The sequence below is a fragment of the Sphingobacterium puteale genome (assembly GCF_003627955.1).
In the GTDB taxonomy this organism is placed as follows: domain Bacteria; phylum Bacteroidota; class Bacteroidia; order Sphingobacteriales; family Sphingobacteriaceae; genus Sphingobacterium; species Sphingobacterium puteale.
Window position 1 is genome coordinate 57,672 of record NZ_RBWS01000006.1, and the last position, 57,671, is coordinate 115,342.

The 57,671-nt window shown below is 40.1% G+C and carries 49 protein-coding genes (2 of these 49 cut by a window edge); 33 read left to right on the top strand and 16 right to left on the bottom strand.

The features are described 5' to 3' along the window. The 4 genes from D7322_RS07625 to D7322_RS07640 all read left to right on the top strand — a co-directional run. Nucleotides 1–2,719: the 3' portion of a SusC/RagA family TonB-linked outer membrane protein gene (locus D7322_RS07625; protein WP_121122886.1), read on the top strand. 335 nt of this gene lie to the left of the window's left edge; 2,719 of the gene's 3,054 nt are visible here — the last part of the coding sequence; its start codon lies off the left edge, out of view; it ends in the stop codon at nucleotides 2,717–2,719. Nucleotides 2,720–2,733: 14 nt separating this feature from the next. Then, entirely contained in the window at nucleotides 2,734–4,203 is a 1,470-nt protein-coding gene (locus tag D7322_RS07630) for a RagB/SusD family nutrient uptake outer membrane protein (protein WP_121122888.1), read from the top strand. 66 nt (nucleotides 4,204–4,269) lie between these two features. Further along, complete coding sequence (locus D7322_RS07635; RefSeq protein ID WP_121122890.1) at nucleotides 4,270–5,862, top strand: arylsulfatase; 1,593 nt, start codon at nucleotides 4,270–4,272, stop codon at nucleotides 5,860–5,862. Nucleotides 5,863–5,964: 102 nt separating this feature from the next. Then, nucleotides 5,965–7,587, top strand: a complete 1,623-nt coding sequence (locus D7322_RS07640) for an arylsulfatase (RefSeq protein ID WP_121122892.1) — start codon at nucleotides 5,965–5,967, stop codon at nucleotides 7,585–7,587. A gap of 188 nt (nucleotides 7,588–7,775) precedes the next feature. Here the strand turns inward: D7322_RS07640 and rnhA are convergent, their stop codons facing one another. Continuing rightward, entirely contained in the window at nucleotides 7,776–8,270 is a 495-nt protein-coding gene (rnhA, locus tag D7322_RS07645) for a ribonuclease HI (protein WP_121122894.1), read from the bottom strand. A 209-nt stretch (nucleotides 8,271–8,479) separates the two neighbouring features. Between rnhA and D7322_RS07650 the strand changes: the two genes are divergently transcribed. The 4 genes from D7322_RS07650 to D7322_RS07665 all read left to right on the top strand — a co-directional run bounded on the left by D7322_RS07650 (nucleotide 8,480) and on the right by D7322_RS07665 (nucleotide 12,846). Beyond that, the gene (locus D7322_RS07650) at nucleotides 8,480–10,315 is read left to right on the top strand and encodes an alpha-L-fucosidase (protein ID WP_121122896.1); all 1,836 of its coding nucleotides are present in this window, start codon (nucleotides 8,480–8,482) and stop codon (nucleotides 10,313–10,315) included. 115 nt (nucleotides 10,316–10,430) lie between these two features. Continuing rightward, nucleotides 10,431–10,889, top strand: a complete 459-nt coding sequence (locus D7322_RS07655; RefSeq protein WP_121122899.1) for a hypothetical protein — start codon at nucleotides 10,431–10,433, stop codon at nucleotides 10,887–10,889. 86 nt (nucleotides 10,890–10,975) lie between these two features. After that, entirely contained in the window at nucleotides 10,976–11,683 is a 708-nt protein-coding gene (locus D7322_RS07660) for an SIR2 family NAD-dependent protein deacylase (protein ID WP_121122901.1), read from the top strand. A 65-nt stretch (nucleotides 11,684–11,748) separates the two neighbouring features. Further along, a complete protein-coding gene (locus D7322_RS07665) occupies nucleotides 11,749–12,846 on the top strand; it encodes a DUF2891 domain-containing protein (RefSeq protein WP_121123473.1) in 1,098 nt (365 codons plus the stop codon). Between the two features lie 90 nt (nucleotides 12,847–12,936). Here the strand turns inward: D7322_RS07665 and D7322_RS07670 are convergent, their stop codons facing one another. Further along, entirely contained in the window at nucleotides 12,937–13,287 is a 351-nt protein-coding gene (locus D7322_RS07670) for a winged helix-turn-helix transcriptional regulator (protein WP_121122903.1), read from the bottom strand. Between the two features lie 93 nt (nucleotides 13,288–13,380). Here D7322_RS07670 and D7322_RS07675 point away from each other — a divergent pair, with 93 nt between their 5' ends. Further along, complete coding sequence (locus D7322_RS07675) at nucleotides 13,381–13,752, top strand: DoxX family protein (protein WP_121122905.1); 372 nt, start codon at nucleotides 13,381–13,383, stop codon at nucleotides 13,750–13,752. Nucleotides 13,753–13,863: 111 nt separating this feature from the next. On the opposite strand, the gene D7322_RS07680 is transcribed toward D7322_RS07675, so the two are convergent. After that, a complete protein-coding gene (locus tag D7322_RS07680) occupies nucleotides 13,864–14,016 on the bottom strand; it encodes a lmo0937 family membrane protein (RefSeq protein WP_108633825.1) in 153 nt (50 codons plus the stop codon). Between the two features lie 141 nt (nucleotides 14,017–14,157). Between D7322_RS07680 and D7322_RS07685 the strand changes: the two genes are divergently transcribed. After that, the gene (locus D7322_RS07685) at nucleotides 14,158–14,445 is read left to right on the top strand and encodes a hypothetical protein (RefSeq protein WP_121122907.1); all 288 of its coding nucleotides are present in this window, start codon (nucleotides 14,158–14,160) and stop codon (nucleotides 14,443–14,445) included. Nucleotides 14,446–14,507: 62 nt separating this feature from the next. Beyond that, a complete protein-coding gene (locus tag D7322_RS07690; RefSeq protein WP_121122909.1) occupies nucleotides 14,508–15,029 on the top strand; it encodes a CinA family protein in 522 nt (173 codons plus the stop codon). Nucleotides 15,030–15,061: 32 nt separating this feature from the next. Here the strand turns inward: D7322_RS07690 and D7322_RS07695 are convergent, their stop codons facing one another. Then, nucleotides 15,062–16,243 (bottom strand): glycosyltransferase, encoded by a 1,182-nt coding sequence (locus D7322_RS07695; protein ID WP_183078636.1) that lies wholly within the window; start codon nucleotides 16,241–16,243, stop codon nucleotides 15,062–15,064. Nucleotides 16,244–16,679: 436 nt separating this feature from the next. On the opposite strand from D7322_RS07695, the gene D7322_RS07705 reads away from it, so the two are divergent. Then, the gene (locus D7322_RS07705) at nucleotides 16,680–17,063 is read left to right on the top strand and encodes a YidH family protein (RefSeq protein WP_245971280.1); all 384 of its coding nucleotides are present in this window, start codon (nucleotides 16,680–16,682) and stop codon (nucleotides 17,061–17,063) included. Nucleotides 17,064–17,228: 165 nt separating this feature from the next. Here the strand turns inward: D7322_RS07705 and D7322_RS07710 are convergent, their stop codons facing one another. Beyond that, nucleotides 17,229–18,806 carry a Na+/H+ antiporter gene (locus D7322_RS07710; protein WP_121122915.1) on the bottom strand — a complete coding sequence of 526 codons (1,578 nt, stop codon included), beginning with the start codon at nucleotides 18,804–18,806 and terminating at the stop codon, nucleotides 17,229–17,231. 468 nt (nucleotides 18,807–19,274) lie between these two features. On the opposite strand from D7322_RS07710, the gene D7322_RS07720 reads away from it, so the two are divergent. Together D7322_RS07720 and D7322_RS07725 are read left to right on the top strand one after the other, a co-directional pair. Continuing rightward, complete coding sequence (locus tag D7322_RS07720; protein WP_245971281.1) at nucleotides 19,275–19,523, top strand: hypothetical protein; 249 nt, start codon at nucleotides 19,275–19,277, stop codon at nucleotides 19,521–19,523. Between the two features lie 89 nt (nucleotides 19,524–19,612). Further along, nucleotides 19,613–20,074: an NUDIX hydrolase gene (locus D7322_RS07725; protein ID WP_121122921.1), complete on the top strand. Its 462-nt coding sequence runs from the start codon at nucleotides 19,613–19,615 to the stop codon at nucleotides 20,072–20,074. Between the two features lie 21 nt (nucleotides 20,075–20,095). On the opposite strand, the gene D7322_RS07730 is transcribed toward D7322_RS07725, so the two are convergent. After that, a complete protein-coding gene (locus D7322_RS07730) occupies nucleotides 20,096–21,154 on the bottom strand; it encodes a helix-turn-helix domain-containing protein (RefSeq protein ID WP_121122923.1) in 1,059 nt (352 codons plus the stop codon). A 94-nt stretch (nucleotides 21,155–21,248) separates the two neighbouring features. Here D7322_RS07730 and D7322_RS07735 point away from each other — a divergent pair, with 94 nt between their 5' ends. Then, nucleotides 21,249–23,495 carry a TonB-dependent siderophore receptor gene (locus tag D7322_RS07735; protein WP_121122925.1) on the top strand — a complete coding sequence of 749 codons (2,247 nt, stop codon included), beginning with the start codon at nucleotides 21,249–21,251 and terminating at the stop codon, nucleotides 23,493–23,495. Between the two features lie 1,065 nt (nucleotides 23,496–24,560). On the opposite strand, the gene D7322_RS07750 is transcribed toward D7322_RS07735, so the two are convergent. The 4 genes from D7322_RS07750 to D7322_RS07765 form a co-directional block, all read right to left on the bottom strand. Next, nucleotides 24,561–25,244 carry a ClpP family protease gene (locus tag D7322_RS07750; protein ID WP_121122929.1) on the bottom strand — a complete coding sequence of 228 codons (684 nt, stop codon included), beginning with the start codon at nucleotides 25,242–25,244 and terminating at the stop codon, nucleotides 24,561–24,563. Nucleotides 25,245–25,256: 12 nt separating this feature from the next. Then, the gene (locus D7322_RS07755) at nucleotides 25,257–25,529 is read right to left on the bottom strand and encodes a hypothetical protein (RefSeq protein ID WP_121122931.1); all 273 of its coding nucleotides are present in this window, start codon (nucleotides 25,527–25,529) and stop codon (nucleotides 25,257–25,259) included. After that, the gene (locus D7322_RS07760) at nucleotides 25,510–26,043 is read right to left on the bottom strand and encodes an RNA polymerase sigma factor (RefSeq protein ID WP_121122933.1); all 534 of its coding nucleotides are present in this window, start codon (nucleotides 26,041–26,043) and stop codon (nucleotides 25,510–25,512) included. The genes D7322_RS07755 and D7322_RS07760 overlap by 20 nt, the downstream gene beginning before the upstream one ends. Before the next feature lie 130 nt (nucleotides 26,044–26,173). Beyond that, nucleotides 26,174–27,133, bottom strand: a complete 960-nt coding sequence (locus D7322_RS07765) for a bifunctional helix-turn-helix transcriptional regulator/GNAT family N-acetyltransferase (protein WP_121122935.1) — start codon at nucleotides 27,131–27,133, stop codon at nucleotides 26,174–26,176. Between the two features lie 380 nt (nucleotides 27,134–27,513). Between D7322_RS07765 and D7322_RS07770 the strand changes: the two genes are divergently transcribed. Continuing rightward, on the top strand, nucleotides 27,514–28,074 hold the full coding sequence (locus D7322_RS07770) for a hypothetical protein (RefSeq protein WP_121122936.1): 561 nt from the start codon (nucleotides 27,514–27,516) through the stop codon (nucleotides 28,072–28,074). Between the two features lie 37 nt (nucleotides 28,075–28,111). On the opposite strand, the gene D7322_RS07775 is transcribed toward D7322_RS07770, so the two are convergent. Beyond that, nucleotides 28,112–28,858 (bottom strand): hypothetical protein, encoded by a 747-nt coding sequence (locus tag D7322_RS07775; protein WP_121122938.1) that lies wholly within the window; start codon nucleotides 28,856–28,858, stop codon nucleotides 28,112–28,114. 201 nt (nucleotides 28,859–29,059) lie between these two features. Here D7322_RS07775 and D7322_RS07780 point away from each other — a divergent pair, with 201 nt between their 5' ends. The 9 genes from D7322_RS07780 (at nucleotide 29,060) to D7322_RS07825 (ending at nucleotide 41,250) form a co-directional block, all read left to right on the top strand. Next, the gene (locus D7322_RS07780; protein WP_147430327.1) at nucleotides 29,060–29,689 is read left to right on the top strand and encodes a Pr6Pr family membrane protein; all 630 of its coding nucleotides are present in this window, start codon (nucleotides 29,060–29,062) and stop codon (nucleotides 29,687–29,689) included. 82 nt (nucleotides 29,690–29,771) lie between these two features. After that, a complete protein-coding gene (locus D7322_RS07785; protein ID WP_147430329.1) occupies nucleotides 29,772–30,761 on the top strand; it encodes a hypothetical protein in 990 nt (329 codons plus the stop codon). Nucleotides 30,762–31,474: 713 nt separating this feature from the next. Further along, the gene (locus D7322_RS07790; RefSeq protein ID WP_121122945.1) at nucleotides 31,475–31,948 is read left to right on the top strand and encodes an SRPBCC family protein; all 474 of its coding nucleotides are present in this window, start codon (nucleotides 31,475–31,477) and stop codon (nucleotides 31,946–31,948) included. A gap of 304 nt (nucleotides 31,949–32,252) precedes the next feature. After that, the gene (locus tag D7322_RS07795) at nucleotides 32,253–32,804 is read left to right on the top strand and encodes an RNA polymerase sigma factor (RefSeq protein ID WP_121122947.1); all 552 of its coding nucleotides are present in this window, start codon (nucleotides 32,253–32,255) and stop codon (nucleotides 32,802–32,804) included. 68 nt (nucleotides 32,805–32,872) lie between these two features. After that, nucleotides 32,873–33,991, top strand: a complete 1,119-nt coding sequence (locus D7322_RS07800) for a FecR family protein (protein ID WP_121122949.1) — start codon at nucleotides 32,873–32,875, stop codon at nucleotides 33,989–33,991. Between the two features lie 86 nt (nucleotides 33,992–34,077). Further along, nucleotides 34,078–37,428, top strand: coding sequence for a TonB-dependent receptor (locus D7322_RS07805; RefSeq protein ID WP_220700031.1), 3,351 nt, complete (start codon nucleotides 34,078–34,080; stop codon nucleotides 37,426–37,428). A 17-nt stretch (nucleotides 37,429–37,445) separates the two neighbouring features. Beyond that, a complete protein-coding gene (locus D7322_RS07810) occupies nucleotides 37,446–39,320 on the top strand; it encodes a RagB/SusD family nutrient uptake outer membrane protein (RefSeq protein ID WP_220700032.1) in 1,875 nt (624 codons plus the stop codon). A 681-nt stretch (nucleotides 39,321–40,001) separates the two neighbouring features. Beyond that, entirely contained in the window at nucleotides 40,002–40,607 is a 606-nt protein-coding gene (locus D7322_RS07820) for a hypothetical protein (protein WP_245971282.1), read from the top strand. 1 nt (nucleotide 40,608) lies between these two features. Continuing rightward, on the top strand, nucleotides 40,609–41,250 hold the full coding sequence (locus tag D7322_RS07825) for a hypothetical protein (protein ID WP_147430330.1): 642 nt from the start codon (nucleotides 40,609–40,611) through the stop codon (nucleotides 41,248–41,250). Here D7322_RS07825 and D7322_RS07830 read toward each other — a convergent pair whose 3' ends face one another. The 3 genes from D7322_RS07830 to D7322_RS07840 all read right to left on the bottom strand — a co-directional run bounded on the left by D7322_RS07830 (nucleotide 41,251) and on the right by D7322_RS07840 (nucleotide 44,295). Continuing rightward, nucleotides 41,251–42,687, bottom strand: coding sequence for a toxin-antitoxin system YwqK family antitoxin (locus tag D7322_RS07830; RefSeq protein WP_121122957.1), 1,437 nt, complete (start codon nucleotides 42,685–42,687; stop codon nucleotides 41,251–41,253). 267 nt (nucleotides 42,688–42,954) lie between these two features. Continuing rightward, nucleotides 42,955–43,488, bottom strand: a complete 534-nt coding sequence (locus tag D7322_RS07835; protein WP_121122959.1) for a dihydrofolate reductase family protein — start codon at nucleotides 43,486–43,488, stop codon at nucleotides 42,955–42,957. Nucleotides 43,489–43,560: 72 nt separating this feature from the next. Next, on the bottom strand, nucleotides 43,561–44,295 hold the full coding sequence (locus tag D7322_RS07840) for a helix-turn-helix transcriptional regulator (RefSeq protein WP_121122962.1): 735 nt from the start codon (nucleotides 44,293–44,295) through the stop codon (nucleotides 43,561–43,563). Nucleotides 44,296–44,770: 475 nt separating this feature from the next. On the opposite strand from D7322_RS07840, the gene D7322_RS07845 reads away from it, so the two are divergent. From D7322_RS07845 to D7322_RS07855, 3 genes are all read left to right on the top strand, one after another. Continuing rightward, nucleotides 44,771–45,988: an enolase C-terminal domain-like protein gene (locus D7322_RS07845; RefSeq protein WP_121122964.1), complete on the top strand. Its 1,218-nt coding sequence runs from the start codon at nucleotides 44,771–44,773 to the stop codon at nucleotides 45,986–45,988. A 3-nt stretch (nucleotides 45,989–45,991) separates the two neighbouring features. Then, nucleotides 45,992–46,576 carry a hypothetical protein gene (locus D7322_RS07850; protein WP_121122966.1) on the top strand — a complete coding sequence of 195 codons (585 nt, stop codon included), beginning with the start codon at nucleotides 45,992–45,994 and terminating at the stop codon, nucleotides 46,574–46,576. Nucleotides 46,577–46,662: 86 nt separating this feature from the next. Then, complete coding sequence (locus tag D7322_RS07855) at nucleotides 46,663–47,250, top strand: hypothetical protein (protein ID WP_121122968.1); 588 nt, start codon at nucleotides 46,663–46,665, stop codon at nucleotides 47,248–47,250. Between the two features lie 77 nt (nucleotides 47,251–47,327). On the opposite strand, the gene D7322_RS07860 is transcribed toward D7322_RS07855, so the two are convergent. Then, nucleotides 47,328–47,756 (bottom strand): TfoX/Sxy family protein, encoded by a 429-nt coding sequence (locus tag D7322_RS07860; RefSeq protein ID WP_220700033.1) that lies wholly within the window; start codon nucleotides 47,754–47,756, stop codon nucleotides 47,328–47,330. A 289-nt stretch (nucleotides 47,757–48,045) separates the two neighbouring features. On the opposite strand from D7322_RS07860, the gene D7322_RS07870 reads away from it, so the two are divergent. Beyond that, on the top strand, nucleotides 48,046–49,221 hold the full coding sequence (locus D7322_RS07870) for a hypothetical protein (protein WP_147430332.1): 1,176 nt from the start codon (nucleotides 48,046–48,048) through the stop codon (nucleotides 49,219–49,221). A 664-nt stretch (nucleotides 49,222–49,885) separates the two neighbouring features. Here the strand turns inward: D7322_RS07870 and D7322_RS07875 are convergent. Then, entirely contained in the window at nucleotides 49,886–50,266 is a 381-nt protein-coding gene (locus D7322_RS07875; protein WP_121122974.1) for a hypothetical protein, read from the bottom strand. A gap of 310 nt (nucleotides 50,267–50,576) precedes the next feature. Here D7322_RS07875 and D7322_RS07880 point away from each other — a divergent pair, with 310 nt between their 5' ends. The 4 genes from D7322_RS07880 to D7322_RS07895 form a co-directional block, all read left to right on the top strand. Beyond that, complete coding sequence (locus tag D7322_RS07880; protein WP_121122976.1) at nucleotides 50,577–50,861, top strand: type 1 glutamine amidotransferase family protein; 285 nt, start codon at nucleotides 50,577–50,579, stop codon at nucleotides 50,859–50,861. Between the two features lie 215 nt (nucleotides 50,862–51,076). Then, entirely contained in the window at nucleotides 51,077–53,050 is a 1,974-nt protein-coding gene (locus D7322_RS07885; protein ID WP_220700034.1) for a glycoside hydrolase family 97 protein, read from the top strand. 38 nt (nucleotides 53,051–53,088) lie between these two features. Then, entirely contained in the window at nucleotides 53,089–57,105 is a 4,017-nt protein-coding gene (locus D7322_RS07890; protein ID WP_121122978.1) for a hybrid sensor histidine kinase/response regulator transcription factor, read from the top strand. Between the two features lie 348 nt (nucleotides 57,106–57,453). Further along, on the top strand, nucleotides 57,454–57,671 hold the beginning of the coding sequence (locus D7322_RS07895; RefSeq protein ID WP_121122980.1) for a SusC/RagA family TonB-linked outer membrane protein. It continues 2,872 nt past the right edge of the window; only the first 218 of its 3,090 coding nucleotides appear in the window; it begins with the start codon at nucleotides 57,454–57,456; its stop codon lies beyond the right edge, outside the window.

Genomic DNA, 57,671 nt, shown 5'->3' on the forward strand with positions numbered 1-57,671 from the left:
CCTGGAGGAAGTCGTGGTAGTTGGATACGGAACCCAAAAACGCCGTGATTTGACAGGAGCGGTGGCATCCTTGCCGGAAAATCTGCTCAAGCAGCCTGTGTCTTCTCTCGATCAGACCCTGAAGGGCGGGATTTCTGGTGTTCAGGTTACGCAAACTTCGGGGCAGCCCGGAGGCGGCGTGAGTATCCGTATACGTGGCGGTGCATCCGTACAGGGCGGAAACGAGCCGCTATATGTTATCGATGGCTTTCCTGTCTATAATCAGGCGGAAAGCACAGGCGTCGGGAGCGGAACCCCCATGAATCCCCTGGCAAGTATCAATCCTGCGGATATTGAAGGTATTGAAGTATTAAAAGACGCTGCTGCGACAGCAATATATGGCTCACGTGGGGCAAACGGTGTTATTTTGGTGACCACCAAAAAGGGGAAAGCCGGACATTTACAGTTGAACTATGATGGTAGTATAGGTGCACAAAGTGTGCTCAAGAAAATTGACGTCTTGAATGCCCATGATTTTGCCGTTCTTCGAAACGAGGTATTGTATGATGCCAACCCTGGCTTAGGTCAAAATCAATATCGGAAACAGACAGAGCTGGATCAATTAGGCGAAGGAACAAATTGGCAAAAGGAGGCCTTTCGGACCGGGAAATTACAAAACCATCAATTGTCATTGTCAGGAGGAGCTGAGAAAGTGCAGTATTTTCTGGGGGCAAATTACTTCGATCAGGAAGGCGTCATTATAAATACAGATTTCAGACGTTTGGGATTCCGTTCGAACATCAATGCAAATCCCTTCGATCGTTTGCAGGTAGGAGCCAATTTATCTATTAATAAAACAAATGCCCAAATCGCTCCATCAGGTATCGTGAATGCACTGCTGATTATGCCGCCTACAGCTACAATATACGAGCCCAACGGTGATTATACCCTACGAAATCCCTTTGAGAACATCTTTGCTAATCCTATTGCGACATTGAAAGAAACCAAAAACACATCAAATGCTTTACGTGTTTTAGGTACTTCCTTTGCACAGTATCGTATTTTAAAAGGGCTACAGGCGAAAGTACTTCTTGGGATTGATCTCAATAATCGCAATGACAAATTCTATCTTCCGTCCTATATCTATGAAGGTGCGGGATCAAAGGGGGAGGCAAGTTTGGGAAATTTAAATGGCACTTCTTGGCTGAACGAGAATACCTTAACCTATACCGGAGTTACCGGACAACATAATTTCAATGCGTTGCTGGGTTTTACACAGCAGGAAAATAAAAATGAAGTGTTCAGTGCCGGTGCACAGCATTTTGTCACAGACGATTTGCTTTTCAATAACCTGCAGAGTGGCTCTATCCTCACAAGACCTACCTCGGATACCTATAATTGGGTGTTGCATTCTTATTTGGCGCGGGTCAACTATAATTATGCAAATAAATATTATATTTCAGCGAGTGTACGTCGTGACGGCAGTTCCAGATTTGGTGCTGACAATAAATGGGGAAATTTCCCCTCATTGGCATTTTCATGGCGTATAATAAACGAGCCCTTTTTCAAACAGGTTTTCTCCGGTGTTGATGATTTTAAAATACGCACTAGCTTTGGCACAACCGGAAATCAGGAGATAGGACAATATCAATCTCTTTCGACCTTGTATAGTTTAAATTACCTCTTTGGGAATAATGTGATCACAGGATTTGCGTCACAACGGGTGCCGAATAAGAACCTGGGCTGGGAAACTACCTTTCAATATGACGTAGGTTTTGACCTTTCACTTTTTAGAAATCGATTACAGTTTACCGTCGACTATTATTATAAAAAGACAAAAGACCTCTTATTGAATGTGGAGATTCCCTGGACCTCAGGTTATGCCACTTCATTGCAAAACTTCGGTTCTGTTTCAAATAAAGGTTTAGAGTTCGGTCTGAAATCAAAAAATCTACAGGGAAACTTTAGTTGGAATACAGATCTAAATGTCTCTTTTAACCGAAATAAAGTGTTAACTATCGGTGAAGGCGTCACATCTTATATCACTGGAAATTATATTATTAAAGTTGGAGAACCTTTGGGTACTTTTTATGGAACCGTAACCGATGGTATTTTACAATTGGGCGAAGAGAATAGTAAAGGAGCCTTGACTGGAAATGCAAACTCAAAAGCCGGCGATCGCTTGTATAAAGATATTAATGGCGATGGTCAGTTTACCACCGCCAACGACCGGACTATGATCGGCAACGCACAGCCTGATTTTATATTTGGTATCAGTAATACGCTTTCTTACAAAGGATTTGATTTGTCTTTTCTGATTCAGGGAACCGTTGGCAACGATCTGCTGAATATCAACCGCCAAAACCTCGAGATGTTTACCGGTCAGCAGAATGCATCGATTGATGCACTTAACCGCTGGACAACAAACAATCCAAGTCAGCTATACCCAAGAGCTAAGCTGGATCCCGCACCGGTATTTTCGAACCAATTTGTCGAAAGTGGATCATTTGCACGACTGAAGTCGCTGCAACTTGGTTACAGCTTTCCAAAAGAATGGCTGAAAAATGCACATATTACGAATTTAAACCTATACCTCGCTGCACAAAATCTATTGACATGGACTAGCTACAGGGGATTTGACCCTGAGGTTACCTCAGGTAGTAATGTTCAGATTGGTACGGATGCTGGAGTTTATCCAGCTGCTAAATCTGTTTCTGTTGGTATATCCTTAACCTTCTAATTTTTACAGATCCAATGAAAAAAATATATTATTCTATTCCTTTATTGTCCGTTTTGTTAACAGGAATCTCCTGTTCAAAATTGACCGAGAAGCCCGAAAGTGCATTGGTTTCCGAACAGTTTTATCTGAACCAGGGACAAGCAGTGGCCGCAGTAACAGGCACTTATCGTAAACTGTATGAGACGGGGCAGTCGTTGTACAACAGCTTATTTCAGATTGGCGTGGAGATGGCAACAGATGACTATGAAGCAGGACCTCGGGCGCGAAATGCCCATGTGCGCGCCATCAGTAATTTAACACACGACGCCTCAAACGATCGGATGGAACAACTCTGGAAACAAAGCTATGATGCCATCAACGCGTCAAATCTAAATATCGTGAACATCGAAGCGATGAATCAAAATCAGATAGATGTCATGGTGCAACAACGCCTGGTCAACGAAGCCAAATTTCTGCGTGCATTACATTACTTCAATCTAGTGCGTTGGTTTGGCCCTGTTCCGCTTGTCTTACGTCCTACAGAAGGCTTATCAGCGCAAGAGTTATACGTGGCAAAAGCTTCAGAAGACGAAGTCTATTCACAGATTATAAAAGATCTAAAAGCTGCCTCCAGTCTCCCGAATTATAAGAATTATGGCGATGCGGACAAAGGGCGTGCTACATCCGGCGCGGCTAAAAGCCTCCTGGCCAAGGTATACCTAACCAGATCGGATTGGACTAATGCCAAATTGTTAGCCAAGGATGTGATTGACAAAGAGGGGTATGCACTTTTTTCGGATTTTTCAGATGTCTTCGATATAGATAAAAAAAATGGTATTGAACATATTTTTTCAGCGCAGTTTAAAGGAAACAGCGGCTACCAAGGGAATTCATTGGCCAGTCGTTCCGCTCCAGCAGATATACCCGGTATCAATGGGGACTATGCCGATGCCCTACATGCCGAAGGTGGCCTGTACAAGAGCTTTGCAGCGACTGATAAACGCCTTTCCGTAACATTTACAACTGGCATGACATCACCCACAGATGGAAAATACTATGCATTAGTCAAACCACAATTCAATAAGTATTATGACCAGACCGTAGTCGGTAACCAGGCGCAGTCTTCAAAGAATACACCCATCATACGATATGCTGAAGTCCTGCTCATTTTGGCAGAAGCGGAAAATGAGCTAAACGGGCCAACGCAGGAAGCGCGTGATGCGATCAATGCCGTCCGTATACGCGCTGGCGTTGAAAAGCTTTCCGATACGGAAAACAAAGATAGCTTTCGGGAACTGGTACTTGAGGAACGACGCAAGGAATTTGTCTATGAGTACCAACGTTGGTTTGACTTGGTACGTCGTGGAGCAAACTATTACATCACAAAACTAAAAACTGCGGGAAAAACAAATGCTGCAGCGCGACATCTTCATTTTCCAACACCGCAACGGGAGCTGAATTTGAATCCAAAATTGGTTCAACATTCAGATTGGTTGGTTAAATAACGAATGGTATTGCTGTAATGGAGCAATCTATTTTTATTCGTACTATAAAACAAAACAAGATAAATTATGAAAACAGTATTTATTCTTTTATTGACCTGTCTAAGTTGCTTGCTGAATAGAAGTACAGCGCAGGATAAGCGACCAAATATTGTCTTGATTCTCGTTGACGATTTGGGCTTTTCAGATATAGCGCCTTATGGCGGAACAGATTTCCATACACCAAATTTGACGGAATTGGCAAAACAGGGCACACGTTTCCAGGAGTTTTATAATAATTCGATCTGTGCGCCGACGCGAGCAACATTATTGACAGGACAATATGCTCATCGCGCGGGTATGGGGTATTTTAACGTTAACCTTGGCCTGCCAGCATACCAGGGCTTTTTAAACCACGAGTCGCTGACGCTGGCGGAAGTGCTAAAAGGGGCAGGCTATTCTACCATTATCTCCGGAAAATGGCATGTAGGCGATGATTATGACCAATGGCCTGCGCAACGTGGTTTTGAACGCTCCTTTAATTTTGTGGGTGGGGCTTCCAATTTTTATGAAATCAATGGGCCTGAAAATCCCACCGTGCCTTTGTATCGAAATAATAAACCTTTCTATCTACCACAAGGACGTTATCTCACGGACGAGATTATTGATCAGGCAATTGGCTTTCTGCGTGAACAAGAGCAGGATAAAAAACCGTTTTTTCTGTATCTCGCTTTTAATGCACCACATTGGCCTTTGCAGGCTCCCGAAGAAGAAACCCAAAAATACAAGGGCGTATACCGGCAGGGCTGGGACAGCCTACGTATGAAACGTTATGAAAATGCGGTTCAAAGCGGAGTTTTTCCGAAAGGACAGCCTATTTCGACAAAGGATCCAAGTGTACAGGAATGGAACAGGCTCACCTATGATGAACAGCAATACTGGCAACGTCGACAGCAGGTGTTCGCTGCTATGGTCGATCGCATCGACCAGAGTATCGGAAAAGTGCGACAAACCTTGAAGGAACTGAAAAAAGACAAGAATACCATTATCATCTTTTTATCCGATAACGGTGCACAAGGCGGTGATCGAAACCGCATTTATACCTCGCGGAATACGGAGACTGTGGGGCTGCCGGGTTCTTATGATATGCAAAATAGCAATTGGTCACAAACGGGTAACTCGCCCTTGAGGAGCTATAAAGATAATCCTTATGAAGGCGGTATCGGTGCGCCGTTTATTGTCTGGTTTCCAAAGGAAGTGAAAGCCAACGTCGTCAAGAAAGGTACGGGACACCTGATTGATATCGCCCCGACATTATATGATTTTGCCCAAGCAAAATATCCCTCAGTAGAGGGCAACTTACCCATCAATCCTTTACCGGGGATTAGCCTGAGAGCCTTATTGCATACCGATAAAAGTCAGGTTGAGCGTCCTGATCCATTGTTTTGGGAACGAGCCGGCAACAGAGCCGTACGCTATGGTAAATGGAAACTAGTGTCTTTATTCAAAGAGGGGAATAAACCACAGCTGTACAATATCGATGTGGACAGGGGGGAAAACAATAATGTCGCAGATCAATACCCGAAAATTGTTGAAGATCTCGAAGCGCGTTATAAGCTTTGGGCAAAAGAGAATGGGGTAGTGGACTATAAACTGCTGAAAATAAACAGTCAGTTGCGCTAGGTATAAAAGATAGGCTTATGAAAACCCTGATGATATACTCGAACCGAGTGAAAAGAATCATTTTTATCATGGACACTAAAAACATATAAAAATTCTTATCAAATGAAAAAACTAACACTATGTATTGCCCTTATTTTTGGTGGAGCAAGTGCTCTTGTGGCACAAAGCAACAAGCCGAATATTATCTTGATTCTTGCCGATGACCTCGGATACTCCGATTTGGGCGCTTACGGATCGGAGATCGCAACTCCCAATCTGGATCGTCTGGCCAGCGAGGGAATACGGTTAAAACAATTTTATAATAACTCCATCTGCGCGCCAACACGTGCATCCCTGATTACGGGTCAGTACCAGCACAAAGCTGGCGTGGGATATTTTTCCAATGATTTGGGCTTACCGGCTTACCAAGGTTACCTCAATGCGGAATCATTGACGATTGCCGAAGTTCTTCGTGCCAATGGCTACGTCACCGCGACATCAGGCAAATGGCATGTGTCTGGTAAAGGAAAGAGCCTGCCTTGGGACCGTGGTTTTGATTTTGTTTTTCCAAGAGAAGAAAAGAATTCAGATTCAGGTGCCCCGACATTTAAAGGAGCTACAGATGCTGCAGGCTATCCCTTGGAAAGCTCTTTTTCTACAGAAGTGATCAATCGGGAGGCTGAAGGTTTTCTGGATCAGACCAAGGATCAGGATAAACCGTTCTTCCTATATTTAGCGCATACGGCACCGCATTGGCCTTTAGTAGCTCTACCACAGGATATCGCCAAGTATAAGGGTTACTATGATAAAGGTTGGGAGAGCATCCGCAGGGAACGGTTTAAGCGCCAAAAAGAACTGGGGATAGTTGATAATACGTACAAACTTTCCATTGCCGACGAAGATATCTACGACTGGGAACGTTTATCCTTTGACCAAAGACAGTTGTGGGCCAGGAAAATGGAAGTGTTCGCTGCAATGGTCGACCGCTTGGATCAGACCATCGGTAAATTGTTGCAAAAACTCAAAGAAAATGACCAGTTAGACAACACCTTAATTGTGTTCCTGTCGGATAATGGTGCACCTGCAGAGGACCTCGTCCGTTGGTTCCATGGCGCTCGGGCAAACAGTGGACCAGTGGGTACGGTAGGTTCATTTGAATCACAAAGTAAAAATTGGTCTTACGCATCAAATACTCCGTTCAAGGCATTTAAAGATTACACCTACGAGGGCGGGATCAATGCCCCATTTATCGCCTGGTTTCCGGGGAAAATCGCCAGTGGCATCAAAAAAGGAACTGGCCATATCATCGACCTGGCGCCAACCTTTTATGAACTTGCCGGAGCCAATTATCCCAAGGAATATCAAGGGCATCAGGTTAATAAACTTCCCGGAAAAAGCTTACTTCCGGTGCTGTTCAATCAGCAGGATACGGTAACGCGTGAAGAAGGTCTTTTTTGGGAGCGGGCTGGAAACCGTGCTGCGCGGATAGGGAAGTGGAAGTTGGTTTCCAGCTGGCCATCCTACAAATGGGAACTATATGATCTGGAACAAGATCCGAGCGAACGAAAAGATATTGCGGCACAACATCACGATGTGGTATCGCGCCTATCTACCGCTTACTTTCGGTGGGCCAAGGATAACGGGGTGGTGGACTTTGCTGAATTAGAAAGCAAGGAGCCGAGCAGTATGAAGGAGTTTCGGGAAAGTAAGGTTCAGGAGATCGCCGCACCAGCATTTCGTTTTTAAGAAGCAAACTCTTTTTCAATGAAACAGAATTTCTAGATATCGGACTGATTCCAGTTAGACCTTTTCACCTTACATTATTTAAAAAAAGGCACTTAGTTCCAATGGATCGGGTGCCTTTTCGCTAATTTGAGCAATATCCAAATTTACCTGCCTCATTTCTCAAAGTCGACCGTTGAATTTGTATCCTGCTATTTGTTTTCTTCGACTTCAAATACCGTGTCGATTTTCCAATTGGCCATATCTTTGGATGCGGCCACAGCTAAGCGGTCACAACGTTCATTCAAAGGGTGTCCAGCATGGCCTTTTACCCAAACCAATTTGACTTTATGTAGTTTATAAACATTCATTAAACGCATCCAAAGGTCTTTATTTTTTTTGCCGGCAAAGCCTTTCTGGATCCATCCGTATACCCATTTTTTGTCAATGGCATCAATGACATATTTAGAGTCGGAATATACCGTAACGGCCTGATTTAAGTTTTTTAATGCTTCGAGCCCTATGATGACGGCCATCAGCTCCATACGGTTATTTGTTGTTTTTCTATACCCTCCTGAAAATTCCTTTTCAATTAATTTTCCCTTGAACGATTCATTGTCGCCTGTATAGATAGTCCTTAAGATAGTTCCATACCCTCCTGGGCCTGGATTTCCACTAGATGCCCCGTCTGTATATAATTCGATCATACCCGCCAAACTTAGATAAATTTGCGTTGAAATACAATTATAATTGTGCGCAGCAATGCTACATCCTGAGAATCTGCCGATCATATTAAGGAGTTATTCGGTTTAGCAAGAGCGTCATCGCTGTAATTTATCGCTTACACAATGAAATTATAATGTTTTATATGTATTTTGCTGGCTTAAACTCGTTATGTAATCGATAATTTAACTTTATGAAGTTTCAAAAGGTTTCTCTTTTTGTTCTTTTGGCGTCGGCGTGCTTCAACGTCAGCGCTCAGGACACTATTTCAGCACAAAAAATGGATTGGTTTGAAGATGCCAAGCTAGGGATTTTTATTCATTGGGGGATCTACTCCGTTGAAGGGATCTCTGAGTCCTGGTCATTCTTCAATAATTATATTAACCACGATAATTACATCAAACAGCTTGATGGTTTTACGGCCAAAAATTATAAGCCAAAGGAGTGGGCTAAGCTGATCAAGCAAGCAGGCGCAAAATATACTGTGATTACCACGAAACATCATGATGGGATTTCCTTGTGGAATACTCAGGCGGATAAAGCGATTAGCACTCTAAAAGATGCTGCTGCCAAACAGGATGTTATTACGCCATTTGTTCAGGCTATTCAGCAGGAGGGATTGCATACAGGTCTCTATTATTCTCTGCCGGATTGGAGCCATCCTTATTACGATGTCTTTACACGTGCAAGAAAGCGCTACGAACTAGCTAAGGAGCCCAATCGTTGGAACCATTATGTTGAATATTATCAAAAACAATTAAGCGAATTATCACAGCAATATAAACCTGAATTGATTTGGTTTGATGGGGACTGGGAACATAGTGCTAAGGAATGGAAATCTAAGGAAACGTTATCACTTTTGCGCAAGTATAACCCCAATATCATTATTAATTCGCGGTTGAATAACCATGGCGATTACGAGACTCCTGAACAGGGGATTCCTGTAAGCCGGCCAGATGCTAAATTCTGGGAGCTCTGCTATACCATGAATGACTCTTGGGGCTATCAGCCTTTTGACAAGAAATACAAGTCACCCAATATGATTATCCGTACTTTGGTAGATTGTATTTCCATGGGTGGAAACCTCCTCCTGGATATCGGCCCAAAAGCAGACGGCAGCATTCCCCAAGAGCAGATGAATATTTTGAAGCAATTGGGAAGATGGACGAATAAACACGCTTCGGCAATATATGGCACAAGAGCAGGCATTCCATTCGAAAATTACAACGGTAAGTCCGCTTTGTCAAAAGATGGAAAAACCCTCTATCTCTATGTATATGAACAAAAAAAACAATTGCAGTTAAAGGGTTTGCTGAATGATGCTATTCAGGCGGTTTCTGTTGTTGGAGATGCTGCTTCTAAGGTAACTGCGGTATTGTTGGATGAAAAGGTCCAATTGGACCTGACAAAAGTTAACTTTGATCAGGACGTCACAGTATTGGCCTTGACATTCAAAGACAAGGTGCAGTGGCACGCACCTCGGGAAGAAGCTATTACATTACAAGCTGTACTCGACAACAAGCAAACCAATAGCGCATTAAATCAAATCGCATCACTGCTCCATAGTGGAAAAAATATCTTTGATCATTCCGGTTTAACTATAGATGGCATGGAGTCAAAGCTACCTGTGGAAAATTTGACAAATCCAGCTGTTTTAGACTGGGTTAAGAAGCATGCAGAAGCACTTTATGAGACTGGAAAGGGACTACCTGAGGGACATTATGAAGGTTTAAGTGCGCTTTCAAAGGATCGTCAGACCCTTTACCTTTTTGTCGAAGGGGTACCAACAGGGCCTATCGCGCTCAAAGGAATAAAAAACGGTATTGCCCGGATTAGGCTGGTGGGTGAAGGATCCATGATCAACCATGAGATCTTCAATAAACTTTACTGGAGCAGTATTCCGGGGATTGTTTATATTCAGGTACCAAAGGAACGCTTGGATAAAAATATGACTGTTATTGCGGTATTATTGGATTCACCTTTGGCATTGCATCGTGAGAAAGTTGGCGCCATTGAAAACAATCTTTAATAGTAACTAAATAAATTATTTGGTCCGGGATGCCAGCATCCCGGACTTTTTTGATTAAAAATATTTTTTGATGTCGCCGTTATGACGGGTATTATTTTTATACTAAATTAGGCGGATGAGTCTATTGCATACTTTTCTTGCATCCCTGTCTGGGATCGCACTATGGGTTTCCTGTACTGCCGGAGATGGAAATAAGATGGAACGACAACGTGCGGATTCGCTAGCGAATAAAGTGGTGGAGGGAAAAATAAATCTGGAATGGCTCGCCAATTCAGATGAATTCATGTATTTCAATGAGAAATACTTTTACGAACCGGCTGATTTGAAAACGATACCGAAGCTTGACAAGGTACAGATTCAAATTGTAACCTATCGTATTTATAAGCATGTCAAGCTGTCGGATAACCGTTATCATTTTGCTGTAAAACAGGCTAAAGATCTGTATATACCCAATAAGGCCTTCGTTTATTACCAGCGTTCTTTCGATGAAATGAACCGAAAAGCGGCCGCCAGCAAAGATTCTATTCGGCTTGAGCTTCCTGATAACTACGCTACTAAATTGATAAACGAGTAATGAACTCGTCTCTTGTTAAAAAAGTTATCCTTTCAAACTCAATAGATTCATAAGATTTATTTATTTTTAAAGGATTAAGCAAGCACATGGAAAAGAAAAATATCGTTGTATTAACAGGAGCGGGGATTTCTGCCGAAAGTGGGATACCTACTTTTAGGGATGCAAATGGACTATGGGAGGGGCATGATGTAATGGCTGTAGCCTCTATTGAAGGCTGGAAAAAAAATCCGGCGCTTGTTCAGGAATTTTACAACCTTAGACGGAAGGCTGCGCTGGCCGCAAGACCAAATGCTGCGCATCTCGCGTTACGTCAGTTGGAATCGGCCTATCAGGTCACGATCGTCACACAAAATGTCGATTTGTTGCACGAGCAGGCCGGCTCTACAAAGATTATACATTTACATGGTCGGTTGGATCAATCCAAGTCATCCATTGACGATCGTTTGATTTACCAGATAGAAGGCGAAGAAATAAAAATGGGAGATCTCTGTGAAAAAGGAAGTCAACTGCGGCCGAATATCGTGTGGTTTGGTGAAGCTGTTCCGGAGATTGAACGCGCAATGTCCTATGTTTCAAGGGCGGATATCCTCATTATTATCGGAACCTCCTTACAGGTTTATCCAGCTGCTGGGTTGCGGCAATTTGCGCCTCATTATTGCCGGTCTTTTTTGATCGACAAGCAAATTCCGAACAGTACAACATTAGGTCGGATAAAATGTTTTGAAGAAGCAGCAACCGTAGCGGTTCCAATCTTGGTTAAACAGTTGCTCCAGGAGGCTTCAGGTAAAGATTAATGTAGCAGTGGATTATCAACTTCAAATAAACCTCATCCTGAAAAATGAAACTAAAACTTAAAGAAATGAAAAGAATAATAGGACTGATCTGTAGCTCAATACTGGCTATTTCCTGCCACAATAATTCAGAGATCAAGGTAAATAATAGCACAAATAATGCCCCGATACAATTGGATAGTGCCCAAGCAAGACATTTGCTTACATTGCCATTGCATTGTATTGAGATAGAATATCCGAACAAATTGGGACAAGTACTCGGAAGTGACCAAGATTTGAAGGGACCGCGTACATTACATCCAATTTTTTATGGTTGCTTTGACTGGCATTCCTCAGTCCATGGTTATTGGTCAATCGTACGAATTTTAAAGCAATTTCCCGATTTGGATAAGTCCGGCACAATCCGGAAACAGCTGAACAGGAATATCACTGCAGAAAATGCAGCAACTGAATTAGCTTTTTTTCAGGATAAGAATAATAAAAACTTTGAGCGCACCTATGGTTGGGCCTGGTTATTACAATTGCAAAAAGAACTATTAACCTGGAAAGATCCAGATGCGGAACGCTGGGCAAAAATTCTCGATCCGATGGTAAAACATATCATGAAAGCCTATCAGGAATATTTGCCAAAATTGGTTTATCCGATTCGAACCGGCTATCATGATAATTCTGCTTTTGGCCTATCGCTGGTATTGGATTTTGCACGGGGAACAAATCAGGTTGCTTTCGAAAAATCATTGATGACAAATGCTGTAAGGCTATATAGCCATGACAAAAATTGTAATATCTCCTTTGAGCCCAGCGGAAGCGACTTTCTTTCGCCCTGTCTTGAGGAGGCACTTTGCATGAGTGTGGTTTTAAGACAGGATGAATATCGAAAATGGCTGAAAGATTTTCTGCCTGATCTTTTCAATCCGGATTTTAACTTGGAACCCGGCATTGTGAAAGACCGTACAGACGGGCATTTGGTTCATTTGGATGGATTAAATTTTAGCCGGGCGACTTGTCTAAACGGTATTGCAAAGGCACTTCCTGAGCTAAATCATCTGCATGGTTTAGCCAATAAACATCTGAAATATTCGTTGCCCAATATTACTTCCAAAGACGACTATATGGGCTCACATTGGCTGGGTACTTTTGCGCTTTATGCACTTTCCAAAAATTAATGCCCACAATCACATGAAAGCTGTGAACCGAGGCCTAGGGTATCAACAATAAAATAGAGTCCCTATATATTCAAACACAGGGACTCTATTTTACATATTTGTCTCTCCCCATTCATCCATAAGGATTAAAATATTTTCCAATGAGCGTCCCAATGCTGTTAGTTCATATTCAACCTTCGGGGGAACTTGTTGATAGACAATACGATTGACCAGTTTGTCCTGTTCAAGTTCTTTCAGTTTAGCAATGAGCATACGTTCTGAAATGCCGACGAGTCTTTTTCGCAGTTCACCATAACGTAATTTGCCCTCATGCAAGAGATAAGAAAGAATATTTATTTTCCATCTTCCTCCAATCGTAGATAAAGTGAAAGCAATACCACAGTGGTCCTTCCAGTAGCTTTCGTTGATCGTGTTGGTGGAGTTTTCTTTTCTGCTATTCATACTTACTTTTCTGTTCGTATCATACAATTTCGTGCGTACTGTTATTCATGCAATTTAATAAAGAAATTTGTAGTTCACCTCATAAAGTATAAAATGGAAACTATAAAATTTGTCGTTCATTGGTTGAGTTATGCCTATTACCTCTATGTATTTGGATATGCCTCATTATTCAAAGTTTTTCAGAAGCAGTCCATGATGCAAAGCATGGATTCTTTAGGTTTTAATAAAACCTGGACACTGGGCATCGGAGTAGGCGAGTTGCTGGGGGTTTTACTTCTTCTGATTGGTTTGTACAAGACAGAATTCAAAACCGTAGGGATTTTACTTTTGTTTCCATTTGCAATAGGTGCTTTTACGGCACATATGGCTTATGGAGAATACCATCATTTTTATAATTCATTAATGATGTGTATTCTTAGCGTTGTTTTACTGGCAACAGACAAAAATTTTAAAATTATTATTTAGCGTCTTGATAACACAGACCAGGAATGTTCTATTTTATTGAAATATTCCTGATCTGTGCTATTTTTCTTATTCTTTTTATAGAAAGAATAAACTTTTGTAAAAAACAATCATTTATGCCGCACCGCGGATAACTCGCAACAATACCACTATAATTGCAATAACCAACAATGTGTGGATGATATTTCCTGTTGCGTACCCTCCTAAAAAACTAATTGCCCAAATAATTACTAAAATAACGGCGATAATGTATAATAAATTTCCCATAATTTTGATGTATTTTTCATTAATAACAATAGCTGTTTAATGATTGTTTTGGAATAAAAACAAACAATGTTCTGTTGGCTATTGTTAGCCTGTTAAAGATCACCGTTATGAGAAAGTTTAATCATTATAAAAACTAAAGCCATGGCAAAAGCTTATTTACAAGTAACCTTAAAAATTAATAATAGCGATAAAGGTGCCGTATCAGGCATATATGAAAAATTTCGGGACTCGTTTATTGATCAGATAAAAGGCGCAACTTCGATAGAGTTGCTAATTGGGGATGGTTATATCCAATTATTACATATTTTTGATACGGCCGAAGACGCACAGGCATTTTTATCAACGGAGTTGTATAATAATAACATTCTTTTCGCCCTGAAATCCCTAATGGTCGATACACCTCGGGTTAGTATATATTCTGTCTTATAGTAACGGTTTTAAGGAAACAACGAAATAGGATCTGTATTTCAGTGAGCGCAAATCTAAAGGATATGAACAAAATAAAATTTTTCAAGGCACAACTTAAGGAAATTAGAAACTCGCTCCTAGCTCACCATGAGCGTTTAGCAGTAGCAGAGAGTGTTACTGCAGGCCTGCTACAGTTTGCCTGTGCACAAATGGAAAGTGCGATGGATGTCTATGGGGGAGGAATGACAGCATACACCCTAGAAGAAAAAATCCGTCTATTGGATGTCGATGTAGAGGAAGCCCAAAAGTGTGACTGTGTATCACCGCTTATCGCTGAACAAATGGCGGTGAGGATAGCGACTTTATTTCATACGGAATGGGGTATTGCGACGACGGGTTATGCGACTATCGTGCCCGAATCAAAGGGGAAATTATACGCATTTTTTTCAATCGCTTACCAAGAGCAGATTGTACATACTGAAAAAGTGGAACTAGAAGCAAACACCGAAGCTGAGGAAGCGCAAAGAGTTTATGTCATTAGGGCACTTCGTGCATTTAACTTGGCTCTAAAAAATCAGCGTAGATCGGAATCAGCCTATAAATAGAAACGTCTCTCTAATTGGAGAGACGCTATTTCTTATGCTTCCTGTTTTAAATCAAACGAATGGTAATTTTTGTAATGTGCTAAGGACCGTATCGGCGTTGATAAGTTGGATAGTAACTCAAGATAGACCTTTGCAACCATTTTCCAGGTTGTCTGTTCGCCGTAACTACGCGCTTTGAAACGATGCCAAGCCAGCAGTCTTCGAGATTGATAAAGCAATTGGATATTCTCGCTCATTGTTTGAATATCGCTGAAGGGAGTGAGAATTCCCCGCTCGTCTGTCAAGAGATCTGTTGCATGCCAATAAGGTGTCGAAATGACCGCAGCACCTGCACCGACAGCAAAAGATAATGTCCCGCTACTGATTTGTTGTTCATGTTGATAGGGGGATAAATAGATATCACAAGCTGTTAAGTATTCTTTCAGTTGCTCATCACTTAAAAATTCATCTACAAAAACTACTTTATCTTGTAATTTCAACTGAGCCACTAGGCTTTGTAATTCAAAACGATAGGATTCACCTTCGTGAGCCAGAACATTCGGATGCGTTTTGCCCACGATCAAGTATTTGAAATTTGCTAAATCCAATCCTTCCAAGGAGCGGATCGCATATTCAAGTCCTTTGCTTCGACCAATTAAGCCGAAAGTCATCATCACAAAATTATCTTGAAAACCTAATCTGTATTTTGCTAACCCTTGGTTGTAATCAAATTGTGGCACACCGTGAGGAATCACTTTAATTTTTTTATCGTCAATCATAGGGAACAGTTCCATTAACAATTCGCTTCCTTTTGGTGATAAGGACACCACAGCTTGCGATTTTATGAGGAGCGATTCCATAATTTCCTTTTGACGTAATGAGGGAGATTGCAATATGGTATGAAAGATCGTTAGCAAAGGTATATTTAAACTATTGGCAAGCTGATTAATAAATAGACCATCAGCGCCGCCAAATATACCATACTCATGCTGAATAATACAATAGTTATATTCTTCATTGATAATATGAGCGGCTTGAATATAGCTATCCAATCTTTCCTTGTCAATAACAAAGCGAACAGATGGATCGAACTCTTCAACGCTGGATCTGGATACCGCAATCACATCAACGATGGTATTCCCGTCAGCACTCATGCCTTGTTTAAGATCTTTTGTGAAAGTTGCCAATCCACATTCCTGGGGTGGATAGGTACTTATAATAACGACTCTTCTCATACACTTAGGCCTTTTTGCTGTCTTCATTTTCGTTTTCAACAGGGATATCCAAAATAGCCATCAATAATAGATAATATCCCTTTTCTAATCCCATTTTTTTTGCTTTTTGATCTATATTTTCCATGTTAAGTATTATGATTAAGGTGTTATATTTTTTTCCTTTCGTAACTCAAAAGCTGTACCCAAAAGACCGTATTTATGACATATCCGTAGTTTTCAAATGTGTAATCCGTATAGTATGGTGTATTTGCCGCAAAAAAACTTTTTGACCAGGTATTTTTCCCCGAATAAAGAAATTTATTCCATCGCCCAAAAAAGTATTTGTCACAGCTATTTATTTTTGCGTTCATTTAAACAATTTGCACCGGCTGATGGTTTATCTACGGAATTACAACAAAGGTCTTATGAAGAGCCTTAAAAATGTATTTTATTAAATATGATGGAAAAGAATAACTCTAAAAAAATCAATGATCATTTGGCCAACGAGCGTACATTCTTAGCCTGGATAACCACGAGTTTGGGTATCATGGGCTTTGGTTTTGTCGTTGTTAAGTTTTCCTTATTTATCCAACAGGTAACGTTAATGCTCAATTCAAAAAAAACGATGAATATTGAACATGAGTATTCTGGGGTTGTTGGTATTTCGATTGTTATTATCGGTTCTGTTACTGTAGTATTGGCTTACATCAAGTATAGGAGAGTGGTTAAACAGATTGAAGAGGAACGTTTTACTTATGGGTCCTACGGCATTGCTTTGATGTCAGCCTGCTTTCTCATTATTGGCCTGCTACTGGGCTGGCATTTGATAGATAGTCTATAAAATCTTTGTTCCAATAGTGTCGTTCTCTTTTCTTATTTGCATCTTAATCTAACGGATTGACGTCGCTTTTTATAAAATCAGGAAATAGATTTTAGTCTTCGTCAGGTTTCTTTCGCGATATTTTTGGTAAAATAGTAAATATAGTGCAAGCTTTGCCTCAACTTACTAGCTTTTCATATTCATTCTTTCTTCTTGAAGGTCAAGCAGACGTAAGTGTTTTCGGATAATTTCCTCATCAAGCAAAAGCTCTTCACGATTTTTATTGATAAGCCATATCCGTTGAGTTTCCAGAATGTCAATATAGATTTTTCGATATTCAGCGTAATTAATGATGATTTCCGAACTCATCAATTGATTTTCATATTTCTGCAATTGGTCTTTCAATGTGGGGAAACTATCTATTTTGTCTGCATAATCCTGACGGATTTTATCCACTGCTACCTGAGCAAGCTTGTTTTGAATTTCATAATCTATTTCCTTTTCCGTTCTCACAAAATCCCGGTCTACAAGTGGGAATTTTTTCAATAGAAAGGGAAGGGTAAGTCCTTGGACAAGTAATGTTAAAAGAATGGTGACAAATGTGATAAAGAGGATCAGATTTCGTTGTGGAAAAGGTGTACCGTCAGCCAAAGTCAAGGGTATTGAGAGTGCCGCCGCCAAAGAAACCACACCCCGCATTCCGGTCCAGCCAATGATCATGGGAGTTTTCCATCCGGGAGACTGCGCATCCGCCACAGTGATGAAATTTCTCATAATTAATGTAGTAATTACCGCCGCATAACCAGCTAGAATTCGTACAATAATGAGTACAGCGGTAACCGCCAAACCATAACCGATCGCCGTATAAATATCGGTGTCGCCCAATCCATTAACAATTTCGGGTAGATCCAATCCGATAAGCATGAAAACAATTCCGTTAAGTAGAAAACAAAAGCTTTCCCAAACCGTTACAGTACGTATTCTGGAGGCGCTACTCAAAAAGTCGTGACTTCGATAAGAGAGAAACAAGCCACCGCTTACTACCGCTAAGACCCCAGAAGCGTGAAATTCTTCCGTGACCAAATACATGGAGAAGGGCGCAATGAAAGTCAATAATATATCTGTATTTGGATCGGTAGGTAAAATCTTGTGCATTTTAAGGAAAATATAGGCCATTGAGATTCCTATACCTACGCCACCTACACACATCCACACAAAGTTTCCTGCGGCTTCATACCATACAAATTGTCCCGTTGCGGCTGCAATCATCGCAAAACGGAAAATTATTAACGAAGAAGCATCATTCAGCAAGCTTTCTCCTTCAAGAATGGAAGCCAATCTTTTCGGCACTTTTACAAATTTCAAAATTGCACCTGCACTTACTGCGTCGGGAGGAGAAACAATTCCGCCCAATAAAAAGCCCAGGGCCAAAGAAAATCCGGGGATAAAATAGTTTGCGAAAATCGCTACCGATAATGCTGTAAAAAACACGACGACAAAAGCAAAGCTGAAAATAATCCTGCGCCATCGCCAAAGCTCCTTCCAGGAGGTTGACCAAGCGGCTTCATACAGTAGAGGTGGCAGAAAAATAATAAATATTAATTCAGGTTCTATCTTTATGGGTGGTACTCCCGGAATAAAACTTATTAAAAGCCCAGCTACCACAAGCAAAACAGGATAGGCGACCTGAATTTTTTTTGCCAGCATAATAAGCATGGTGATCAATAGAACCAAAAAAAGATAGAATGCGAAATTTTCTAACATGTATAAGTTTTAGATACATAAATATATATTAAATTTTTAAAAACACGTAGGGCCTTCTATAATTTAGGCCGATCCTAAATGTTGTTCAACCCGTTCTGATAGCCATAATCTATTGACCTTGAAGCTGGAGTAAAAACATATCAACAGACAAAACAGGCAGTACGAATAGATTGTTGGCTGAAGATTTTTTGAACGGAACGGATTATGAGCTGCTCTATTAAAATTGGCTCAGGCTACCGATATTTTTAGTGTCAATACGATTTTATATCCGACGAGCGGAAATCTATATGATAGGCTAACAGAAGCTTATCTGAAAGCCGGCCAAAAAGACAAGGCGAAGCAGCCTTATAAAAAGATGCCCAAAACCAATCCTGGGAGCAAAATAGCAATTAAGATATTATATACATTATAAGGGAACTGTAATAAGCCAATTTTTTCCTAATTTGCAACATGTCAATGCAAGCTAATATGTATCAATTATTTTCCGATGGGATTCTGTCCATCTGGAAAAATCAAGGAATATCCTATATTAAGGTTGAGGAACTATCTACAATAGAGGGGATCACTTTTTTTGAGCTGATACCCGATGCTGAACTTTTGGATGGCGGTGGGGTAGATACGCTTTATGCGATAGATTCCGAGGATGTGGATGATATGCTATTATTTAGTAAAAATGTTAGATTTGTCGTTCACAAGATCTACCTAGAAGAAGATTAAGTCGAATATTTGTGTAAAATAAGAAACGGCGTTCTGAAAATTGAAAATTAGTAATAATTGTAAAGCTTTGCTTTCAATGCGTTTATCAGATGACAAAAACGAGATTCAGTGCAGGAATATTACTGTATAAATTCCAGGGAGCAGAAATTTCTTTTTTTCTGGTTCATCCCGGCGGTCCCTTCTTCGCAAAAAGAGACGAAGGATGGTGGACTGTGCCCAAGGGGGAGGTTGAAGACAATGAAAGTGAACTGTTGACAGCTAAGAGGGAGTTTCAGGAGGAAACTGGCTATTTGCCTCACGGGAATTTTATACAATTAAATCCTATTAAGCAAAAAGGCGGAAAAATTGTACATTGCTGGGCTGTTGAGGGCGACATTGATACCGACAGTCTTGTCAGTAATAATTTTCAGATGGAATGGCCACCAAAATCCGGTAGGATACAGACATATCCGGAAATAGACAGTGGCGCATGGTTTACAATGGAAGAGGCCAAGAGGAAAATCAATGTGCAGCAGATTTCTTTCCTTGAGCAAATAGCGGCTATTTTTTGATGCAGGTAATGTAAATAAATCCTAATCAGATTGTAGATAAGCTCTATCTTTTAACGACTCAGTTTGTTTGACGGAGAGACCTCGTGGTGTAAGTAGCGCTTCCGATTTTTTTCGAAGTTGAATTGGCGCTACGCCACATTGCTTCTTGAAGGCAACAGAAAAGGATGATGGAGAAGAATATCCCGTTCTGAATGCTATTTCTTTAATAGATAGATCAGTTGTTTTTAACAGAGAGATTGCTTTCTGAATATGTACTTTCGTCGCAAACTGGAATAACCCCATGCCTGATATCTCCTTAAATCCCTTTTTCAGTTTGTATTGATTGATGCCGAATTTAATAGCTAGCTGCTCGATCGTATAGAATTCTCTGGTATTTTGTGTAATAAAATCTTGAATTGCATAAAATACATTGGCGTCAGCCTCTCGATAACAGCTCTCCGTATCCATTTGCTTATTTTCATGATTGATCGATTCAAATAGCAATTGCAGGAGGATCATTATTCTGCCTTTCATAAAGTACTGCCGCAGAATACCCGTTTTACTATAGGATTTCATCTCTTGGAGAATGTGAAGCATTTGCGAACTCAGAGGAATACCCGCTTCAACCAAACGGACAAAGTTATTCTGATCAACTTCATCTATAAAAGAATCTACAAGTTGTGTTTCTGCAATAAACTGATGAAAATAGTCTGACTCAACATAGATATCAAAATTGCGATAGGCTATATTTTTCTCGAAGAATATCTCTACATCGGATTCCGAAGGCGTGAAATAGATATAATTGTGCTGAGGTAAATAGTTATTGAATTTGTTGTTAATACGATCTTTTAGCACCTGTTGATTCAGGAAAAAGGCAATTTGAATGTAATTTTTTGTGGGGGTTTTGTACGCCAGCGTAATGTCTTGTGCAAAACTATAGGCGTAATCTCTAATGATAAACTCAGGACTATTATAAATATAGGTTGTTGTAAAGCTGCCCAAGGGCGAATCCAGCCGCTTTACAGTTTGGTCATCTTCATCCTGATCATAAAAGCGTAGTACATCCGCCATCAGTTCGTGATTTGTTTTAATTACTCCCATATTCTAATGTTTTTCTCCCGAATTCGAAATTCGATTGGGTCTATCTACTCTAAATTTGTGGTGTAAATTTAATTATATTAATTCTAAATAATTTATGTTAAAGAAAAGTACTCTCTGGAGCGTCCTGGTTTTGCCGACTGCTGTATTGGCACAGAGCGGCAAACCAGAAAAATGGAAAAGTAAAATAAATCTTGCCGTTGACTCCACAAAGGTGGACAGTACAAAGTCCTATGTGTTATCGACAGCAAATGTTGTGGCCAATAAAACGACTATACCATCTTCGACCTTGCGTCTCGGTGAAAATCTTTTGGTGACTCCGCAGAACATTCAGGTAATCGACCAGCGTTTACTTAATGATCAAATGATCTTGACCACAGCGGAAGGGCTATCCCGGAATGTAAGTGGCGTGCGGACCATTACACATCAGGAAGAGGGGAGTGTCGGTATCGCTGTACGGGGATTTCAAGCCTCTAACCTGCGTAATGGAATGGATGTAAGCGGTAGTTTTGGGCCGCTACGTGAGGATATGGCCTTTGTGGAACGTGTTGAATTCGTGAAGGGCCCAGCAGGATTTATGATGGGAAATACACAGCCTGGAGGTTTCTATAATATAGTGACCAAAAAGCCGTCGGGAACGAATCAAAAAATCGCACAAATGACTTTGGGTAGCTATAATCTATTGCGTGCCGCGGTTGACATTGACCAAAGATTGAGCAACGATGGAAAGTTTTTGGGAAGGTTTAATGTAATGGGAACCAAGAAAGGTAATTTTCAACAAAATGTCAATCACGAACAGTTTGTTCTGAATCCATCTTTTAAGTACAATGCGAGTGAAAATACCAATGTAATCGTTGAATATATCCTCTCTCAAAATAATTTTGAAGGTGGTTTTTCGAAATATGTCTATGGGACAGACGGTTTTAAGGAGCTAAAGAAGAATTTTTCATTTAGTGATCCGATTATGGATCCGACCAAATCTTGGGAGCACAATGTTTATGGAACGATCAGCCATAATTTGAATGAGGATTGGCTGCTGACGGCACAGTTTGGTTATGTCCGCTCTGAAATGAAAGGAGCCTCTTTGTATGCGAATTACAATACAATTGCATTAAAGGATGGATCTGATGGAATTAAAAAAGGTGATGTAACCCGTAATGTTAGCATCAATGATGCCTTAAATACATCAACGGTGGGACAGGTATTTACACGCGGAAAGTTCAAAACTGGCGAAGTCAGTCACAATATTCTTGCAGGTTTGGACATGGGTAAGAAGTTCTACGTGGCAGATTGGTCTGTTGCAGGCAGTATTACTGACACAAGCAAAAAGCTGCCGGTCAATGCCAAGGGCGAGGTGGTCTTTAATATCTATAATCCCGTTTACGGCAATTTAACCAAAAATATGTTACCCGTGTATGATCGCTCCAAATCCTTACGGGAACGTGGGGCGAATTATCTATCGGATTATTCGTACAGCTCTGTACACATACAGGATGAAGTTCGTTTTCTGCAGGATAGACTCAGGCTCGCTGCCGGCCTACGTTATACAGCAACAAAAAAGGTATCTATTGCCAATAATGGCAACGAAGTGAAGAACGAAGCGTTTACCCCGCGTTTTAGTGTAACTGGCTTGTTAACACCTACCTTTACGGTCTATGCTTTGTATGATGAAACATTTCAGGAACAAGCTGGATTGCTCTTGAACGGGGGAGCAGCAGATCCGTCCTATGGAAAGAATAAGGAGATTGGCGTGAAGAAAACTTGGTTTCAGAATAGGTTGATGACCAATTTAACGGCCTATCACTTAACAAAAACCAATCTGCTCACCGCTGCTGGTATCGACAATCCCGGTAAATTTGAACAGTCAGGTGAAGCAACATCCAAAGGAATCGAATTGGACGTCAATGGACTGATTAACAAAAACTGGAACGTCGTCTTCAATTACGCTTACACTGACGCCAAAGTAACAAAAGATAAAGATCCAAAGAAAATAGGCGGCATGTTATACGGTACTGCCCGACATATTAGCAATGCGTGGATCAAATATACGGTGACAGCAGGTAATTTAGAGGGACTGGGATTTTCAGCTGGTTACGAATATCAGGCCAAACGTGCAACTTGGCCAGTTGTCCAAGATCAAAAATACCTTCCTGATGATTTGTTCTCTATAGATTTGGGCGCATCTTATCAAAAAAATAATTATCACATTGCATTGTTGGTAAATAATGTGGCCAACCGATATAATTATGTTGGGTTCTACCCCGGAGCCTGGGGATATACCCATTATGGATGGCGGGTAGTCAACCCCCAAGGCTTTCGACTAAACTTGGCCTATAAATTTTAACTAAGCCATTATATAGTATAAATTGTTTGTCACCGGCTTTACAGGCCCAGCTATCGTTTCGCTGGGCTTTTTTCTTTCTGACAGTAGAGCATTGGTGCTAGTGGAGGCAATAAGCAAGCCTGTTGTCAACATTTGAATATCTTTTAAGACTAAATAACCTGCTGCTGATAGGGAAGGAAATCCTGGGTAATTTTAATGGGCATTTCAACATGTCGAATAAGTATTCTTTTCAAACGAATTGTAAGCAAAGGCTTTCGAATATAAAATGGAGTTTATTTATATGAGGAAAAAACATAGTTTTAAGATGTTCTTATGCCCTGGATATAAGATTAAGAAATATACATAAGTTGATAGGTGATTTTATAAACTTCTCAATAGAAGAAAGAATAAAAATAGGGGTCGACTGACCTTGAAGGAAATATCTATATTGAAGATTGGAATTTATCATTTTTGCGAGATAAGATCTTTTGGGTAAGAAACGAAAAGGAACCGAGCTAAAATTAATATGTTAAATAATAAAAGGTCGCGCATTTATACGTTATGAAAAAAACTATCTTTCAATTTTGGCTGGTCAATATTCTGATAAGCATAACCCTATCCGTTCTGTATAGAATGGTTATTAGTGATCTGAACTCGGCTGATAATACCCTTTTTGAAAGGTTTATCAGTATATTGAATATATTGATAAATCTGGGGCTATCAACGGTGTACCTTGTTGCGATCGTTTTTAGTTCCCTATCATTATTTCTCAATCAAATAGAAAAAATCAGGTATAATTATTTTTTGTCGTTTTTGACATTTTCAGGGATACCCTTCATCTGCGTTCTTGTTCTGGGAGCCGAGGTTTTGATCGACTATTACCGATATGATATCGTGCTTCCGCCGCTAAGGCTGCTGCTGCTCTTTTCAATAGTTTATTTAATATGTACATTTGTCGAATTTTTGTTATTCAGGAAAAAAGTAGAAAAGATATATAGCTGATGTTTTTTTCAAAACAAACCAACAAATCGCTATTGATATCACGTTATAAATAGCGATTGTTCACTGCCGGTAGCATATTGGCGCTTAGGTCAGCACTTCGTCGATTATGCCGAATTCTTTTGCTTCAGCCGCAACCATCCAATGGTCTCTATCGCTGACATCATGTACCTTCTGATAAGCTTGTCCACTATGTTTGACGATAATGTCATAAAGTTCTTTTTTTATTTTTAAAACTTGATTGGCTGTAATTTCAATGTCGGAGGCTTGTCCTTGGACACCACCTAAAGGCTGATGTAACATGACCCGTGCGTGTGCCAGGGCACTCCGCTTGCCCGCAGCACCACCACATAATAAGATGGCGCCAAACGAGAGTGCCATACCCGTACAGATGGTCGCGACGTCAGGACTGATTAATTGCATGGTATCATAAATGCCCAGCCCCGCATAAACTTCGCCTCCCGGGGAATTGATATACATGTGTATATCTTTTTTGGCATCGACGGATTGCAGAAATAATAATTGAGCCTGTACAATGTTGGCGATATTGGATTCGACAGGTGCTCCCACAAATATAATACGATCCATCATTAACCTGGAAAATACATCCATTTGCGATACCCTTAATTCGCGTTCTTCGGTAATGTAGGGCGTCATCGCTAAAGGGGTGCTATTGCGTTCAACGCTGCTTAAATAATTATCTACCCGATCTTTTGAGACATAGCAGTGCCCGACCGCAAATTTGCGGAACTCATTTTTATCAATATTCATGATTTTTTTGATTTATGTTTTTTTGAATAGCCGCCTTATTTTTTGGCTAAAACGGATATGTTGGGGCTGTGTAAACAGTATTTGATGTATTGCTTCAATTTCTTGTTTCAATTGTCTGCGACCAAACTGTTTTACGATTTCGTAAGCTTTTTGCTGTGCGATTACTTTATCAGCCAATTCATTGTCTAGCAACAAATGTGCATCAAATAACAGTGCTTCGCCAGGATTCGCTGTCCCCAACAGATGAGTTTCTATCTGTTGGGTCTCATTCCATGAAGTCGTCATAAACTAGCGATTTTTCTCTGATGGACTCTCTTACTTTCTCCAGGCATTTATACTTCTGAACTGTGGCACTCCGTGTTCCTGAATAGCCAAATTCATCTGCGATTTCTTGGAGCGATAGTCGGTCATAATAAAAGCTTTTTAATAAATTCATACATTTACGCCCTGCAGTTTCCAGAAAGCGCAACAGCCGTCCGTGGGACGGAGACTCTTCATCTGTTAAAGGGATCTCCAGGTTGTCCAATGGCAGATGTTGGCTTGTTTGGTAATAACGTTTTAACCACAGATTCCGCGCCGTACCGATAAGGTAACCAATATCATTTTTCAATGCCGTTGGAGTTAAGATAACCTTTTCATAATAAATGACCAAAGCGTCCTGAAATACATCTTTCGCTTCGTCAAAGTTGCCCCCCATACAGCTTACATATTTAGCCACCGTAGGAAACGCACTTTTATAGAGATCCATAAAAAGTGCCTGTCGCCTCATTGCTTGATTTGAATTATTAACACCTTGCATATTATCTTTTATATCAATGTACCAATTATGATCAAAGTATCACCTTTTATTTTCAAAAATAATTAATATAATAAAAGCTTCCTGTAAAGGGAAGCTTTGGAGGCTTTAGCCTTAGCAATGTTTTTCTTGGCTAGCTGTTTCTAAGGTCAAGTTCCATTTGGATATTACAGCGCTGATAAGGGCTAGGGTAGCCGGTAATTTTCTGAAAACCCAATTTATGATATAGATTGATCGCCGGTTTTAGTATGGTATTGCTCTCCAGATATAATTTCGACGCACCCAGAGTTTTCGCTTCCTCAATAATCGCGCGCCCCAGTATAGTGCCTACACTTTTACCTTGTGCTTTCGGGGAAACTGCCATTTTTGCCAATTCGTAATCAAATTCGGGGTGATCCATTTTGATGAGTGAACAAACACCCAACGGCTCATTATTATAAAGAGCAACCAGAATTTTTCCTCCTTTTGCTAAAATATATTCTTCAGGGTTGTCAAGCGCTTTGTGATCGGTTTCTTCCATTTCAAAATAGGTCGAGATCCATTCCTCGTTTAAGGATTTAAATGCTTGACGATATTCAGCCTGATAGGGGACAACCCTCACATCCTTACTTTCACGAATTTTCTTCTGTTCCTGTACACGTTTCAATAACGATTTTTGTTCCAAAAGGAACTCCCATTCCGCTAAAGCTTCCCAAAGATTATGGGTAGCTTCCTGGATGATACCATCAATGGCATGATCGATATCAATGCATTGGATTCGCATTCGTTCCCAAAGCGCTTTGCCTTGCTTGGTCAATCCAACCATATTTCTTCGTTTGTCCTGGGAACGTAGATTGTCCTCGACCAGGCCGGCATTGATCATCTCTTTGACAATTTTAGTCACCGAAGGCTGAGAGTGACCTATTTCGTTCGCGATATCCGTGATGGTTTTGCAATCACCTTCCGAAAGAACAAAGAAAACAGGGAACCACTTCGGAGCAAAATCAATCTGATAGAGTTCGTGTAACCTTGCTGCCTCATCGGTTACATTTGATGCCATATAGCGTAATCTGCTACCTAAGGCTATTTTTCCCGTTTTTTCAAATAGTTCCATAATAGTATAAGTAATTATATAACCAGTTATGCAAATTTAGAAAACATTTAGATACATTAAAAGACTAAATTCAAAAAATATAGTATATCGGAGAAATGAAGCTCGCTTTTTGTCCGCGAATTTATTTTTGCATATCTTAAAAAACGCAAATGCGAGTTGATAACTAATGAGGGCTTGCAACATTGGAAAAACTCTATTTTGAACTACGTATCTTTATGTCAAGTGCGATTCACAATTTAATACGAGTGGACTTATAAGCTTAAGAGAGTTACACAATAAGTCAACCAAATGATGCTATACTACGCGCACTGTACGGCTGTCCGAAAAAATAATATATGGAGAATTATGATTATATTTAAGTGGATATAAACTGTACAACAATGACATTGAGACGAAGCATACCGGCAGGAAAGACAGCTGTAGGAGTTGTGCTCCTTTGTACTTTTTTTAGTGTATGTGGATGCGCTTCATTGAAGCAGACCAGAAAGGAGGGGATGCTTGAAATTTCTGAATTAAAGGCTTTCGACGGTATCTATAATAATGTGAGCAGTCAAGAGGAAGATGCTGAATTTTCTTCTCTTTGGAACCAGCTGATCTTAAGGGATAAAATTGATCTGCTAGATTTCAGAAATGCCAAAATCAGACTTAGCACAATTGGAAATAACCAGATCAAGGCGACCTGGCTGCTGGGGGATACAGCAAAGAAGAGTATTCTGCTTGACGGAAAACTGAAGGACAATTATTTTGTTTCCCGGCATAATCGGATTATCATACCCATACCACTGATATACGGACAGATCAAAAATAATCAGTTCCAATTATGGCTGGGTCAGGATAATCAGCTACATCTCGATAGATTACAAAACAGGTGGGGCTGGGTATTCGTTTTCCTGGCGGGGGCAGATAATACGTCGAGCTACAAATATGAGAAAGCAAAATAGAAAAAATAGACAAGCTTTCCAACGCGTAATTCCTGGTTCAATCGGTTTGTCTTACGACAGTATCCAGCTTTGTCAGGAAGTAAATAAACTGCTTCTTTTTTTGACTGCCTTGGCCCTGCATGGCATAGGCTTTTACGATAAAGGAATTATCATCTAACCATCTGATATCCTCGACAGCCCAATCCTTGGTTTGAAAGCTCATGAGCTCTGAAAGACGTCCCTTTTTTCGGTTCCCTCCATCCTGTATTTTAAGAAGCCCTATAAAACAGCTATTACGCTCATAGTCATAATTGTAGTAGTAAGTCAAAAAACGGCCGCTAGGTGAAGGAATAGGGAGCTCTACTGCGGCATCGCCGACTGAAATAATGGTATTTTTTACCGCACTATTGCTGTCTATCAATACCAAGTCACTGAAACCTAAATGTTCCGAAACACTATGGCTGATCAGGGCGTAACTTTTTAGAATGGGAAAATAGCCTTTGTACTCCCAGCCCCGGAACCCTTCCGGCTGATCCGGAGAATCGTTGTATTTGTGTAGCTTGATCTTTCCTTTCCCTGTAGGAATAATAATGTTTTTCCCATTGATAATGGGAATAGAGTGGGTAAGCTGATTTACTGCACTTGCCTTTTTATAATCTTGTTCCGTAGCTTTTTTAAAATAAATCGTAGGAAGATTATCATAACTGTCAGCATAGCCAACGGCAAATTCCTTATTTGCCTGACCCAAAGCTGTCCTTATTAAAAAGAGAAAAATGATCGTTATTGCTACGCTTATTTTGAACATAGGTCGCATTAATCCAGGGTACGCTATGAATTGATCTTTTATAACATTGAATTTACAACATTGTCTTGGGAAATGAAGCATCATGGCTATATTTTCTTTCGAAGAAATGAATAGAATGCTTTGATGTTCGAGAAACATGCTTTGGTAGAATAGGCTGGACTTTATTTGATAAATTGTTTATTTTTACTATAGTAAATGGGTATGATGATTTTAACCAAGAAAAGCCTCGTAGCTTTTATTGCGCTGTTAAGTTGGATTGCAATTATTGCGCAGTTTTTGATTAGTATGAGTAATGCTACGATTTCAACTGGTGATCTGGTCGTTCGATTTTTTAGTTACTTTACCATTTTGACGAATTTAATGGTCGCAATTTGCTGCAGCAGTGCCGTACTTTTTCCGCAGAATGTCATCGGACGATTTTTTGTCAAACCAGCAGTAGTTACAGCGATAACATTATATATTCTGATTGTCGGACTCATCTATAATACAGTTTTGCGCTACTTGTGGCAACCGGTAGGGATAACCAGGGTTGTTGACGAAATGCTTCATTCCATTGTTCCTATATTGGTGTTAATTCACTGGTGGTGCTCGCTGGATAAAGCTGCCCTACAATGGCGATCTGTTTTTAGCTGGTTACTTTATCCGTTCCTTTACCTGCTATATACTTTGTGGCACGGCGCAATTTCTGGATTTTACCCCTATCCCTTCATTGATGTTTCCATGTTGGGAATGAACCAAGTACTGACAAATAGCCTGATCGTAGCTTTGGTTTTTGTGTTTATCGGATTACTTTTAATTTTAATAAATAGACGACTTGCTAAAAGACGGTAATAAGGTTATCTCCGCGGGAATCAAAATCAATGTAAATGTCATGATTGCAATTAGTGTAATACAGAATATTATTTTAGGGTATATGCATAAAATTAATATCGCTTGGTTTGTTGTTGTGCTTTTCCTTTTTTCTAGCTACAGTAAAGCTCAGACAAATAGGAAGGTAATAGATTCTGTGGTACATGTTGCAGTTAACGAACCAATTTACTTTAATACAAATAAAACAGATCGTGTAACGTTGCCATTTGGGTATTCAGCAATTTCAAAAGAGCTAGGCATCGACTCCATGCTGCCGATGGTGGAAAATGATGGTATGATAAAGGACATGAATGCATTAAGATTTGATCAGCCAGTCAAAAAAGATCTTGTATTACTTCCGGAAGAATACGATATTTTTCTGCCATTTAGTAGAGATGTCAATGAAAAATATAGTGATATAAAAATTTCATCCCGTTTTTTATGTTATGGGGCATATTCAATGTATTTTATGGCTGTTTATAATACAGTTCGTTACGCTCACCCATTTATTGAAAAAATGTATTTAATCTCAACCAAGAAAGGTCAACTTATTGATATGAAGAGAATCTATCTACATCATGAAGGAGAAATGGGAAATACAAACTATACATTATTTAATATAGACAAGAATTATATTATTTCTCTTCGGGATTATGAATTTAGTGAAGATCCGTTTCGCATAAAACCATTACATAAATACCGGCTTCTACCCTCAGGAAAATTTTCCAGATACTATGATCATGATGGTTTCTATAAAAATGACGAAGAACAGGGAATGGTGAAAAATCATAATAGAGAAGGGAAGTGGATCGAATTTAAATTAAACAGCTGTATCGATTTACAGAATTATCCAACATTTACGGACCCGTATAGCTATTTGGAAGCAACCTATAAAAACGGTTTGCCGGTTGGGAAATGGAAATTTTATAAATTATTGCAGAAATATAACGAAGAAACCGGAATGCCTATATTAGAAACTCGCCAAAAAGGACAATTGATCTATACTGAAGTATACCGGGAAGGACGGTTGGAAAAACGCGAATTTCAGGATTAATCAAAAACTGAACATATTATCCGCAATTATTACGCAGGTGTAGTAACGATGATAATCCTAAGAGTTCCATCGTTTTGAATCAGGTTTTTTTCATGGTGACTAGATCCGGATATGTATCCGTTTAGATAAAGGACATTTATACACCTGATTGTTTGAATAACGTGCAAGACTATAAAAATTGGTCTTTTCCTTTTGCTTTAATTTTTCAAGATTCGACAAGTAGGTTACAGTAGCCCCTCATTATCAGGGTTGGGTAGTATTGTTTAGGGATGCTGCTAGCCAACTTCCTACTAACTGAATAGCAGATTCGATATTAAATTAGCTATAAGAGTTATTTAGTAGAGATATATCAGGGATTTAACAGGGATTTACCCCTGTTATACCCCTGTTAACCCCCTGTTAAATCCAAGTAATTACCTTATTATTATAAGATATGGTATGAGCCGATTGTTATTTTGTCCTGAATAAATAGATACTGGTAAGTCCAGTTTTCTTATCAGAATTGATATATAAACGATGATGGTTATGGTGATCTGTTGCGGTTCGATCTTCAGAAAAGTATTTGGGATAAATTGTTATTCTGTTAAATAAACATACCGTTTTATAGTTGTTTCGTAAAGTAATTGCTGTTTTTGCGTATTTAATAAACCAAAACTATAGTGAAGCTGTTATCAAATCAGATGGCCAAATTGGTCTAAGCTTAGATTATTAAGATGAGATATAAACTATATAGGGAGCAGCAACTGAAGTGTGATATCCAAACTGCATGGGATTTTTTTTCTTCCCCGATGAACCTTTCTGAAATAACGCCAAAAGAGATGGGCTTTGTTGTTGTTTCCGACCTTGGTCGGGATGAAATTGTTGAAGGTCTGATCATTGATTATTTTGTATCACCGATCCTCGGAATTCGGTTGAAATGGAAGACAAAAATTACACAGGTTGAAAAAAATAAAAGTTTTACGGATTTTCAAGTTCAAGGTCCTTATAAGTACTGGAACCATTTTCATGAATTTATTCCAAATGGAAAGGGAGTATTGATGATAGATACGGTCGATTATGAGCTACCTATGGGAATTCTAGGAACAGTTGCCCATGAGATCTTTGTCAAAAGGAAGTTAGAGCGCATTTTTGACTATCGTTATCGGGTTTTGGAGGAATTATTTAATCAAACGAAAAGCAAACCATAGATCTTCTGTAGGGATATTGCTATAAAGACGTTCTAAATTTTCTAGGATTTTTACAGCCTCACCTTTTTTCGGATCGTTACGGGCGATGATCTGAAGCTTAGGATATCAAATGAAACGAGTTTGTTTTTGATAAAATATAATTTCGTTTTCCAATAGTGTATCTATAAAACGGAGCTTCGATCGCTTGTTGATTTTAATCGCTTGTTGAATATATGACGCTTATAGGAAGTTCCCTCTAGAATTTATATATTGCATCCATCAATTTTAAACCACTATAGTTTCGCAACATTGTAAATCGTCAGTTATGTGCAATACAAGTCTAGAGGATCTTTTTCTTTTGGTGAAAGAGTCGAATGAAGGCGCATTTGACGAGCTTTACCATCGGACCTGGAAGAAATTATATGAAATTGCTATTCGAAAACTGCAAGATGAAAATGCTGCAAAAGAAATTATCCAGGATCTATATATCGATTTATGGGAGAAACGGGACCGTAAAACGATCCAGGATGTAGACCATTATCTTTGTCAAGCTGTTCGTTTTAAAGTGATCGACAAATTTAGAAAAGAGAAAAAGTATTTTGACGAATTGGAAACCTTGGTCGAAGAGTTGAGTGATGGATCAACGGCTGATGAACGATATATACAGACCGAACTCGAAAGCATGCTTAATATATGGATCGCACGTATGCCTCAAAAGCGCAGAACCATATTCCAACTTCGTTATAACGAAGATAAAACAGTTAAGGAGATTGCAAAATTACTTGGGATCTCTACTAAAACTGTTCAGAATCAACTGCTCAATACGACAAATACATTAAAAGATCTGATACACAAAATTCTTTTCATGTTTTTTTAATTTTTTTTTTGGGAATTGTCGCTAGTGACAACGACATATAAGAAAGGGACCAATATAAACCATCTGATATGTCTGAAAGGAAACGTCATGTTCGCACAGTTTTAAAAGATCTGCTCGACCGATATATTTCGGGGAGAACCAATCTGAAGGAACAACAATTTGTCGAAAAGCTGTATGATGCCATAGACAAGGGCGGAGCAGAACACACTGATCTGGACCGTATCGGAGAGGAGATCAGAGAGGGAGTGCAGAAGCATATTGAAAAACGGCCTATACCGCAACGTTTACATAGGACTTGGTACGCGGCGGCAAGTGTAATTATTCTATTGGGGACATTTATTTCCTATTGGGTTAACAAACAAGAAAATAGACCATCAACGCTCTATCATGCTACACACCAAAATCCGGCCTTGATCATTGGCAATCAAAAACGTTTTGACCTATTAGATACTTTGCCACCGGGTAGTCATTACACAATAATAAACGAAGAGAAAGTTCTTGCACTTGGCGCGTTTCCTCATAGAACGAGCAATGGTAAATTGCGCATCGAGAATCCGTCACGACAGGTCTTTTCAGTCTTGTTGGACGATAGTACACAGGTCTGGCTCAATTATATGGCAACGTTAGAGCTAGATCCCAATTTTAATAAGAGTAACCGCTCTGTACGTGTTACAGGAGAGGTTTTCTTTGATGTATATAAGCAATACACAATGGGGAAAAGAATTCCTTTTTCGGTTCACTCTTCCTTACAGACCATTGAGGTGCTGGGTACCAAATTCAACGTAAACGCATCCGATGGTGTGGAAGAAAATGTGCTGTTGAGCGAGGGGAGTATCCGCCTTACGCATAATCGTTATGGGACGCAGGTGCTCATTAAGCCGGGGCAGCAGGCTTTTGTGGAAAAAGACAAGCCAAAGATTTTATTGATCCAATCCAGGAATATCGAAAAAGCCAATGCCTGGCGTAAAGGCTTATTTTACTTTGATAGCGAAAGACTTGCGGAAGTCGTGCTCGAATTTGAGCAGTGGTATGGTACTGACATTCGTATTGATCCAGTAATTGCGGATCTTCCTATCACAGGTATGATCAGCAGATACGAGGATATCGAGGAAGTTCTAAACATCATTAAAATGACCAATAATATAAACTATTCAAAAAAGAAAGGAATAATATATGTAACACGGTAAATCCATAAAAAAATTAGGAATGCTGCTACATTCCTAATCGCGCCTTAACGGCTTTTGATAATGATCAACTATTAATCAATTTTCAAATGTATAAATTACTTATGACATCACGCAAACAAAATAAGTTTGTGCGAAACTTTTTATGCCTTTTTTTAGGCGGCCTTGTCTGGTTATTTAGTTCAGCCAGGCCATTCTTTGATGTTCAAAAAAACATTACCATAGATTTTAACAACCTACCCGTAAAGCAAGTATTTAAAGAACTGAATACTAAGACTGGTTTAAAATTTATTTATTCCCCAAATGATATCGACGATTCCAAGCGTATATCGATGGCCTTCAAAGACCAGTCGGTAAAGATGGTTTTGGACCGGATTTTTTCGGCTCTGAAAGTTTCATATATAGTAAATGATAACACAATCATTGTAAAACGCGCCACGAAACAGTCTTTGGTACAGGAAGACCGGGTAATTATCGGGCGTGTTGTTAACCAACGGAAGGTTGCCCTTGCCAATGCTACGGTCAGCAACGGTCTGGGCAAACACACAACATCCACTAGTGAGAATGGCGAGTTTAAGCTCAAACTGGAGCCTCAGGATAGCTATTTTACTGTCAGCTTGGTTGGCTACGTCAGCCAGCGCATAGGCCTTAAGGCAAATGGAGATTACACCGTTGTGCTTGCTGACAGCATTAGTGCACTGGATGAGGTTGTCGTTGTTGGTTTTGGTACACAGCGGCGAGCTTCTGTGGTCGGAGCGATCACTACGATTGAACCCCGGCGATTACAGATTGGAACATCGCGTTCCATGAGCAATAATCTGGCGGGACAACTTGCTGGCATTATCGCAGTACAGCGTTCAGGTGAACCGGGTTATGACAATTCAAATTTTTGGATTCGTGGCATCAGCACTTTTGGGGGAAGTCGCAGCCCGTTGATCCTTGTCGATGGTGTTGAGCGTTCGTTGGACAACATGGATCCTGAGGAAATTGAATCATTTTCAATCTTAAAAGATGCAGCCGCAAGTGCTGTCTATGGAGTACGTGGTGCAAATGGCGTGATCTTGATCAACACTAAAAGAGGGAAAGTGGGTAAACCTAATGTATCTGCCCGCTTTGAGCAAGGTATTACCTCGCCCGTACAGCTGCCCAAATTTGTCGGCGCCGCTGAATACTTAGAGGTTATGAACAGTATCCGGGAGGACCGTGGTGAACAGGGGCTCTATTCGAAAGAACGTATTGATAATATCCGAAACCAAACTGATCCAGATCTTTATCCTGATGTCAACTGGCTTGACGCAGTACTCCGCGACCGTGCCGGAAATTCGAGGGGCAATGTCAGTGTTAACGGCGGTTCGGATATATTACGTTATTCCTTGGTAACTTCCTATTATCGCGAAGGTGGCTTGATCGAACGAGATGAAAAACAGGCCTGGAATTCCTCTTCCCGTCTAAATCGTTATAATGTACGCTCCAATGTGGATATTAATGTCAGTCCGACAACTCTCTTCAGGCTCAACATCGGAGGCTACCTTCAGGATAGAACCCGAGCTCCACAAAGTGTGGATGAACTGTTTCAGGAGGCATTTACGATTCCTCCCTATGTCCATCCTACCATTTACTCTTCGGGTGAAATACCACGGACACCGCAGCGGACAAACCCGTGGGCACTGGCAACACAACGTGGATATGAACGCATCAGCGCAAGCAAAATTGAATCTTTGTTTGCCGTCGAACAGGATCTTTCTTTTTGGCTCAAGGGCCTGAAAGCTAGAGGACTTTTCTCCTTCGACAGATATTCAAACACGTCGGTTGTTAGGAGCAAAAGCCCCGATTATTATAATCCGGCAATTGGCAGGGACGAAAATGGAAAGCTACAGCTTGTTATTGATAGCTATGGGCAGGAATTTCTTGGCTATGAAAAAAACTCAGATTGGGGTGATAAAAGCATGTATCTCGAAGGAGCCATAAACTATATACAGTCCTTTGGTAATCACAACGTAGAAGGGATGTTCCTGTACAACCAGCGTAACTACGATAATGGTGATCTTTTGCCTTATCGAAATCAGGGGGTAGCAAGCAGGTTCTCCTACAATTATAGCAACAGGTATATTGCTGAGTTTAATTTTGGCTATAATGGGTCCGAAAACTTCGCTCCCGGAAAACGCTATGGCTTCTTTCCATCTTTTGCGCTGGGCTGGTATATTTCCGAAGAGCCCTTTATGCAAAACCTGAAAAGCAAGATTTCAAAACTAAAATTGCGGGGATCGTATGGGCTTGTGGGTAATGATAAACTTGATGGCCGTCGATTTGCTTATATCACGACCATCAATGAAACAGGCGGTTACTCCTGGGGATTAAATAATGATTTTAAGCGTAATGGCAGGATGGAGGGAGACCAAGGTAATAACAGCCTAACTTGGGAGACTGTGGCCAAATCCAATATCGGTATTGAACTCGGTTTATGGAAGGCTTTGGAATTCCAGCTTGATTTATTTAATGAGAATCGTAAAAATATCTTTATGCAGCGCCGTTCCATACCTGGTTCAAGTGGTTTTACCAATGCACCATGGGCAAATTTTGGCCGGGTAAACAATAGAGGCATAGATATGTCACTTGAATTAAATAAACAGTTGAATCCCGATTTTTACCTTTCAGTGCGCAGTACTTTTACTTATGCACGCAACAAGATTTTAGAGCAAGATGAGCCAAGCGCAGTGATCGGTACTTCGCGGTCTTCTACGGGAAAGCCTATTGGCCAATTGTTCGGTTTTATTGACGAGGGACTTTTTACCGATGCTGATTTTTTGGATGTCGCCAATGGTACACTAAGGCCTGATATCCCACGGCATACCTTTGGTCCGGTACGTCCGGGCGATATCCGATACCGTGATCTGAATGGTGACGGCCTCGTCGATGCACTTGATAGAACAGCAATTGGCGGTACTGAAGACCCCCAGATTGTATTTGGTTTTGGTACCAATGTACGGTACAAAGCGGTTGATTTTGGTTTCTTTTTTCAAGGTATCTCTCGGACTTATCGTATTATCGGTGGAGCTAACTTTATCCCCGGAAGTGCCAATGGTGCCATGGGGAATATGTTCGACAATGTTTCGGATAGATGGACTGTAAATAACCCCAATCAGAATGCTTTTTACCCACGACTTTCTGATTACCAGAGTGCCAATAATAACCTGGCATCCACTTGGTGGCTGAGAGATATGAGTTTTATTCGCCTACGTAATATCGAAATAGGATATAGCTTACCATCAACATTGCTGGATCACTTTTCCATTAGAAATTTCAGGATATTCCTGCGTGGAAACAATCTTTTGACAATGAGTGATTTTAAGATTTGGGATCCTGAGCTTGGTTCAAATAACGGAATGCGTTACCCGATTATGAAATCGGTCTCCATGGGTCTGGAATTAAATTTTAAATAGCATTAATCAATATGAAGATGAAAATACAATATAAGATTACCCAGATATTATTATTAGTCGCTTTGGGTGTTACGGCGACTTCCTGTTCTAAATATCTTGATAAAAGTCCTGATGATCAACTTACCCTTGAAATGATTTTTAAAGATAAAACCAGAACTGAAGACTGGCTGGCAGGTGTATACAGTAACGTGCCAGATCCCTATTGGGGAAATACGCGAACACTGGGGTGGGATCCGCTCTCAGATGACATGGCTCCGTCCACAGGCTGGGAACAGTTTGGCTGGTCAGTTATTGGTATGCAGACGGGAAACTGGAATCCAAGCACTTCCTGGGATCCCAATTATTGGGTGGAACTTCCAAAACGGATACGTTCGGCCTATATTTTTCTGGATAATGTTAAGCCTAATCCCGCGCAGTTGGTCACGGAGGAAGAGGTCAACCTGATGAAGGCCGAAGCACGCTTTATGATAGCCTATTATTATACACTTCTGCTTGAAACCTATGGTGCTATACCATTCCATCTTGGTTTGACAGATCCCAATGCACCTGCCGAAGAGCTGATGATCGGACAGACGCCATTTGACCAGGTGGTGCAATGGGCAGAAAAAGAACTTTTGAATTTGTCGGATATTCTACCCCCAAGGTACAGTGCTGCGCAGAAGTATGGTCGGGCTACTTCTATTATGTGTCTGGCGGTGCGGGCGCGTTTGCTTTTATTTGCTGCAAGTCCATTGGTCAATGGGAATGCAGCATACTCCGGCTTTGTAAATAAAAAAGGCGAGGCAATATTTAATGGCACTTATACCGCGGATAAATGGAAAACAGCAGCTGCAGCTTCCAAACTGCTTATTGAAAAGGCCGAAGCAGCGGGACACAAATTATATGTTGAGTATAACAGCGATGGTACCGTTGATCCATTTTTATCCTATCAAAATATGCTATTTCGCAGACCTCAGGATGGGAATGAAGAGATTCTTTTTGCGCGTCCCGAGTGTAATATCTGGGAGTACGACCGCCATGCACAGCCTAGGGGAACAGGAGGGAACGGTGGCCTGGGGATTACGCAGTCATTGGTCGATGCTTTTTTTATGGAAAATGGTAGGACTATAGACGACCCATTATCCGGCTATAAGGAGAAGGGATTTTCAAAGGCGGCAGAAATCAGAAATACTCGTTGGACCGAATCTCAAGGCAACGGCAAGGTCACACTGGAGGGGACCTATAATATGTATACCCATCGTGAACCAAGGTTTTATATTTCAGTATTATACAATGGCGCTTGGTATAGAAGAGAAAATCGAACCACGCAGTTTTACAGCGGAAATTGGGATGGGGGACCTACACACGACGCACCGCAGAATGGGTATCTGGTACGGAAGAAAGTCCACCCCGATCATGACCCGCGCAATAACACAAATCCGTATCGGCCGGGTATACTTTATCGTTTGGGTGAGGCTTATCTGAACTATGCCGAAGCCCTCAATGAGATAGAACCCAACAATGCTGATATCTTAAAATACGTCAATTTGATTCGTGTACGAGGAGGAATACCACAATATGGTGCTGGGAAGGATGCGCTTCCTGTTCCTACCTCACAGGAAGAGATGCGAAGAGTAATCAGAAATGAACGCCGCGTAGAACTCAATAATGAGGGTATCCGTTATCGCGATATTCGGCGCTGGAAAATAGGAGAGACCGAACTGAATGGTAATTTTTATGGTATGAATTTTTCGGGCACAGAAAAGGACGACAATGAGGCTAATCCAAAAGCATTTTTCAAACGCTCCGTATACCAAAAGCGTATTTTTACGGCTAAAAACTATTGGTTTCCAATTCCTCAAACTGAGATAGACAAAAATCCAAACCTGGTGCAAAACCCCGGTTGGAATTAATGGAGAATCGCACTCCTTTTTTTAGATAATCTTGGGCCGCTCAGGGGGTAAACCTAAGCGGCTATTTAATAATCACAGAATAATAAGCGTTACCCTCAGATAGCAGTTGCCTTTTTAATTTAGCCCATGGATTACCGATCGGGCGCCCGGTTATGGGTTTTAGTGAATTTCATCCAATAACTTAGGGAATACTGAGGGAACTATAAAGCGGGGGAGTTAAGCCCCTGTTTTAAAATGGATATAGTTTTGCTGTTTGTACCGGTAATTATTTTCTATATGTTGTTAGCGTGATACTCGTTTGTCTTTTGAAGTATCTTGCCATATATGATATGTATTCAAAGTTTAGGCGGTATGCAATCGCTTGATCGGTAAGTCCGTGTTATGTAATACCCCTCCCTTTTTATTTAAAGGTGTTAAATTTTTGTAAATCATGTGTTTGTGTTGATATCTCATGGAGCTTTCTGTTATCTGGGAGAGATAATATGGAGTGATATTTAATTGCTCCGCATGGAAGGAGATATTCTGCCCGATGGTATTATGCTTAACGATCGATCCCAGAATTTCCAGCATAGGCCTGCTGTATCATAAAAATAAATTAAATTCGTAAAGCCGTAATCAGGGGGATTTCAGCTGTTAATTGATAATAGAATAGAAAGAGTGTCAGGCACATCATAAAATTTAATGAAGAAAAAATACATAATTGTTATAGGAGTTTTAGCATCTATCGCTGCATTAGTAATAGGATATCTCATTTTTCTCAGTGCTTTGAGCGGAATTGGAAACCCGACCGGAGGACGAGGGCCTGATTATCCTTATTTTATTACGACCGAGCCAGTAACGGTTAAAAAAATTGTTGTTCCTAAAGGAACAAAGCTGATATACGAGGAACAGTTTTTTAAGAAAGGACAACAGGACAAAATAATGAATGAAAAAAAACTTACCGATATCCATTTAGCCGAAGGAAAAACAATAGATTGGGGAGGGGCGCCCGTTTATATGATTACTAAATTTTTCAATCCTGAAATGACGGGATACTCGGTGTTCGCAGATTTTAGCCAATTGAGTGATGAACAAAGAACCAAATTTTCCGAATTATGGCGGCATTGCGGGGGAGAGTTGGGCGTGCTGGTCAAAGATGCAGATGACTGGACTTTTGATACGAAAAACATTACAGATATTTCCGATTGCAGCGTGAACTATCAGCGTTATTTTAAGGAAGATGATAGGCAGCAAAAGTTTCTTGACAGTCTGTATAGTGCAATGGGAAAGCAAATCAAAACCAAATAAAATGAATAGAATTAATAAATATTTTTGTCACTGCTTTATATTCATTTTAATTTCAGGCCCAATGATGCTATTCTCTCAGCGTATTAAAAATAAAAACAATTATACTTATCAGGTTAGAGAAGAAAGTGGGGATCTAAATCATGATGGCAAAATGGACAAAGTAACCGTGAAAATGGATACTGTAGCTGAAACAAGACCGTTACGATTGCAAATTTTCCTGTCTCAACCACGTGGAAAGTTAACATTGGCGGTATCCTCAGATAAAATCATCGAACCGCAGTATCCTGCTGAAAACAGGGGCAATTTTAATGGTTTTCAAATTCCTGATTTTTTTATAGAAAAAGGAATTTTAAAAATGCGGAGCGAAATTAAACACGGAAATATTACCTGCCACTTCAAATATAACAAGGGCAGTTTTGAATTGATCTATATCGATAAGCTCACATACGACACGACTAAAGGTTATATGAATGAAAATACCATATTGACAGAAACTAAATTTGACCTGATTACAGGGATTAGAACTGAAACCGATGAGAGATTAGGCTTAGCTAAGGTGTTGAAATTAAGGAAGAAAAGAGTTTTAATAAGACCTTTGCCTAAAATACAGGATTTTAAATTTTCAGACATAGATCTGTATTGATTATGATCCATCTTCTTCGAACGGATCTATGTTTATTGTATTTTCAGGCTCGCCTTTTTCGTTATAATAGGTCCGTTTGTTTGTTTTATAATTATCAATGCTTTTTAACTGTCCCGTTTCGATGCGGTAGACGCGCCATTTACCGGCTTTTTTTTTTCCGCGTGTATACCGACCTGTTTTTAATAATTTTCCATTTTTACCGTACCAATTCCATTGATCGGTCTTATCGCCGTTGGCATATTGTCCGGTGATTTCTATTTGCCCATTGTTGTGGTACCATTTCCATTGATCAATTTGCTGTCCATTATTATCGTAATTTCCCTCCGCCTGCAATTGACCATTCTCGTAATACCATAACCATTTGCCAACACTTTTATTTTCTTTGGTGGTTCCCTGATTTTTTAGCAGTCCATTTTCGTGATAGTATTTCCATTCTCCAATTTTAACGCCATTATCCATAATTCCGGTGGCTTCCAGTTGACCGTTTTCATAATAAAAATTCCATTCGCCAAATAATTTTCCCGCTTTATAGTGAGCGAGATTCATCAGGTTCTTATTGTGATAATACCATTTCCATTCCCCAGTTTTTAAACTGTCTTTCATTTCTCCGACACAGCGTAATTGGCCGTTATCATAATATTCCATCAACAAGCCATTTTCTTTATTTGCCGCAAAGTTTTTAATGGCTTTGATTTCTCCGTCTTCAGTATACCATTTCCATTCCCCTATTTTTTCTCCATTGCTGCTGTTTCCGGTAACGGATGGTGATCCATTTGAGTTATAATAAATATAAAGACCATCTTCTTTGTTGTTGAGATAGTTTCGAATACCTTGTAAGGCGCCATCTTCAGTATACCATTTCCATTCTCCTGTTTTTGCAGCCATTTTATATTCTCCTGTAGACCGGAGTTGCCCATTTTCATGGTAGAATTTCCATTCCCCGGTTTTAACACCGTGATGGATCATTCCTACTGCTTCCGAATGACCATTTTCGTAGTAATATTTCCATTCTCCAATCGCTTTGCCGTTGATCAAATTTCCAATTTTGCTTAATTGTCCGTTTTCATAATAAGACCGCCATTGGCCTGTTTCCTGATCATCTTTGTATTTTCCTGTTGCTAACAATTGGCCATTCCGATGGAATTCTTTAGACCGTCCATCTCGTTTTCCTTTTTTATAAGTAGAAATAATCTGCGTATTACCGTTTCTATAAAATCCTTTCCATTCTCCCTGCAATTCCCCTTTTTTATATCTCCCGACATACTTTACATTGCCGTTATCATGATAATACACCCATTTGCCCGTTTTTAGACCATTTTTATCCAACGACCCCTGCTTTTTTAAACTGTCGCTTTCTACAATTACTTTGTGTTCTGATTGAGCGTACATGCTTCCGGATAAATTCAATAGCAATAAAAATAGAGTGATATTTTTCATATTTTTTGTTTAATTATTTTCTCAGTTAGAGAATCCGGTAAAAGCACTGTAGAACTGAATCTGATATTGAACATGTCTTAATGCTGGTATGAAGGTCAGATTTTTTTCTATAACTTTTCTTTATTGATTTATATTCGATAGATCCAGTTTATTATTCGATTTATTCTGAAGTAAATAGTAGAGCAGGAGTAAACATCCATTACCAACAGAATATGTTCGATAAAATGGATGTTTTTAATGCTTTTTTCTAGATTAATTTTGTATTGTTTATTTTTCTTTACTGTAATGTAATTGTGTAAGTCCTGTTTCAAAAGTTTTTGCTGTTATTAGCTTAAGTGTTTGTTCAGGTCGGCCGTCTTTGAATAGCTTTGTTCCATTACCTAATAAGATTGGTATGACAGAAATCACAAATTCATCTATTAAATCCTGCTTTAACAATTCATTTATTACTTCTGCTCCGCCGTCACAATAAATATCTTTTCCATTTTCGGATTTTAGCCTTTCGATCAATTTTGTCAGATCTCCCGTATAAAAGACGGTTCTACCCACGTTTGGTCTTTCAGTTCCTGTAATGACATACACATCACGATTTCCGTTGTCATAGTGAGATGAGCCGATATTGTTAAGGACATATTCATAGGTTTTCCGACCGACGATTAACGTGTCAATTGAATCGGTAAATTCGGCATAGCCATAATCTTCACCTTCTTTTTCCACAAGGTTTAAAAAACTGAGGTCATCATTGGGCTTTGCAATGTAACCGTCCAAGCTCATTGCAATGAAAATTGATATTTTTCGCATTTGTCTAAATTTTAATGATACTACAAAAGTAGCGTTAAACAGACACCCGTTCCTTGTAAAAATGCGACAAAATTAAATTTGTGAGGGCGGAATTCCTGTATTCCTCTTGATTTCATTGCTGAGATGTGAATGGTCACAATACCCACATTCAAAAGCGATATCCGATAAACTTCGATTTTCATCTGAATTTCTGATCATGCACAAGGCATGTTGAAAACGAATAATATTTGAATATTCTTTCGGTGATAATCCAATATGCTTCTTAAAACTTCTTTCCAGTTGCCTAACAGTAGTAAAATTGCGTCTGGATAGGTCAGGCACGGTAATTCGTCCGTTTGTTGCATGTATATCATTGATGATGGGTTGTAATTCATTATTCTTATTTATTATTCTATCCAAATAAAAACGGTTAAAGTAATCGAAGGGATTATGGAGTATCTTATCAACGTCAAATGAACTGGATTTTTCAAATTCAATGGTATTATTGGTTAATACCTGTTGTGTCTCATATTTATAGAAGTTGCCAAAAGTGGCCGGTTTAAAGCAAACACCGACTAAATAGCTGTCGCTTTCGATGAAGCTGTCTTTGAAAGAAGTCATCGCACCCACCACATAGGTTTTTCCAAATTCCATCGAAACTGAGCCGTTGTCTGTTAGACAGTTATCTCCCAAATTCAAGAAAATACCTGCACAGCCATCGGGAAAGACCCGCTCACATTGTTTGCCCAGTTCACTTCCTTTCAGTTCCCAGTAAAAATGGATGAAGGGTTCTAATTCTTTGTAAGGTTTACTTTTTTTGTATTCCATCTATTATTACAATTGATTCGTCAGGGGCGGTAATCATGCTGCAGATCATTATTTGTGAAATTACTAAAGTATATCGTAAAGGGCAAATTCTTATGTCATAACTGCCGCTTCCTTTAGGCCATAGTATTGTATGGCTTGCTGCTCGAAGGTATTCGTCTGGTTACGATTATAGGAGGGGCGAAGCAGCCGATACTTTTTTGCATAATGATAAAATTTGACAGTAAATTGAAACAGAAATGCTAGTATTTTTTCTGTTTTTAATGTACTTTTCGAGAACTAGTGTAAACCTTTAAATCATATTCCAAAGTGTTTAAGAAAAGCATTAATAATCGTTAAAGATTTAAAAATAGGCAATTCAGTTTTTTTGGATTGAGCAGATCATTTTGCGAAAGGTTGATGGGTAAGCAAGAACCCGTCCTGGCAATAAAAAAAAGAAAATCATTAATAATCCAACTAGGATCAATATAAGCCGAAAATGAAAAGAAGAACATTCTTACAGGCCTTAAATTTAGGTATAGCATCAGCGACATTATATCATGGTGTGGGAAATGCAATGTCCTTAACAGCTATCTTGGGCGGCAGCCTTCCGGACAGGGAACTCTCGTATCACCGGATACAGGAAATAAAGTATTCAACCGTTCAGATGAAATATCCCCGACTTGTGGGGAAAAATGCCCGACTGAACCTGCACGGCTATGGGCCCAATGTCGAAATCTGTGCGATCAAAACGGACAAAGGTGCCATGGGCTGGGCTTCGTTGCGAGGATCCAGAAAAGATGCAGAGCAGATTGAAGTGGAACTCATCGGTAAAAAAGTATCTGAACTTTTTGCATCCAATTTTGGTACTTTGAATGACAGGTACATTGCTTTTGATATTGCTCTTCATGACCTTGCAGGAGTAATCCTGCAGAAACCGGTTTATGAACTACTTGGTCGTAAAAAACCTTATACCACTGACTATTATAGCGGTATGATCTATTTCGACGATTTGGAGCCATCAGAAAAACCATCAGGGATAGCCCGGATTCTGGAAGAATGTCGATATGATTATGAGGTAGGGTACAGGCAATTTAAGCTTAAGATCGGTAGGGGACATAAATGGATGCCTTTCAAGGAAGGACTCCAGCGTGATATTGATGTAACCAATGCCGTGGCCAATGCCTTCCCTGACTGTGGCATTTTAGTTGATGGGAATAACGGCTTTACAGCGGATCAATTCATCCAATATCTAAAAGGTATTCCGTCGGTCAACTTATTCTGGATAGAAGAACCTTTTCATGAAACCGTTTCCGATTATGAAAAATTGAGAAATTACATAAAAACAGCAGGCATTGGCACTTTATTGGCAGATGGCGAAGCTGATCCTGATCCAGTGCTGCTTAAGGAACTCTTTGAAAAGAAACTACTGGACGTACATCTGACAGATATCGAAGGGCTGGGTTTCACGAACTGGAGAAGATTGATGCCAGAGTTGAAGAAACTTGGGGTCCAAGCTTCCCCACATGCCTGGGGCTCACTGCTGAAGTCTTACTATACGGCGCATTTGGCAGGAGGGCTGGGCAATACGGTTACCATAGAAGGGGTAACGAGCACGTCGGAGGAGGTCGATCTTTCAGGTTATAAGATTCAGGACGGTAAACTGATCCCATCGCCAGCAGCAGGTTTTGGGATGCCTCTTTTAAAGAAAATATAATGAATGATCGAAAATAAGTTAATGATGAAAAAGGCGCTCTCTAGTTTGGTTATGTTCATATCCACATTGGTTATTTTTCATGCGAAGGCTCAAGCACAAAAAAACAATAATTATGATTTTTTTGATAGTGTGGTAAACAACCATATCCAGATTTTTCCACCTTCTGGTATTCCTTCAGCTATCGAAATGGTGCTGAAGTATTGTAAAGCAGTGGATTTTAATTTTTATGACTTACAAATTAAATGGCAAAACAAAACGGATGGTTCTTTCCGTGACTTCGACAAGAAGGAATTGTACGGAATTACTTTTTTCCAGAAATTTAACTTGCCTCGGGATGAAAGTTTTCCAATGGATAGTCTTTTTCAAACGATACAAAATGAGTTGACATCTGGTAAAAAGGTAATTATTGCACTTCAGGTCGAGACAGGCTGGTCTATTTTTGTCGTCTATAAACAAACTCCGGATGGAGAATTTGTTTCTTACAGTAAGCTAGGAAGCCATACAACGATACTTAGAAATACAAAAGAAATTGTGAAAAAGTCTAACGGTACAGAAATCATGACGTACAGTATTCTGTCTCGTTTGTAGCGGAATGTAAGCATCTTTCGGTAGCAAGGTTCCGACGGTCAAAACACTGTACTGTTGGCTTTAGTTATAAACAAAGAATTTAAATCATGAAAAAGATTCTCTTCAATTTAGTCATGTTAATATTCACTTCGGTTATTTTTCATGCAAATGCTCAGACACAAGAAAATGATAATGGCGATTTTTTTGATACTGTGGTAAATAACCATCATCAAATCTTTCAAATGTCCTGCATCCCATCGGCTGTCGAAATGGTACTGAAGTATTATAACCTGGTAGATTTTGATTTTTATGACTTACAAAATGAATGGCAGAATAAAACTGATGGTTCTTTCCGTGACTTTGACAATAAGAAATTATACGGCATTACTTTCTCCCAAAAATTTGTTTTGCCTCGGGATGAGAACTTTCCGATAGACAGCCTTTTTCAAACAGTAGAAAATGAATTGAAGTCTGGGAGAAAAGTGATTATTTCACTTCCGGCAGACGCGGGCTGGCATATGTTTATCATCTGCCAACAGACTCCAGATGGAGAATTTGTATCCTATAGCAAACTTGGTGATCATACTTTAATACTTAGAAATACAAAAGAAATTGTAAAAAAGTCTAACGGTACGGAAATCATGACGTACAGTACTTCTCCTGAAGTGCATTCTTTTCGAACCTCTGCTGATTAAGATAAATCCTAAACGGAAGTACAATGAATAAACAATCTGACATTATAATGTATTTTTTGTTCCTGTGGAACGAGATCCTACATTTTTTTCTTCGACGCTTTTGCTGACGGATTATAATCAAGACATGTTTTGATCCAGTATTCAAAATCATCAGATTTCTGAAATCCGCTAGGCTCTACATAGCAATACCCCTTGAGCTGCTTTCCCTTCATCATCATTGGCAAGAAGCCTTTTTTTCCGGAAACCTCATCTTCTAGTTCCGCGTTATAACGGCACATCAGATTATCGTGACTAATATTGATACACATTTTCCCGTTAACAAGAAAAGATAATCCACTGAACATCTTCTTTTCCTCAACTTCCATATTGTCTTCTAGTGAAAGTCTTTCACGGACACGATTGACAAGTTCATTATTATAGGCCATCTCTTGGGGTTTTCTATCAGTTACAATCTGACTCAATTTGCCTTTCTGCCAGATTATTCTTGGTATTTCTTGAAGTAACATCTCCACAGTGAAAATGTTTTGGAAAGGACGTCAATCTCTAGGTTGGCTTCATAGACATTCAATGATTGGATTCGTCGATGTGGCCACAGGGGTGTTTATAATTTAGGTGATAGTTATTTGAGAAATGGTTTTCAGGCCTTCATTATTGCTAAAGATCTTATTGATTTAACTGTTCGATCTTTGTTGACTGGTTTATTAACGGATAATCATAAAGTTGTGACGGATAATAAATACTGCTCAACGAATTATAAATCATCCTTATATATCAAAAAAGCGGTAGTATATTTATATGATGAAAAAATATACAGCTTTATTTTATTTGTTAGTGTTATTTAGTTCTCCTGTATTCGGACAGAACAAAACTGACCTTGAAAAAAGTAAATCGTTCGGAAAAGTAAAAAGTATCCATTCCTATAAAGTGAGTTATGGCGATAAAACGGACACGATTTTTTTCAGTAAAGATTATTACAATGAAAATGGGATGAATTTGAGATTTATCGATCTTTCAGAATATTCGAGAATTGACAGTATTATTAATACGTACAACACGAAAAATCAAATTATATCCAAAATAAAATACCAAAGAATTCCATCTTTAAGTTCGGACGAGGTTGAAAAAAATAATGATACTACATACTATAAGTATAACGATAGATGCAGCGAGGCTACAAGCATTAAGTCGCCCAATGGAAATTATCAGGTCAGTTATCTATTTGATGACGCGTGCAGAATTATATCTGAAACTGAAACTGGTAGAGGGACGACAAACATCACCAATGTGACCTATGACTCAAAAGGAAGAGTTGTTGAACGGAGTTTCACTTATGAGGGAGAAAAACCTGACAAAGTTGAAATTTACAAATACGATGACGAAAAAAATACATTAACTTATCTAGAATACAGTCCAAGATATGATGTTTATAGAGAGAAAACGATAACTCAGTTCTCTGGCACAAATAACATTATCCAGAAGACATTTTTCAATATGCCGACTGCGGGCGGAAGCATAACGTTCAATAAAGGAAGTAAAAGTGAACCCGATCAAGTACATCTGGTAAAAAAATATCAGTTTAACAATGATGACAAATTGATAGCTGAAACCCATCTTGATGGAAATAACCAGGAACTTTTAAAGATTGAAGTTGTCTATGACGATAAAAAGGAATTGAAGGAACAGCGGTTTTACAAAAGCGGACAGCTGGAATACAGGGAGGAATACACATATGTCGATGGAAAACGGCTGGAGGAAAAACAATTCTTACCTGATCAGAAGAAGCCCCAATACATAAAAACCCGAAAATATACTGTTAAAGGCCAACTATCGGAATTCATATTATTTGAGGGTGAGAATATATATACCAATGAATACGTGTATGATGAATTTGATAATAAGATCGAAAAGAAAGAGTTTAAAAATGGTAAACTTCTGAATACGGAACTGACAAGAATCGAATACTACAAATGAGTGTCCGACGCTAGTGCATATTACGAGAAACAAAACCGCGAAAAAGTATTTTAACATATAAAAAGGAATAACTTACGATCCAATTTTGTTTTCTCGTTTGGAATGATTCCTTTTCTTTACCTGTTTGTCAAAAATTATTGTAATCTCGATAAAAGCAACTGCTTTCATTGCTAACGATCATCGCTTTTGGAGTTATAGGCTGTTTTATGAGAGTGATTTATCTAAAATATGAAATTGCTCAAACAAGAAACCTGTTGAGAAGAGTGGAGTTGACTGTGCATGGCGATATACCCGGTATTGGCTTTCAGGATATGCATCTAGAGTTCTATCTCCTGCCTGGTTTGCTTGTGGGATCGCTACTTTGTATGATTGTTTTTAGAACATCTTTAAATCATCAAAATGGCGAGCCAAATGTAAAATGTTACATACATTGCCGACCTTGTCAGATCGAGCAATGCAAGAGCCATCAAAACATTTGGCGATACATGTGTACAAAGTCGGCTTGTTGAACTGACTGATTCCAAAGCTGCTCTCACTTTTAATGTAGCGGTGATAGTTCGGCTGTGGATAGAAAAGTAGCTTTTATGCATTGATTGTTTTCAAATTCCCAATGATTATATCAATAGTTACCTAGCAGGTAAACAAAAAGTTTACCTGCTAGACTCTAATCTTTTAAGACCTTTGGCGTTAGCAATAGCGGAATATTTCCAATTATTTTTGTCCAATATTTCTTAGCCTCCTCACGTTGATTTTCATTTTCTAATTGATCAACATGAATCGAAATTGTCGTTTTATCACTCTTCTGGGAAGGAATAAACCTGATTTGCAAGCTTGCGCTTTCCTTGAACCCAACGTGTTTCCATTTTGTACGTATATGAGAGTATTCTTTAAAAGTTGAAAAATCCTGTTCAACTCCTTTAGACCAATATTTTAAGCCCTCTTTTGAAAAGAAGAGTTTCCATATACTTTCTAAATCTGATGGGAATGTTTTTCTGACTCCGAACTGCCATCCTGAATCTTTTGTTAATCCAATACGTTTTATCATGTTTTTATACACTAACAAATTATACTCTTATTGATCTTTTTTAAGCAAAATTCCAACGTTTTTAAGATACCATATGTTTTCAATATGAAATTATTGAACAAATATTTTTTTACCGCATGCGATTAATCAAAAACTTGATTTGTCACAGGATGATTTGCAGTAAGTTATATTGTTGTGATTTCATTCTTGCACTAATATAGAAGTATTATTTCATATATATCCTTTAACTCTCAAGTTTGCACGCCAGAGCCACCCCGAATATCCTCTTAAACCGCTCAGGCCAGAAGTTGAAAAGTCTGCAGCTTTGAGCATGAAAGTAAAAGATAGCGGGGGAATAATCAAGACCAGAAAGGTTGCTTTCCTTGTTGATAATGGAGCTAGCAAATCCTTCATAGATAAAATGAAAACTGCACTTGAAAGGGAAGGGGCAGAAGCCGTTCTGATTTCATCTCATGCAGGAAAGATCCGGTTTAAGGAAGGAACAGAAGAAGATATTAAGCATTCATATCTTACTGAAACATCCGTTTGTTACGATGCATTCTTCACACCAGCATATCCATATTGCATTTATCGCTATTGGATGAGAGGGAGATAGTGCAATTTTTAAAACATTCTTTTATATTCTAAAAAATAAACGTTAATTTGACACTAATTAATTTAATCTACCGTAATGAAAGCATTAATACAAATGGGAAGAGTTATAGCCGATCGTTCTGTATTAACAATCTGGAGTATCGCTCAGATGGTATTGTAAAATAGATTAATGCAATGACGGAAGGTTCTTTTTAATGACATAGATTGATAAAATGTATGAAATATAAGATTAATTTATTAACCATAACGAAGCGAATGGCCCTTAACGCATTGTTGATAATGCTATTTACGGGCCTAGGTGCACAGGAATTGCGGGTAGCAGGACCGGACGGAAAATTGGAGGTCAACTTATCATTGGAGCAGGGTAAACTCTATTATCGCGTGAACCTGGCTGGGCAGGAGATGTTAGAAAATTCGCCCTTGGGCTTGCGGGGCGACAAGGTGGATCTTGCCAGTAAGCTGCATGTGCTGACCTCGGAAAACCGGGTAATTGACCAAACCTATGCGGAACCTAAAATCAAACGTCGGCTGGTACATCACCAGGCAAATGAACTGCAGTGTACCTTGGAGAATGACTTAAAACAACAGCTTGTTGTGATTTTTAGGGTCAGCGATAATGATATTGCTTTTCGCTATGGTATTCCACAGGTGGGTGAAGCCGCAAATTTTCGACTCGAGGAAGAAATGAGTGGCTTTAAATTTCCGGATTCAACCACGACCTTTCTGACGGCACAGGCTACCGCAATGATCGGCTGGAAAAAAACAAAACCGAGCTACGAAGAAGCTTACGTACCGGATCAGGCGATGGGCGTACCTTCACAATACGGTGTTGGTTACACTTTTCCGGCGCTATTTCATGTGGGTTCCCGCGGTTGGGTACTGCTTTCCGAAACCGGGTCGAATGGCAGCTACTGTGGGACTAAACTCAGCGAAGGCACAAAATCGGGTTTTTATAAAATTGCTTTTCCTGAGCAAGGTGAAAATAATGGCATGGGCGACGCGGCTCCAACACTGGCGCTACCGGGCTTTACGCCATGGCGCACAATCACCGTGGGCAGTACGTTAAAACCTATTGTGGAAACCACGATTCCTTTTGATGTGGTCGAACCGCAGTATGCTGCAAGTAAGCCTTATACCTTTGGACGGGCCACCTGGAGCTGGCTGGAGTGGCAGGACGGAAGTATTAATTTCGAAGATCAGAAGAAATTTATCGACCTATCTGCTGCTCTGGGTTACGAATTTGTCCTGGTGGACAACTGGTGGGACAAGCAGATCGGGCACCGTAAAATCGAGGAACTCGTGGCCTATGGCCGGGAGAAAGCCGTGGGGCTCTGCCTTTGGTACAACTCCAACGGATTCTGGAACGACGCACCACAGACGCCTAAAAATCGGATGAATACGGCCGTCGCCCGTAAAAAGGAAATGGCCTGGATGCAGTCCATTGGAATCAAAGGGATCAAAGTGGATTTTTTTGGCGGTGACAAACAGGAAACATTACAGCTGTATGAAGATATTCTTGCGGATGCAAATGACTATGGACTGACCGTGATCTTCCATGGATGCACTTTACCCCGTGGTTGGGAACGCATGTATCCTAACTTCGTGGGAAGTGAAGCGGTATTGGCCTCTGAGAACCTCATCTTTACTCAGGATGCCAATGATAACGAAGCTTTCAATGCGACTTTGCACCCCTTTATACGTAATGCTGTCGGAGCAATGGATTTTGGCCCTGTGCTGCTCAACAAAAGGCATAATCGTGAAAATAATGGCGGGACGATCCGTAAGACAACGGAAACATTTCAACTGGCAACGGCGGTGTTGTTCCAGACTCCAGTACAGAATTTTGGGCTGACACCCAACAATCTACTGGATATGCCCGCGCATGTCATTGACTTCATGAAGCAGGTTCCCACCCTTTGGGATGAGACGCTGTTTGTGGATGGTTATCCCGGAAAATATGTGGTACTGGCGAGACGGAAAAAAGAGCAGTGGTATATCGCTGCAGTGAATGCAGAAGGGAAAGAGAAGACGATCGAAGTAAACCTGCCGATGTTTTCTGAAAAAGTGGTGCAATACATCGGGGATAATAAGTCGCGCGGGTCGGAGCAGAAAACGATACGCCTAAGCCCGGAGAAAACTGTCAGATTAACCTTACAATCGGGTGCCGGGGTTGTATTGTACGGAAAATAGTTTTTTATTTCTCTTTTTTTGCTTTTTTTTGTCGTCCCATGAAGAAATTGTTGCTAGTTCTCATCTTAATAGGGCAATGCCTAACAGTATCTGGACAGGTGGATCGGACTCATTTTTTTTCGCTGCGCGAAGGTCTGACAAACCAGCAGGTGCTGGATATTGTACATGACGACGAGGGCTTCATGTGGGTTGCGACAGAACTTGGATTAAACCGATTTGCTGGCAAGTCATTTAAGCCTTACTATGCTTCTAAAAAGAAAGATGGGCACACCGTCAATAGTAATGAGATCAATACGCTGCTCCATGACGATAAAAAACTGTATATCGGCACACGCGCTGATGGTCTGAATGTTCTTGATTTAAAGACAAATAAATTCAGCTATTATGTGCATGATCCGGCTGATCCAAAATCCATTGCTACAAATGATATTACGGATATGATCCGTGCGAGAGATGGCGGTCTATGGCTAGCGACTTATCATCAGGGGATTCAGCATTTCGATCCGGTCAGAAAAGAATTTCAACACTTCAATAGAAGCAATTTACGGGACCTTCCGGAAAACAGTATATGGTCCTTGGCCGAAGACCGGAAAGGAATGCTCTATGTGGGCCATGTCAAAGAAGGATTGACGATCCTGGATCCGGTACGTCGATCTTTAAAACACTTGACTTACCAAAATTCGGGAGCTGAATTGCCTGATAACGAGGTTAAAGTTTTGTTTTGCGATCAATATGATAATATCTGGATCGGCACTCGGAAAGGGCTTGCCGTCTACCATACCTCGAGTGGTCAGCTAAAGCACGTACCTTTGGCTACCTCGTCTAAAAATGGAAATGAACCCTTTATTTATGCCATTAAAGAAATTGGAGGTAAACTTTGGATAGGAGCAGAATCTTCCCAGCTTTTTGTCATACAACCGGGTTATGGATATGACAAAAGGGTCGAAGGAGCCGGGCAAATACAGCTTTTTGACCTTGGAAAGGGAAATAATGCAATGGTTCAGCATATCACACCGGACAAATTTGGGAATGTCTGGCTCGCACTATATGGCGGTGGCGTGGGCGTGATCAGCCATATCAAACCCTTTTTTAATGTTTTCCCGACAGGAGCTTTATTGCCGGATCAGCTGGCAACAGTGAGTAATATTATCGTTCGGAATGCAGACGCAGTCTGGTTGACGACCGAAGGCTCCGGAATCGTAGAAATGGGGAAAAATGGCAGATTACGCAAATGGATAAGACAAAAGAACGGTAGTCCTGATGATTTTATATTGGCTTCATTCAAGGATCATAACCAGCATGTCTGGTTAGGTTTACGCAAAGGTGGTGTTGCAGTTTGCTATGCCGGATCCACCACATGGCATACGATAGACCTGGGTGAACCCGTATCGGAGGTTCGCGCGATTTATGAAGATCGCCAGGGTGCCATCTGGATTGCTGCATACCAAGGCCTGTTTATCTATGACCCGCACAATCGTAGCGTACAAAAATTACTGATCAACGATCCGATGCTGGGCGACTATGCGCCTCGTGCGCTTGTCGAGGATGGGCAGGATAATATCTGGGTGGGAACCTATGGGCAGGGGCTCTACGTGTATAATGTTAATCGACAGCTGATCCGGAAAATGGATAGCGGCAATGGATTGCGTAACAATACCGTCAATCATTTGCTACGCGATAAGAATAATAATATCTGGATTGCGACCAATCAGGGAATAGCTTTGCAGGAAGCGCAACGCAGAATTGGTGAATTAACAGTTTTAATGCCCCCGGGTGATGACGCCTGGCTGTTTGTCAATGGCCTTTCGGAAGATCAAAATGGGCATATCTGGTGTTCGACCAAGTCAGGAATGCTACGCTTTTTACCGAAAGAAAAACGCTTTTTGCAGTACGATCAGTCATTCGGCCTCCCACTGGGAGGTTTTATAAACGGAAGTGTGGGGCGGGATCTGGCAGGACAGCTCTATTTTGGGATGCAGGACGGCATATGTTATTTTGACCCGAATGAAATCCCCTCAAAACTGCCAAAATCTCCGATTCGCCTAAGCCGCTTTATTGTTTTCCGTTCCGGCGAATCGAATGCACAGGAAGACAAATATTTTACATCATCCGATGAAATCAGGCTTGATCACAACGAGAATAGCTTTCGTATCGAGCTTGCGGTCATGGACTATGCGCTGGATGGATTGGTCGAGTTTGGATACCGGCTTCAGGGGCTTAATAACGAATGGATTTTTCTGGGCAACGAAACTAATCTTGATTTTCGGAATGTTCCCTATGGAGATCATGAACTGTTGATTCGCACACGCATGAAAAATGGGGAATGGGCCCAGTCATACCAACGTTTACTGATTAAGATTAAACCACCCTTTTATCTGAGTCTGCCCGCAAAAGTCACTTATTTTCTGATCTTTTTGCTGGTCATTTATACCCTTATTTTCTTTTATATCAAAAGAATAAAAGCCGAGTCTGAACTGAAACTCAAAGAGCGACAGCACCTTCAGGATGAACGCTTGCATAGCGAGCGCATGAATTTCTATACCCATATCACGCATGAACTCCGTACACCATTGACGCTCATATTGGGACCGCTGGATGATTTGTCTCACGATGAGCAATTATCTCCTAAAAACAAAGGATTGGTGCATACCGTTCAAAAAAGTGCCAACCGGCTTTTTACTTTGGTGAACCAGCTTTTGGAGTTCAGGAAGGTGGAATCTCAGTTTAAACCGCTTGTATTGGAAGCAGGAACCCTAAGTGAAATGCTTACCGACATCGTAGAAAAGTATAAAACCTTAAATAACAAACCAAACCTGGAGATTGTCGCAGATCTGCCCCAGACAGATTATCGTACCCTATTTGATGCCGAGATCATCCAGTTGATTGTCGATAATTTATTGTCTAATGCCTATAAGTATACGGAGTCGGGATATATTAAGTTGGATCTAAAATACGAGCAATCAAATTTGGCCCACTGGGCGGTATTGTCCATTGAAGACACGGGGCGCGGTATTCCGGCGGACCATATCGATCGAATTTTCGATAAATTCTATCAGATTCCCGGCGCTGGAATCCACGGGACAGGCATAGGCCTGGCCCTGGTCAAGGAATTGACGGCTATCCATCAGGGCAAGATCGAGATTAAAAGCGTGGAAGGGGTGGGAACTACGGTATCAGTCCGGTTTTTAGCAAACAAAGTCGGCGTTGATAGCCCGAAAATAGTGGAATTGATCGCCGAATCTGATGATATCGCGATGGACATCAGTCGCCCATTGATTCTTTTGGTTGAAGATGATCCTGACTTACGCGCCTATCTGGGGGATACCTTATGCGCAAATTACGAAGTTTTGCTTGCTGAAAATGGAGTGGTTGGATTGAACATTGCACAAAATAGGATACCTGATCTTCTGATAAGCGACATTATGATGCCTGATATGGATGGTTTTCTGCTGGCCGAAAAATTGAAGGCGGAGCGCTCAACGAGCCATATCCCATTGATCCTGTTGACGGCGAAGGATACGGATCTGGACAGGCAGCGGGGCTATGACCTCGGAGTCGATTCGTATCTCACAAAACCGATCGGCGCAACCGTATTGCTTAAACGTATTGATAACCTATTGCGCAAACAGAAAGTCATGAACAATGCTGTTCTACAGAAAATCAAATTGGATCAGCCAACGGATTTTGTAGAAGACCGGCAAACAGAAAAAGATGAGTTATGGCGTGAAAACGCATTTGTTCAGGATTTTGTGGCGATCGTAGAACAGCATATGCAAGATGAGGTATTGGATGCGGCTACCCTCGCGGAAAAGATGAATATGAGCCAATCAACCTTGTACCGTAAATTAAAAGGGATTACAGGAAAGAATATCAATCAACTTGTACGTAAAATACGGATACATAAAGCCGCTGAGCTGTTACGGTCGGGCGCATACAACGTAACCGAGGTTTCGTTTATGGTCGGTATCAATAGCGCTATTTATTTCCGGCAATGTTTTAAAGAAGAGTTTGGTCAGCTTCCTTCGGAATATCAAAAGTCGGGTGCGAAGAGTTGAACGACGCACCATCTTACTTGCTTTATGCCATTAAATACCTAACAATAGCTAACGCAACCTTGGCGATAAAAGCGTTCCTGCCTCGGCATTAGCTGATGAGGGAGCGAGATGAAAAACAGGCCAATTTTTATTGAAAAGCTGCTTTTTGACCGAAAACTATATGGTATTTGACGGATTTGTATATGGTCTAATGCTTTAAAATCCCCTAAGTTTGACGATATAATCAATTATAAATCTTGCAGGAAGTAGCAATGCATCTGATGTAACCTATGTAAACCATCGCTTATCATCTTCACTGTCTATTCTGGCAAGATTGTATTATTTACTGTTTAATTCGTATAGAAATTTATGAACAACCTAAAAATTGTTTCTTTGTATACGGTGTTGAGCGTTGCGCCAACATTGTTATACGCCCAGGGGAAAATTTCGGGACAGGTCTTGAATCAGGCCAATGAGCCTATCGTAGGTGCAACTGTAACGATAGAAGGCGGAGGTAAGGGGATTTCAACAGACAAATCGGGGAAATTTGAACTGAATGCCGCTAAAGGGGTACTTGTTGTCTCTTT

Excerpts from the sequence above, each read along its gene's own strand:
- D7322_RS07685 (WP_121122907.1), top strand. The coding sequence starts at position 14,158 with ATGGCAAAAGCTTATTTACAAGTAACCTTAAAAATTAATAATAGCGAT.
- D7322_RS07850 (WP_121122966.1), top strand. The coding sequence starts at position 45,992 with ATGATCGAAAATAAGTTAATGATGAAAAAGGCGCTCTCTAGTTTGGTT.
- D7322_RS07795 (WP_121122947.1), top strand. The coding sequence starts at position 32,253 with ATGTGCAATACAAGTCTAGAGGATCTTTTTCTTTTGGTGAAAGAGTCG.
- D7322_RS07800 (WP_121122949.1), top strand. The coding sequence starts at position 32,873 with ATGTCTGAAAGGAAACGTCATGTTCGCACAGTTTTAAAAGATCTGCTC.
- D7322_RS07830 (WP_121122957.1), bottom strand. The coding sequence starts at position 42,687 with ATGAAAAATATCACTCTATTTTTATTGCTATTGAATTTATCCGGAAGC.
- D7322_RS07725 (WP_121122921.1), top strand. The coding sequence starts at position 19,613 with ATGACAAAAACGAGATTCAGTGCAGGAATATTACTGTATAAATTCCAG.
- D7322_RS07750 (WP_121122929.1), bottom strand. The coding sequence starts at position 25,244 with ATGAATATTGATAAAAATGAGTTCCGCAAATTTGCGGTCGGGCACTGC.
- D7322_RS07890 (WP_121122978.1), top strand. The coding sequence starts at position 53,089 with ATGAAGAAATTGTTGCTAGTTCTCATCTTAATAGGGCAATGCCTAACA.
- D7322_RS07635 (WP_121122890.1), top strand. The coding sequence starts at position 4,270 with ATGAAAACAGTATTTATTCTTTTATTGACCTGTCTAAGTTGCTTGCTG.
- D7322_RS07680 (WP_108633825.1), bottom strand. The coding sequence starts at position 14,016 with ATGGGAAATTTATTATACATTATCGCCGTTATTTTAGTAATTATTTGG.
- D7322_RS07655 (WP_121122899.1), top strand. The coding sequence starts at position 10,431 with ATGAGTCTATTGCATACTTTTCTTGCATCCCTGTCTGGGATCGCACTA.
- D7322_RS07845 (WP_121122964.1), top strand. The coding sequence starts at position 44,771 with ATGAAAAGAAGAACATTCTTACAGGCCTTAAATTTAGGTATAGCATCA.
- D7322_RS07705 (WP_245971280.1), top strand. The coding sequence starts at position 16,680 with ATGATGGAAAAGAATAACTCTAAAAAAATCAATGATCATTTGGCCAAC.
- rnhA (WP_121122894.1), bottom strand. The coding sequence starts at position 8,270 with ATGATCGAATTATATACAGACGGGGCATCTAGTGGAAATCCAGGCCCA.
- D7322_RS07860 (WP_220700033.1), bottom strand. The coding sequence starts at position 47,756 with ATGTTACTTCAAGAAATACCAAGAATAATCTGGCAGAAAGGCAAATTG.
- D7322_RS07755 (WP_121122931.1), bottom strand. The coding sequence starts at position 25,529 with ATGACGACTTCATGGAATGAGACCCAACAGATAGAAACTCATCTGTTG.
- D7322_RS07765 (WP_121122935.1), bottom strand. The coding sequence starts at position 27,133 with ATGGAACTATTTGAAAAAACGGGAAAAATAGCCTTAGGTAGCAGATTA.
- D7322_RS07840 (WP_121122962.1), bottom strand. The coding sequence starts at position 44,295 with ATGGAATACAAAAAAAGTAAACCTTACAAAGAATTAGAACCCTTCATC.
- D7322_RS07720 (WP_245971281.1), top strand. The coding sequence starts at position 19,275 with ATGTATCAATTATTTTCCGATGGGATTCTGTCCATCTGGAAAAATCAA.
- D7322_RS07690 (WP_121122909.1), top strand. The coding sequence starts at position 14,508 with ATGAACAAAATAAAATTTTTCAAGGCACAACTTAAGGAAATTAGAAAC.
- D7322_RS07695 (WP_183078636.1), bottom strand. The coding sequence starts at position 16,243 with ATGAGAAGAGTCGTTATTATAAGTACCTATCCACCCCAGGAATGTGGA.
- D7322_RS07790 (WP_121122945.1), top strand. The coding sequence starts at position 31,475 with ATGAGATATAAACTATATAGGGAGCAGCAACTGAAGTGTGATATCCAA.
- D7322_RS07730 (WP_121122923.1), bottom strand. The coding sequence starts at position 21,154 with ATGGGAGTAATTAAAACAAATCACGAACTGATGGCGGATGTACTACGC.
- D7322_RS07675 (WP_121122905.1), top strand. The coding sequence starts at position 13,381 with ATGGAAACTATAAAATTTGTCGTTCATTGGTTGAGTTATGCCTATTAC.
- D7322_RS07870 (WP_147430332.1), top strand. The coding sequence starts at position 48,046 with ATGATGAAAAAATATACAGCTTTATTTTATTTGTTAGTGTTATTTAGT.
- D7322_RS07875 (WP_121122974.1), bottom strand. The coding sequence starts at position 50,266 with ATGATAAAACGTATTGGATTAACAAAAGATTCAGGATGGCAGTTCGGA.
- D7322_RS07835 (WP_121122959.1), bottom strand. The coding sequence starts at position 43,488 with ATGCGAAAAATATCAATTTTCATTGCAATGAGCTTGGACGGTTACATT.
- D7322_RS07785 (WP_147430329.1), top strand. The coding sequence starts at position 29,772 with ATGCATAAAATTAATATCGCTTGGTTTGTTGTTGTGCTTTTCCTTTTT.
- D7322_RS07880 (WP_121122976.1), top strand. The coding sequence starts at position 50,577 with ATGAAAGTAAAAGATAGCGGGGGAATAATCAAGACCAGAAAGGTTGCT.
- D7322_RS07825 (WP_147430330.1), top strand. The coding sequence starts at position 40,609 with ATGAATAGAATTAATAAATATTTTTGTCACTGCTTTATATTCATTTTA.
- D7322_RS07855 (WP_121122968.1), top strand. The coding sequence starts at position 46,663 with ATGAAAAAGATTCTCTTCAATTTAGTCATGTTAATATTCACTTCGGTT.
- D7322_RS07805 (WP_220700031.1), top strand. The coding sequence starts at position 34,078 with ATGTATAAATTACTTATGACATCACGCAAACAAAATAAGTTTGTGCGA.
- D7322_RS07660 (WP_121122901.1), top strand. The coding sequence starts at position 10,976 with ATGGAAAAGAAAAATATCGTTGTATTAACAGGAGCGGGGATTTCTGCC.
- D7322_RS07735 (WP_121122925.1), top strand. The coding sequence starts at position 21,249 with ATGTTAAAGAAAAGTACTCTCTGGAGCGTCCTGGTTTTGCCGACTGCT.
- D7322_RS07710 (WP_121122915.1), bottom strand. The coding sequence starts at position 18,806 with ATGTTAGAAAATTTCGCATTCTATCTTTTTTTGGTTCTATTGATCACC.
- D7322_RS07640 (WP_121122892.1), top strand. The coding sequence starts at position 5,965 with ATGAAAAAACTAACACTATGTATTGCCCTTATTTTTGGTGGAGCAAGT.
- D7322_RS07665 (WP_121123473.1), top strand. The coding sequence starts at position 11,749 with ATGAAAAGAATAATAGGACTGATCTGTAGCTCAATACTGGCTATTTCC.
- D7322_RS07770 (WP_121122936.1), top strand. The coding sequence starts at position 27,514 with ATGACATTGAGACGAAGCATACCGGCAGGAAAGACAGCTGTAGGAGTT.
- D7322_RS07820 (WP_245971282.1), top strand. The coding sequence starts at position 40,002 with ATGAAGAAAAAATACATAATTGTTATAGGAGTTTTAGCATCTATCGCT.
- D7322_RS07780 (WP_147430327.1), top strand. The coding sequence starts at position 29,060 with ATGATGATTTTAACCAAGAAAAGCCTCGTAGCTTTTATTGCGCTGTTA.
- D7322_RS07775 (WP_121122938.1), bottom strand. The coding sequence starts at position 28,858 with ATGTTCAAAATAAGCGTAGCAATAACGATCATTTTTCTCTTTTTAATA.
- D7322_RS07810 (WP_220700032.1), top strand. The coding sequence starts at position 37,446 with ATGAAAATACAATATAAGATTACCCAGATATTATTATTAGTCGCTTTG.
- D7322_RS07630 (WP_121122888.1), top strand. The coding sequence starts at position 2,734 with ATGAAAAAAATATATTATTCTATTCCTTTATTGTCCGTTTTGTTAACA.
- D7322_RS07670 (WP_121122903.1), bottom strand. The coding sequence starts at position 13,287 with ATGAATAGCAGAAAAGAAAACTCCACCAACACGATCAACGAAAGCTAC.
- D7322_RS07760 (WP_121122933.1), bottom strand. The coding sequence starts at position 26,043 with ATGCAAGGTGTTAATAATTCAAATCAAGCAATGAGGCGACAGGCACTT.
- D7322_RS07885 (WP_220700034.1), top strand. The coding sequence starts at position 51,077 with ATGAAATATAAGATTAATTTATTAACCATAACGAAGCGAATGGCCCTT.
- D7322_RS07650 (WP_121122896.1), top strand. The coding sequence starts at position 8,480 with ATGAAGTTTCAAAAGGTTTCTCTTTTTGTTCTTTTGGCGTCGGCGTGC.